Raw genomic sequence first — 56,416 nt, 5'->3', positions numbered from 1 at the left:
GGGTCAGGCCATCAGCCTGGAGAAGCAGGGCGGCGGCAGCCTGACGTCCGTACGGATGGGACTCGGCTGGCAGGCGGCGCCCCGTCGCGGCCTGTTCGGTTCGCGTACGCGTGAGATCGACCTGGACGCCTCCGCGGTGCTCTTCGCCGACAAGCAGCCGGTCGACGTGGTCTTCTTCCGTCACCTGGTCAGTGACGACGGCTCGGTCCGGCACACCGGTGACAACCTGGTGGGCGGCGCGGGCTCGGGCGGTGACGACGAGTCGATCCTGGTCGACCTCCAGCGCGTCCCCGTCCACATCGACCAGATCGTCTTCACGGTGAACTCCTTCACCGGACAGACCTTCCAGGAGGTGCAGAACGCCTTCTGCCGGATCGTCGACGAGACGAACGGCCAGGAGCTCGCGCGCTACACCCTGGACGGCGGCGGCCAGTACACCGCGCAGATCATGGCGAAGGTGCACCGGGCGGGCTCGGGCTGGCAGATGACGGCCCTGGGCAACCCGGCCAACGGCCGGACGTTCCAGGACCTCATGCCCGCGATCCTGCCGCACCTTTAGTCCGGCACCGCACACCCGTCCACAGCTCCCGGAGGCAGCAGGCCGCCGGGAGCTGTCCCGCATCACCATTCACATCCGAGGGGACAGAGCCGATGACGGCCGAGCTGGTCCGGGGGCAGAACCACCCCCTGCCCGACACCCGACTGGAGATCCGGGTCTCGGCCGGACATCCGGTCGTCGCCGGAGCCACCCTTGCCGACGAAGGGGGCCGGGTCGCCGGGATCGAGTGGATCGCCCACCCCGGCTCGCCCGCGCTGCCCGGCGTCGAGGTCTCCCAGCAGGCCGCCGCCGACCACCGCCTCGCCGTCGACCTGGACGCCGTCCCGGCCACCGTGCACCGTCTCTCGGTCCTGCTGGCGCTGCCCGTCGGCATCGGCGGACCCACGCGCTTCGGCGCCCTCGCGGCCCCCTTCGTCGCCGTCACGGGCCTCGACGGCACCGAGATCGCCACGTACACGGTCACCGGCCTCGACCGCGAATCCGCCGTCGTCGCCCTGGAGCTGTACCGACGCCAGGGCGCCTGGAAGGTGCGCGCCATGGGTCAGGGGTACGAGGGCGGTCTCGCCGCGATGCTCGGAGACCAGGGGCTCCAGCGCCCCGCCGACCTGGCCGCCTCGATCCTGGAGGCCGTGTCCCGGGGCGCGGCCCGCTCGGTCTCCGCCCCGCCGCCGCGTGTCCCCGAGGCCGAGCGCGTACGCCACTCGGCGCCGACGACGGCCGCCGAGCCGAGGCCCGTGGCGGACCCGGCGCCGACGCTGCCGGTGAGCTCGCCGACGTCACCGCCCCCGCCGTCCTCAACGACGCCGACGAGCACGGGTGGCGGCCCCATCAGCTACGCCCACCCCCGCCGCGCGGCCGCCCCCGAGCCGCCTCGGCAGGCCCCGCCCGTCCCCGTCGCGGGAGACGCCGGCGGCTGGTCCATGGACGAGCGGCTCTACAACCAGGTGTGGGGCATGTTCGAGGACCTCGCCCGCACCACCGCCGCGTACCGCAGCGCCTGCGACTTCGCCGAGTCCCGGCTCGACAAGGAGCTCGACGGCGTGCTCTCCGACCCGCGCAGCCGCATCGGCGGCGCCGGGGACGCCGCCCGCCAGGCGGCCCGCGCCAAGCACGACGAACTCACCGCGCGCGCCCAGGAGGTCCTGGACCGGGACCTGGACCAGCTGGCCGCCGAGTCCGAGGTCGTCGAACCGGCGCTGCCCGCCGCCTACGCCCGCTGGGACAACCCCGTCTGGCACGCCTACCGGGTCCCCATGGAGGCCCCGATGGCCGTACGCCTCGGCGATCTCCACCTCCCCGAGCGGACCGATCTGCGCATCCCGATGCTGGTCCGGCTCCCGCTGGAGCGCGGGCTGTGGGTGGACGCGGGACGCGGGCACTCCGAGGCGGCGGGGCTGCTCGACGAGGCCGAGCTGCGGCGGCTCGCGATGGAGACCGCGGTCGCGCACGCGGCGCGGCTGCTCGCCGTGTACCCGCCCGGAGAGTTCACGGTCCATGTCGTCGACCCGGCGGGCTCGGGCGCCGCGGCGCTCGCCCCGCTGGTCGAGGCGGGCGTGCTGGCCGGCCCGCCGGCCGCCGGAGCGGCCGGGGTCTCGGCCGTCCTCGCCCAGCTCACCGAACGGGTCGACCTGGTGCAGATGGCGCTGCGGGCGGGCGCCCCCGACGCGCTGCCGCCCGGTCTGGACACCGCCGAGCAGTTGCTGATCGTCCATGACTTCCCGCACGGCTTCGACGACCGTGCGGTGACCCGGCTCCGGTACCTCGCGGACGAGGGCCCGGCGGTCGGCGTCCACCTCCTGATGGTCGCGGACCGCGAGGACGCCTCCGCGTACGGTCCGGTGCTCGATCCGCTGTGGCGTTCGCTGCTGCGGATCACCCCGGTGCCGGACGACCACCTCGCCGATCCGTGGGTCGGCCATGCCTGGACGTACGAGCCGCCGCGCTTCCCGGCGGGCAGCCGGGTGCTGTCCCAGGTCCTCGCGCAGGTGGCCGAGTCCCGTCGCCAGTGGGGCCGCTGACCTGCGCCTTTGGGTCCTCTTTACCCATCCCTTTACCTTCTCTTGGTTCTTCGGGTAGTCTTCTTGGCGCGGAGGGGAGTACTCCCCGTTGCGCGGCGTTCCCGTCAATACGGACGTACCCCGAGCGGGGACGATCCCGGGGCGTCGGCCCGGCCCGTCGCGTACGGCCTGGGTGGAAGAGACCTCCGGCAGCGACGACGCTGATCAGTAGCCGTACGACGCCGGAGGCGCAGTGGACGTTTCAACGACTCTCTGGGTGCTGACCATTCTTGGTCTGGGCGCCCTCATCGCGATCGACTTCTTCATCGGGCGCAAGCCCCACGACGTGTCGGTCAAGGAAGCCGGAATCTGGTCGATCGTCTGGATCGTCCTGGCCGTCCTGTTCGGCCTCGGCCTGCTGTTCTTCGGCAACAGCCAGGCGTCCGGTGAGTTCTTCGCCGGATTCATCACCGAGAAGTCGCTCAGCGTCGACAACCTCTTCGTCTTCGTCCTGATCATGGCGAAGTTCTCGGTGCCCTCCCACCTCCAGCAGCGTGTGCTGCTCGTGGGGGTGCTGATCGCCCTGGTCCTGCGCGCGATCTTCATCGCCGCCGGCGCCGCGATCATCGCCAGCTTCTCCTGGGTCTTCTACATCTTCGGCGCGTTCCTGATCTACACCGCCTGGAAGCTCATCCAGGAGGCGCGCTCCGACGAGGAGGAGGACGAGTTCGAGGAGAACCGTCTCCTCAAGACCATCGAGAAGAAGTTCGGCGTCGCGGACAAGTACCACGGCACGAAGCTCTTCATCAAGGTCAACGGCAAGCGGGTGCTGACGCCGCTGATGGTCGTCATGCTCGCCATCGGCACGACCGACGTCCTCTTCGCCCTCGACTCGATCCCGGCGATCTTCGGCCTGACCCAGGACCCGTACATCGTCTTCACCGCCAACGCCTTCGCCCTGATGGGTCTGCGACAGCTGTACTTCCTGATCGGCGGCCTGCTCAAGAAGCTGGTCCACCTCAGCTACGGCCTGTCGGTGATCCTCGGCTTCATCGGCGTGAAACTGGTGCTGCACGCACTGCACGAGTCCGGGGTGCACGTCCCCGAGATCTCCATCCCGTTCTCGCTCGCGGTCATCTGTGGTGTCCTGATCGTCACCACGATCACCAGCCTCATCGCCTCCAAGAGGCAGGCGCAGCGCGAGGCCGCCGAGGCCTCGACGTCCCCCGCCGCCGAGGCCGGGGAGACCGAGAAGGACAGCGTCGACGCCTGACGGCGTACGACACCGTAGGAACGCACCGCGGCCGGTGCGGGCGGCTCACCACCGCCCGCACCGGCCGCATCGCGTTCCAGGCGCTCCAGACGCTCTACGCGGGCACCCGCTCTGGTACCTCCGCCGGGACCGGAACGGTCTCCGGCAGCAGCGCGAAGCAGCCCAGGCTCACCAGCGCCACCACCGTCAGATACGCCGCCACGCCCCACGGCGGGCCCGCCCCCTCGGAGAGCGCCGTCGCCACGATCGGCGTCAGCGCCCCGCCCAGGACGCCCGCCAGGTTGTAGCCGACCGCCGCGCCCGTGCACCGCACCCTCGGCTCGTACAGCTCCGGGAGGTACGCGGCGATCACCGCGAACATCGTGATGAAGGCCAGCAGCGCGCCGACGAACCCGAGGAACATCAGCAGCGGCCGTCCCGTGTGCAACAGCGCGATCATCGGGAACATCCACACCGCCGAGGCCGCGCATCCGGCCAGGCAGAGCGGACGACGGCCGAACCGGTCGCCGAGCATCGCCACCGGTGGCGTCACGATCCCCGAGATCGCCACGGCCGCCATGACGCAGACCAGCATGGTCGTACGGCCGACCCCCAGCCGCTCGGTGCCGTAGGCCAGGGCCCAGGTGGAGACCGTGTAGAAGACCGCGTACCCGACGGCGAGCGCCCCGGCCGTGAGCAGGACCAGCCGCCAGTGGTCGCGCGCCACCTCGGTGAGCGGGGCGTCCGCCCGCCGGCCGGTCGCGCTCAGCTCCTCGAACTGCGGGGTCTCGGCCAGCGACGAGCGCAGCAGCAGTCCGCCGGCCGCGAGCAGCCCGGCCGCCCAGAACGGCACGCGCCAGCCCCACTCCCGGAACTGGGCGTCGGTGAGCGTGGCCGACAGCGCCAGCATCACGCCGTTCGCCAGGAGGAAGCCGACCGGCGGGCCGATCTGCGGAAAGCTCGCCCACAGCCCTCGCCGCCGCTCCGGTGCGTGCTCGGCGGTGAGCAGGACGGCCCCGCCCCACTCGCCGCCCAGGCCGAGCCCCTGCAGGAAGCGCAGCACGAGCAGCAGCGCGGGGGCGGCGATGCCGAGGGTCGCGTACGTCGGGACGAGGCCGACCGCCACCGTGGCGCAGCCGGTGAGCACCAGCGAGGCGAACATGACCGGGCGCCGCCCGTACCGGTCGCCGATGTGGCCGAAGAGCACGGAGCCGAGCGGGCGGGCCACGAAGCCGACGGCGAAGGTGCCGAAGGCGGCCAGGGTCCCGGCGACGGGGGAGAAGGTCGGGAAGAACAGCGGGCCGAGGACGAGCGCGGCGGCGGTCCCGTAGACGAAGAAGTCGAAGAACTCGATGGCCGTGCCGACGAGCGAGGCGGCGGCGAGCCGCGCCATGGAGGGAGCGGCGGGGGAGGCTTTGCCGTCGGGGGAACCGTTGGCGCCCGGGGCGTCCGCGGTCCGCCGATCGTGCGGATCGGACGGCGCGTCCGGGACGGCCGTGGCCTGGGCGGAGTGCGGCGGCGGAGAGTCCGGATCCGGGGACGGACGCGGAGAGTGACTATGGCGCATGTCGCGCCAACTACCCGGCGTGCGCCGGAGTTACGGGGGCGCGCGGGAGCACATGGTGATCGACCGTGCGCCTCCGCCGGTCAGGGGCGCCCGAGGGGTGTCACCAGCCCCGTGCGTGCCACTCGGGCAGGCTCGGTCGCTCGTCACCGAGCGTGGTGTCCTTGCCGTGGCCCGGGTACACCCAGCTCTCGTCCGGCAGGACCGCGAACAGCTTGGTCTCCACGTCGTGGATCAGGCTCGCGAAGGCCTTCGGGTCCTTCCGGGTGTTCCCGACGCCACCGGGGAAGAGGCAGTCGCCGGTGAAGACGTGCGGGTGACCGTGCGGGTCGTCGTAGATCAGCGCGATCGAGCCGGGCGTGTGCCCGACCAGTCGGCGGGCGGTCAGCGTGACCCGGCCGACCGTGATCGGGTCGCCGTCCTCGACCAGGACGTCGGTCGGGACGGGGATGCCCTCGGCGTCGTACGCCCCGGCGTACGTGCGCGCGCCGGTCGCCGCGACGACCTCGGCGAGTGCCTGCCAGTGGTCGCCGTGCTGGTGGGTGGTGACGACGGACGCGATGCCGTCGTCACCGATCAGCGTCAGGAGCGTGCCGGCCTCGTTGGCGGCGTCGATGAGCAGCTGCTCGCCGGTCGCCCGGCAGCGCAGCAGATACGCGTTGTTGTCCATCGGACCGACGGCGACCTTGGAGATCATCAGGTCCGTCAACTCGTGCACATCGGCGGGACCGCCGACCTTCACAGCTCCGCTGTACGTCATGGGTTCAGCCTATAGCGGGGGGAGGTCCGGGAGGCCGTCGCCGGCGAGGACCGCGAGGTGGGCGCCGGCGTCGCCCCGGCCGGACAGCCAGCTGAGCAGTTCGGCGCCGGTGCCCGCGAGGACGACGGGGGTGCCCTTGTCGCCGCCGGTCTTCCAACTGGGGGCGCTCTCGTCGTGTCCGAGGCGGAGCGTCACCGGCGGGACCTCGGCCTGGCCCGACCAGCGGTCGGTCAGGAAGTCGATCTCCCGCAGGACGAACTCCTCCGGCAGGTCCTCCAGCTCGTAGCCGATCCCGAGGTCGACGTGGTGCAGGTCCACCTCCACCCAGCGGCGGAAGGGGATGCGGGCCGCCCGGTCCGTGACGCCGTTGCGGAGCGCCACGATCCGGTCCCAGTCGGCGGGCTCCGCGCCCGCTGCCTGGAAGCGCTCGGCGCTCGCGCGGATGTCGGCGAGCTGCTCGGCGAGGGGCCGGGGGGCGTCGCGCTCGATGTCGGCGCCGCGGGTGGCGGCGTCGGGGTACATGGGGCGGCCCTGGAGAACGTTCACCAGAGCGTCGGCGTTGCGGGCGATGTGGGCCAGGACATGGCCGCGGGTCCAGCCGGGAAGCCGTGACGGCTCGGCGACCGCCGCGTTGTCCAGGGAGGCGGCGGCGTCGAGGAGTCGCTCGGTCGCTTCACGTACAGAGGCCAGGTCACGCACATGGTCGATCATGAGGCCGACCCTAGCGCCGCCACTCGTTCGGGTGAAGCGGTCGGAACGAGGCCAAGATTCGAATGTGCGTGCTATAGGCTCGGTGGAAGCATCCGGCATCCTTGGTTGTTGGGTACTCAGGCACATCCAGGCACATCCAGGCACCACCAGGTACCTCCAGGCATATCTGCGACCCGCACTTCTGTGCCCCCGCTCTCTCAAGAAAGGTGCGGACCGGCGTGGCCGACCGTCTCATCGTTCGTGGCGCTCGCGAGCACAACCTCAAGAACGTCTCGCTCGACCTCCCCCGTGACTCCCTCATCGTCTTCACCGGGCTGTCGGGGTCGGGCAAGTCCTCCCTCGCGTTCGACACGATCTTCGCCGAGGGACAGCGTCGGTACGTCGAGTCGCTCTCGTCGTACGCCCGGCAGTTCCTCGGTCAGATGGACAAGCCGGACGTCGACTTCATCGAGGGCCTCTCGCCCGCCGTCTCCATCGACCAGAAGTCGACCTCGCGCAACCCGCGCTCGACGGTCGGCACCATCACCGAGGTCTACGACTACCTCCGCCTGCTCTTCGCCCGCATCGGCAAGCCGCACTGTCCCGAGTGCCGCCGCCCGATCTCCCGCCAGTCGCCGCAGGCCATCGTCGACAAGGTCCTGGAGCTGCCCGAGGGCAGCCGCTTCCAGGTCCTCTCGCCGCTCGTGCGCGAGCGCAAGGGCGAGTTCGTCGACCTCTTCGCCGACCTCCAGACCAAGGGCTACAGCCGGGCCCGGGTGGACGGGCAGACCATCCAGCTCAGCGAGCCGCCGACGCTGAAGAAGCAGGAGAAGCACACGATCGAGGTGGTCGTCGACCGCCTCACCGTGAAGGACAGCGCCAAGCGCCGGCTCACCGACTCCGTCGAGACGGCCCTCGGGCTCTCCGGCGGCATGATCGTGCTGGACTTCGTCGACCTCGCCGAGGACGACCCCGAGCGCGAGCGGATGTACTCGGAGCACCTCTACTGCCCGTACGACGACCTCTCCTTCGAAGAGCTGGAGCCGCGCTCCTTCTCCTTCAACTCGCCCTTCGGCGCCTGCCCCGACTGCACGGGCATCGGCACGCGCATGGAGGTCGACCCCGAGCTGATCGTCCCGGACGAGGACCGCTCGCTCGACGACGGCGCCATCCACCCCTGGTCCCACGGCCACACCAAGGAGTACTTCGGCCGGCTCATCGGCGGCCTCGCCCAGGCACTCGGCTTCCGCACGGACCTGCCGTACGCCGCGCTCCCGGCGCGGGCCAAGAAGGCCCTGATGTACGGCCACAAGACCCAGGTCGAGGTCCGCTACCGCAACCGGTACGGACGAGAGCGGGCGTACACCACCCCGGCCTTCGAGGGCGCGGTCTCCTTCGTCAAGCGGCGGCACAGCGAGGCCGAGAGCGACTCCAGCCGTGAGCGCTTCGAGGGGTACATGCGCGAGGTGCCCTGCCCGACGTGCGAGGGCACCCGCCTGAAGCCGATCGTGCTCGCCGTCACCGTCATGGAGAGGTCCATCGCCGAGGTCTCCGCGATGTCGATCAGCGAGTGTGCCGAGTTCCTCGGCCGCCTGAAGCTGAACGCCCGGGACAAGAAGATCGCCGAGCGGGTCCTGAAGGAGGTCAACGAGCGGCTGCGGTTCCTCGTCGACGTCGGCCTCGACTACCTCTCCCTCAACCGCGCGGCCGGCACGCTCTCCGGCGGTGAGGCCCAGCGCATCCGGCTCGCCACCCAGATCGGCTCCGGTCTCGTCGGCGTGCTCTACGTCCTGGACGAGCCGTCCATCGGCCTCCACCAGCGCGACAACCACCGCCTCATCGAGACCCTGGTCCGGCTCCGGGACATGGGCAACACACTGATCGTGGTCGAGCACGACGAGGACACCATCAAGGTCGCCGACTGGGTCGTGGACATCGGCCCCGGCGCGGGTGAGCACGGCGGCAAGGTCGTCCACTCCGGCCCCTTGAAGGAGCTGCTCGCCAACAAGGAGTCGATGACCGGGCAGTACCTCTCCGGGCGCAGGGCCATCGGGACGCCGGACATCCGCCGCCCCGTGGACCCCTCGCGCCGGCTCACCGTGCACGGCGCCCGGGAGAACAACCTCCAGGACATCGACGTCTCGTTCCCGCTGGGCGTCCTCACGGCCGTCACCGGCGTCTCCGGCTCGGGCAAGTCGACGCTGGTCAACGACATCCTCTACACCCACCTGGCGCGCGAGCTGAACGGCGCCAAGTCGGTGCCCGGGCGACACACGCGCGTGGACGGCGACGACCTCGTCGACAAGGTCGTGCACGTCGACCAGTCGCCGATCGGCCGCACCCCGCGGTCGAACCCGGCGACGTACACCGGAGTCTTCGACCACGTCCGCAAGCTCTTCGCCGAGACCATGGAGGCGAAGGTCCGCGGCTATCTGCCGGGCCGGTTCTCCTTCAACGTCAAGGGCGGCCGCTGCGAGAACTGCTCCGGCGACGGCACGATCAAGATCGAGATGAACTTCCTGCCGGACGTCTACGTCCCGTGCGAGGTCTGCCACGGCGCCCGGTACAACCGGGAGACCCTGGAGGTCCACTACAAGGGCAAGTCCATCGCCGAGGTCCTGGACATGCCGATCGAGGAGGCGCTCGACTTCTTCGAGGCGGTCCCGACGATCGCGCGCCACCTGCGCACGCTCAACGAGGTCGGCCTCGGGTACGTCCGGCTCGGCCAGTCCGCGCCGACGCTCTCGGGCGGCGAGGCGCAGCGCGTCAAGCTCGCCTCCGAGCTCCAGAAGCGTTCGACGGGCCGCACGGTCTACGTCCTGGACGAGCCGACGACGGGTCTGCACTTCGAGGACATCTCGAAGCTGATCAAGGTCCTGTCGGGGCTGGTCGACAAGGGCAACTCGGTGATCGTCATCGAGCACAATCTCGATGTCATCAAGACCGCGGACTGGGTCGTCGACATGGGCCCCGAGGGCGGCAGCGGCGGTGGTCTGGTGATCGCCGAGGGCACGCCGGAGGAGGTCGCCTCGGTCCCGGCGAGCCACACCGGCAAGTTCCTCCGCGAGATCCTGGGCGCCGACCGCATCAGCGACGCGAGCGTCCCGGCAGCGCGGAAGGCGAACGGCGCCGCGAAGAAGGCGGCGGCGAAGAAGGTGGCGGCGAAGAAGGTGGCCGCACCTGCGAAGAAGGCCGCGGCCAAGAAGACGGTGAGCCGAGCGCGCAAGGCGTGACGCGTGACGAGCTGGGAACTCTACGTTCCCAGCTCGTTCGCGTACGGGGGTTCCGCGCCCGCGCGCGTGCACGTCAGGGCCGCTGCCTGGGCCGCGTACGTCAGGAGGGCCGACCAGTCGTCGGCGTCGAGGGACGTCACCGGGCGGTCGGCCAGGCCGTGCAACAGGGCGGCGTTCACCGTGTCGCCCGCGCCGATCGTGTCCGCGACCTCGACGCGTACCGCCGGTACCGACACCTCGCAGGACGGCGTGTGCACCGTCAGGCCGCCCGCCCCGCGCGTCACGACCACCGCCAACGGCCCTTGCTCCAGCCACCGAGCCGGAGAGCCGCCCAGCCAGGCCGCGTCCTCCTCCGAGAGCTTGAGAAGCGAGACGTGGGGCAGCCAGGACGCGAAGCGCTCCCGGTAGGCGGCCGCGTCCGGGATCAGGCCCTGCCGGATGTTGGGGTCGAGGAAGGTCAGGACACCCCGCCCCGACTCCCGCCGCAGCAGCGCCTCGTACGCGCTCGCCCCCGGCTCCAGCGCCAGCGAACACGTGCCGAACGACACCGCCCGTACGCCCTCGGGCAGCCGCTCGGGCAGTGCGAAGAGCCGGTCGGCCGTGCCCTCGACGTAGAAGCCGTACTCCGCCGAGCCGTCCGCGCCCACCGAGGCGACCGCGAGCGTCGTCGGCTCCGGTCCGCGCTGGACGAGCCCCGTCCCGACCACGGCCTCCCGCAGCCCCTCCATCAGGGCCTCGCCGAACGCGTCCGTCGACACCCGTGAGCAGAAGGTGGCATCGGCGCCCAGCCGGCCGAGGGCCACGGCCGTGTTGTACGGGCCCCCGCCTCTGCGGGGCACCAGCGCGGCCATCGGCCCGGGCGCGGCCCCGTCCGGGACGAGATCGATCAAGGACTCACCGGCGACGACGATCACGCCGTGAACGTAACCCATGCCCCACCGGCCACGACAGCCCCCTCGCAGCCCCCGCGCAGGCCCGCCAGGACGCGCCGGTATCGTCGGTTCGGTCACCCCTTGCCCCGATCCCACCGTGGAGCGCTCATGTCCGGCCAGTCCACCCGCCGCACCGTTCTGAAAGGCGCCGCCCTCGCGGGTGCCGCCGGGCTGGGTGTCGCCGCCTGCTCCACGGAGTCCAAGCTCGGGCACGCCCAGGTCCCGACCCCGACCGCCCCGGTGACCCTCGGCGCCCCCGAGGACGTACCCGTCGGCGGAGCCAGGCTCTACCGCGAGCAGCGCGTCCTGGTGAGCTGCCCGGCCGAGGGTCAGTACAAGGCCTTCAGCGCCCAGTGCACCCACGCCGGCTGCGTCCTCGACAAGATCGAGAACAACGAGGGCAACTGCCCCTGCCACGGCAGCCGCTTCGACGTCACCACCGGCAAGGCCCTCCAGGGCCCGGCGACGGTCCCGCTCCCCGAGGTTCCGGTCCGCGTCGAGGGCGGAAAGCTCGTCGCGGGTCCGGAGGCGTAAGGCGCGGGTCCCGTGGCATGAGGCGCCGCCGCGCGCGGTCGCCTACGCCCAGTCCCAGTCGATCCCCAGGATCCCCGGCCGTACCCCCTGCTCCACCAGGTGCACCGTGCGGTGCCGCCCGCTCAGCGTCAGATCCGAGCGGCCGCCGCGCGGCGCGCCCGCCGAGGCCTGCGCGAAGCGCCGGCACCGCACCGGCAGCGCCGCCTCGTCGAACCGCACCTGCAGGACGTACTGCCCGCCCGCGAAGCTGAACCCCCGCACGTACTCGCCGCACGGGCCCCCGGTCCCGTCCTCGAATCCGTAGCCGAAGACGTACGTCTCCCCGGCCCGCAGCCGCGCGTCGAACAGCAGCTCCGCGACGACGACACCCGTCTCCGCGTGCCACCGCACCCGCCCGGTACGGCAGTTCTCCGTCGCCCGGACCTCCACCCGCGAGGGATCGCAGCCCGGATCGCCGTGGTGGATGGCCAGATAGCGGTCGATCCCGTCCCGGTGCGCCCGCACCACGTGCTGCGAGTCCCGCCCCACCAGCTCCCGCGCCGCCCCTATCCGTACCCGCTCGTGATGGCCGACCGTGTGCAGCCCGCCGTCCACCGGCGACTCGAGCTCGGCGAGCAGCGCCTCCACCGCCCCCGAGGCCTCCACCAGCGAGCGGTACGAACGGGCCGCCGGCCGCTCCACGTCACCGCGGGCGGCCGCGTCCTCGGTGAGCAGCCGGATCAGCGAGTTCCCCGGCAGCTGAAGGACCTCCTCCAGGGCGCGGACGGCCTTCATCGACTCCGGCCGCTGGGGGCGGCGGGCGCCCTGCTGCCAGTAACTGAGGCTGGTCACCCCGACCTTGACGCCCCGGTGGGCCAGGTGGTGCTGCACCCGCTGGAGCGGCAGGCCGCGCACCGCGAAGGCCGTGCGCAGTGCCAGATGGAACGGCCCGGTGTGCAGCAACTGCGCCAGATCGGCCTCGGTGTGTCCCACGGGACTCCTCAGTGAACGTTCACGACGGCTCGGCGGACCGTCGCGCCGCCGGGGGCGGGCCCGCAGATGGCGCCGGGCGCGCGTTCACACCCGGGTCACATCGTTCACAGCCCGCCGTCATCCCGCATTGAAGCGTGTTGACCGGATCCGGACAACGTTCGATGCTCCTGAGCAGCGTCCGGACGCGCTCCTCCAACTCCCCACATCCCCACCCCCCACCTCGGGAGGAACGCGATGCGCAGTAGAAAGCTGTCCTTGGCGGCACTCGCCGCTGCCGCCCTCTTCCTGCTCCCCATGTCGTCGGCGACCGCCGCGCCGACGGCCGAGGACACCGCCGCCCTCGGGTACAAGCGGCTGAACATCACCATGCAGGCACAGCAGAAGACCAACTGGTGCTGGGCCGCCGGCGGCAACACGATCGCCACCTGGTTCGGCCGGAACTACAGCCAGAACCAGTTCTGCAACGCCGCCTTCAACCGCCAGCAGGGCTACGACTGCCCCAACAACCAGGCCACGCTCGGCAACGTCCAGACCGGCCTGCGCTGGGCGGGCGTCAACCCCGGCTCGTACGTGACGGGCTGGCTGCGGTACTCGACCGTGCAGACCGAGATCAACGCCGACCGCCCGATCGAGACACGGATCCAGTGGGCGAGCGGCGGCGGGCACATGCATGTGATCTACGGCTACGACGACAGCAACAGCTGGGTCTACTGGGGCGACCCCTGGCCCTCCAGCGACCGCTACAACTGGGCCTCGCACGCCTGGTACGTGGACAACAGCTCCTTCTCCTGGACGCACTCGCTCTACCGGATAGGGGCGTGACGACGATGAACGTACGTGCCATCAGCGCGGGGTTCGTGTCCGCCGCTGCCCTCGTCGTCCTGGGCGCGGTGCCGGCCACCGCGGCCGACGTGCCGCCGCCCGCCGCGACCCCCGAGAAGGCGGCGTCCGCCCCCGAGACCCTGGAGACGCTCTCCCGGTTCTTCGCCCGCGACGGAGCCCTCGCCCGCTCGGCGGCCCGGCCCCGCGTCGAGGGCGCGTCCGTCCCGGTACGGGTGCTGTCCCCGGACTTCGTGGCGGGGAAGGAGGGCGCGCCGGTCGCCCGCGTCGAGTTCCACGCCAGCAAGGCGGTCGCCTCGGACGGGCAGACGGCCTCGCTGTGGACCGCGCGGCGGGCGGACGGCGGCTGGCAGGTGGTGAACATCGCCACCGGCGACGACGAGGTCCGGTACGCGGGGCAGGGCGCGAAGGCCCTGCCGGGCGGGATCGTCTTCCGCGAGCCGCAGATCGACGCGTGGTACGTCCAGAAGGGCGCGAAGGTGCTGCCGCTGGACGAGGACGCGGTGCGGGCGGTGGGCAGGAACGGGACGAGCCTGGCCGCGTACCGGGACCGGGTCGCCCGGGCCTACGGCGACAAGCTGCCCGGCTCCGCGTACGCCCGCAAGGGCACGGCGGGCGGTTTCGACGAGCCTGCCGCCGCGCACGACGAGCCCGTGGTCACGGCCGCGTCCGTGACGGCGGGGGCGGGCGCCGTCCTGGCCCTGGGCCTCGTCGTCACACGGGTGGGGCGCCGCCGGGCCCGCCTGAGCGGCCGCGGGTAGAGCCTTTTCCCTCCCCGCCCCGCCCCTTCCCGAACCGGGGGCAAGCCCCCAGGCCCCCGTAACGGCCTGCGGCCGTGTCCTCGAACGCCGGACGGGCTGGATTTCCGCCCGTAGGGCAGAGCCACCGGTTACGGGAAGGGGCGGGGCGGGGAACAAGCCGTGCTCACCGCGCCAGGTACCCGCCATCCACCGGCAGCACCACCCCCGTGATGAACGACGCCTCGTCCGAGGCGAGGAACAGGATGGCCGCCGCCTCCTCCGGGTGCCGAAGGGTCGCATCGGGCCCATTCCTCCCCGGTCGCCTCCAGGACGTCGGAGAGCGGGATCAGCCCGGCGTTCGCCACCAGGACGTCCAGCCGACCGAACCGCTCCACCGCGGTCCCGATCATCCGCCGGGCGTCGTCCTCCCGTGAGATGTCGCCGACCACGCGCACCAGGGACGCGTCCAGCGTCGCGAGCCGCTCCTCGTCCAGGTCGGTGGCGACCACCCGCGCGCCCTCCCGGGCGAAGAGCAGCGCCGTCGCCCGTCCGATTCCGCTCGCCGCGCCCGTGACCACGCACACCCGGCCCGCGAGCCGCCCCGGCGCCTGTTCCGTCGTCTCGTTCGCGATGCCCCGCCAACGAGCGCACGCGGTCGGAGTGTCGGCCCCCGCCAGTAGGGTGGGGAGCATGGCCGACCCCTCCAGCTACCGCCCCGAGCCGGGGCAGATCCCCGACTCGCCGGGCGTCTACAAATTCCGCGACGAGCACCGCCGGGTGATCTACGTCGGGAAGGCGAAGTCCCTGCGCCAGCGGCTGGCGAACTACTTCCAGCCGCTCGCGAGCCTGCACCCGCGCACGGCCACGATGGTCACGACGGCCGCCGCCGTCGAGTGGACCGTGGTCTCGACCGAGGTCGAGGCCCTTCAGCTGGAGTACTCCTGGATCAAGGAGTTCGACCCCCGGTTCAACGTCAAGTACCGGGACGACAAGAGCTACCCCTACCTCGCGGTGACCCTGAACGAGGAGTTCCCGCGCGTCCAGGTCATGCGCGGCCACAAGAAGAAGGGCGTGCGCTACTTCGGCCCGTACGCCCACGCGTGGGCCATCCGCGAGACCGTCGACCTGATGCTCCGCGTCTTCCCCGTCCGCACCTGCTCCGCCGGTGTCTTCCGTAACGCCGCCTCCGCCGGACGCCCCTGCCTCCTCGGCTACATCGGCAAGTGCTCCGCACCCTGCGTCGGCCGGGTCGACCCCGACGAGCATCGCGAACTGGCCGAGGAGTTCTGCGACTTCATGGCCGGCCGCACCGGCACGTACATCCGCCGCCTGGAGCAGCAGATGATGGCCGCGGCCGAGGAGATGGAGTACGAGAAGGCGGCCAGGCTCCGCGACGACATAGGGGCGCTGCGGCGCGCCATGGAGAAGAACGCCGTCGTCCTCGCCGACGCCACCGACGCCGACCTCATCGCGCTCGCCGAGGACGAGCTGGAGGCCGCCGTCCAGATCTTCCACGTCCGGGGCGGCCGGGTGCGGGGCCAGCGCGGCTGGGTCACGGACAAGGTCGAGGCCGTCTCGACGGCCGATCTCGTCGAGCACGCGCTCCAGCAGCTCTACGGCGAGGAGAGCGGCGACGCGGTCCCCAAGGAGGTCCTCGTCCCCGCCGTGCCCGAGGACGCCGACGCCGTCACCCAGTGGCTGAGCGGTCGCCGCGGGGCCCAGGTCTCCCTCCGCGTCCCGCAGCGCGGGGACAAGAAGGACCTGATGGAGACGGTCGCGCGCAACGCCCAGCAGGCGCTGGTGCTGCACAAGACCAAGCGCGCCAGCGATCTCACCACCCGCTCCCGGGCCCTGGAGGAGATCGCCGAGGCCCTGGACCTGGACTCCGCGCCGCTGCGGATCGAGTGCTTCGACATCTCGCACCTCCAGGGGCAGGACGTCGTGGCGTCCATGGTCGTCTTCGAGGACGGGCTGCCGCGCAAGAGCGAGTACCGCCGCTTCCAGATCAAGGGCTTCGAGGGCCAGGACGACGTCCGCTCGATGCACGAGGTGATCAGCCGCCGCTTCAAGCGCTACCTCGCCGAGAAGGAGAAGACGGGGGAGTGGGGCCCGGAGGCCGTGACCGTCGACGCCGACGGCGATGCCGCGGACTCCCACGGTGACGCGGTGAACGCAGACGGTGACGTCGTGCACGCCATCGGGACCATGAACGGCTCCGGCGAGGTGCCCGTCGACGACGGACGCCCCAAGCGCTTCGCGTACCCGCCCCAGCTCGTCGTCGTGGACGGCGGCCAGCCCCAGGTCGCGGCCGCCCGCCGGGCCCTGGACGAGCTGGGCATCGACGACATCGCCGTCTGCGGCCTCGCCAAGCGTCTGGAGGAGGTCTGGCTGCCCGGCGACGACGACCCGGTCGTGCTGCCCCGCTCCAGCGAAGGTTTGTACCTCCTCCAGCGGGTACGTGACACGGCTCACGACTTCGCCATCCGCTATCAGCGCTCGAAGCGGAACAAGCGCATCAGGACCAGCCCCCTGGACGCGATCCCCGGCCTCGGCGATACCCGCAAACAGGCGTTGATCAAGCATTTCGGCTCGGTGAAGCGGCTCAGGCAGGCGACAATCGAGCAGATCTGCGAGGTGCCCGGCATGGGCAGGAAGACGGCCGAGGCCGTCGCCGTGGCTCTCGCCCAGGCGGCTCCGGCCGCACCCGCCGTGAACACGGCAACAGGAGAGATCATGGAAGACGACGGGGGCACCACCGCATGACCGAGCACGACCGCCAGGCAGAGCATGAAGCGCATGAAGAGCAGCGAGAAGACGGAGCAGGACACGTGAGTACGGGCACGAAGGAGGCCGGCGAGACCGCCGACGCGGCGGCCATCCCCGAGCTGGTGATCATCTCCGGCATGTCCGGCGCCGGCCGGTCCACCGCGGCGAAGTGCCTGGAGGACCTCGGCTGGTTCGTTGTCGACAACCTGCCGCCCGCGCTGATCCCCACGATGGTGGAGCTCGGCGCCCGTTCCCAGGGCAACGTGGCCCGGATCGCCGTCGTCGTCGACGTCCGCGGCCGGCAGTTCTTCGACGCCCTGCGGGAGTCCCTCGCCGCACTCGACGCCCAGCAGGTCACCCGGCGGATCGTTTTCCTGGAGTCCTCCGACGAGGCCCTGGTCAGGCGCTTCGAGTCGGTCCGCAGGCCGCACCCGCTCCAGGGCGACGGCCGCATCACCGACGGCATCGCCGCCGAGCGGGACCTCCTGCGCGAGCTGCGCGGCGACGCCGACCTGGTGATCGACACCTCCAGCCTCAACGTCCACGAGCTGCGGGCCAAGATGGACGCCCAGTTCGCCGGCGACGAGGAGCCGGAGCTGCGGGCCACGGTCATGTCCTTCGGATTCAAGTACGGGCTGCCCGTCGACGCCGACCTCGTCGTCGACATGCGCTTCCTGCCCAACCCGCACTGGGTCCCCGAGCTGCGCCCCTTCACCGGGCTCAACGAAGAGGTCTCGGCCTACGTCTTCAACCAGCCGGGCGCCAAGGAGTTCCTCGACCGCTACACCGAGCTGCTCCAGCTGATCGCCGCGGGCTACCGCCGCGAGGGCAAGCGGTACGTGACGATCGCCGTCGGCTGCACGGGTGGCAAGCACCGCTCCGTCGCCACGTCCGAGAAGCTCGCCGCCCGCCTCGCCGCGGAAGGGGTCGAGACCGTCGTCGTCCACCGGGACATGGGGCGCGAGTGAAGCCGTACCGCCGGCGTACGTCCACCCTCTCGGTACGTACGCTCCGCAGGCGCGGCGCCCAGCCCAAGGTCGTCGCGCTGGGCGGGGGCATGGGCCTGTCCGCCTCCCTCGCCGCCCTGCGCCGGATCACCGGCGACCTGACCGCCGTGGTCACCGTCGCCGACGACGGCGGCTCCAGCGGCCGACTCCGGGAGGAGCTGGGCGTGCTGCCCCCCGGTGACCTGCGCAAGGCGCTCGCCGCGCTCTGCGGGGACGACGACTGGGGCCAGACCTGGTCCCGGGTCATCCAGCACCGTTTCCAGTCCAAGGGCGACCTGCACGAGCACGCGGTCGGCAATCTGCTGATCGTCGCGCTCTGGGAGCAGCTCGGCGACCATGTGCTCGCCCTGGACCTGGTCGGCAAGCTGCTCGGGGCGCAGGGCCGGGTGCTGCCGATGTCGGCCGTGCCGCTGGAGCTCCAGGCCCTGGTCAGAGGGCACGATCCGGCGCGCCCCGACGACGTGGACACCGTCCGCGGGCAGGCCACGGTGGCGCTCACGCCCGGGGACGTGCAGTCGGTGCACCTGGTCCCGCACGACCCGCCGGCCGTGCCGGAGGCCGTCGCCGCCGTCCGGGACGCGGACTGGGTGGTGCTCGGCCCGGGCTCCTGGTTCTCCTCGGTGATCCCGCATCTGCTCGTGCCCGAGCTGCTCGACGCGCTGACCGAGACCAAGGCCCGCAAGGTCCTCTCGCTGAACCTCGCGCCGCAGCCCGGAGAAACCGAGGGGTTCTCTCCGCAGCGTCATTTGGAGGTTTTGGGACGACACGCCCCTAAACTCGCCCTGGACGTGGTGCTGGCCGACGAGGCCGCCGTGCCCGACCGCGAGTCCCTCGCCGATGCCGCCAAGCGGCTCGGCGCCGCGGTCGAGCTGGCGCCGGTGGCCCGTGCCGACGGTCTCCCGAAGCACGATCCGGAGCTGTTGGCCGCCGCGTACGACCGTATTTTTCGGATGCATGGAAGGATCGGCCCATGGCGATGACGGCAGCGGTGAAGGACGAGATCTCCCGGCTCCCCGTCACCCGGACCTGCTGCAGGAAGGCAGAGGTCTCGTCGATCCTGCGGTTCGCGGGCGGTCTGCACCTGGTGAGCGGGCGGATCGTGATCGAGGCGGAGCTCGACACCGCGATGGCGGCACGGCGCCTCAAGCGGGACATCCTGGAGATCTTCGGACACAGCTCGGAGCTGATCGTGATGGCCCCCGGTGGTCTGCGGCGCGGTTCCCGCTTCGTCGTACGAGTGGTGGCGGGCGGCGACCAGCTGGCCCGGCAGACCGGGCTGGTCGACGGCCGGGGCCGCCCGATCCGCGGCCTGCCCCCGCAGGTCGTCTCGGGTGCCACCTGTGACGCCGAGGCGGCCTGGCGCGGCGCGTTCCTGGCGCACGGCTCGCTCACCGAGCCCGGGCGCTCCTCCTCCCTGGAGGTGACCTGCCCCGGCCCGGAGGCCGCGCTGGCCCTGGTGGGCGCGGCGCGCCGGCTGAGCATCGGCGCGAAGGCCCGTGAGGTACGGGGGGTGGACCGGGTGGTCGTCCGGGACGGCGACGCGATCGGCGCCCTGCTGACCCGGCTCGGCGCCCACGAGTCGGTGCTCGCCTGGGAGGAGCGGCGGATGCGCCGCGAGGTCCGGGCCACGGCGAACCGTCTGGCCAACTTCGACGACGCCAACCTGCGCCGCTCGGCGCGCGCGGCGGTCGCCGCCGGGGCCCGGGTGCAGCGCGCCCTGGAGATCCTCGGCGAGGAGGTGCCCGAGCACCTCGCGGCCGCGGGCCGGCTGCGCATGGAGCACAAGCAGGCCTCCCTGGAGGAGCTCGGCGCGCTCGCCGAGCCGCCGCTGACCAAGGACGCGGTCGCGGGTCGGATCCGCCGTCTGCTGGCGATGGCCGACAAGCGGGCGCAGGACCTGGGTATCCCCGGGACGGAGTCGACTCTGACGGAGGAGCTGGACGACAGCCTCGTCGGCTGACGCCGCCTCAGTCGCTCAACTCTTCGCTGCCGGTGCCTTTCTGAGGCACCGGCAGCACTCGTTCGGCCCGCATGGCACCCTTGACATGATCATGAACGGTGATCAGCCTGGCGTCTGTTGACTTTCGTGGCAGACAACAGCAAGGGGGGCTTATGAGGCGCAGAGCGAGAGCGATCCTCGCGGCGGGTTCGCTGCTGGTCGCGGGGCTCGTGGCGGCACCCGTCGCCGGAGCGGAACCTCAGGACGCGAGCGGCGGCGGTGACGCCCTCTCCGTGTGGCGGGCGACGGTCAGCAAGGAGCAGGTGCCGCTGCTGCTCGAAGCGGGCACCGACGGCCACGAGCTGACCGAACAGGTGCCGGAGAAGGGCTCCGCCACCCTGGAGCTGTACCTCACCGACCGGCAGGCCGGGCAGCTGCGCGGCAAGGGCGTCCAGCTCGCCGAGCACACCCTCTCCGCCCGGGCCGAGCAGCGGGTCGCGGGCGCCGGGGACGGTGTCTTCCGCCCGTACGGCGGTCAGGGCGGCCTCAAGCAGGAGATTCTCGCCACCGCCCAGGCCCACCCGGACATCACCAAGGTCGTCTCGCTCGGCAAGACCGTCAAGGGGCAGGACATCCTCGCCCTCAAGCTCACCAAGGGCGCCAAGAAGGCCAAGGACGGCACCAGGCCCGCGGCCCTGTACATGTCCAACCAGCACGCCCGTGAGTGGATCACCCCCGAGATGACCCGGCGGCTGATGCACCACTACCTCGACGGCTACGGCACGGACGCGCGGATCACGAAGATCGTCGACTCCACCGAGCTCTGGTTCGTGCTCTCCGCCAACCCCGACGGCTACGACTTCACCCACGCCGACCCCGGCAACCGCCAGTGGCGCAAGAACCTCCGCGACAACAACGGTGACGGGCGCATCGAGCCCGGCGACGGCGTCGACCTCAACCGTAACTTCGCCTACAAGTGGGGCTACGACAACGAGGGCTCGTCCCCCGACCCGGCCGACGAGACCTACCGCGGCCCCGGCGCCATGTCCGAGCCCGAGACCAAGGCGCTCGACGCCTTCCAGCGGCGCATCGGCTTCCAGTACGGCATCAACTACCACTCCGCCGCCCAGCTGCTGCTCTACGGGGTCGGCTGGCAGGTCGCCACCGACACCCCCGACGACGTGGCGCTCAAGGCGCTCGCCGGCACCCCGCAGAAGTCCGCCGTGCCCGGCTACCGCCCGCAGGTCTCCTCCGAGCTGTACACCACCAACGGCGAGGCCGACGGGCACGCGGCCAACGTCAACGGGATGCAGATGTTCACCCCGGAGATGTCGACCTGTGCCACCGCCTCCCGCGTCGACCCGAACGACGCCTGGGAGCCCGCCGACTGCGCCTCCGTCTTCACCTTCCCCGACGACGAGAAGCTGATCCAGGCGGAGTTCGCCAAGAACGTGCCGTTCGCGCTCGCCGTGGCCGAGTCCGCCGCCCACCCGGACCGGCCCGTCTCCGTCACCGGCAACGACGCCCCCGACTTCACCCCGGCCACCTTCACCACCTCCTACGCCCGCGGCGGCGACCAGGAGGTCTCCGTGACCGCCCGGAAGTCGCTGCGCGGCAAGGAGCTGAAGTACCGGATCAACGGCGGCCGTACGCACACCGAGCGGCTCGAGGCCTGGCAGGGCGGCGAGACCTACGGAGGCGAGGACAACCTCTACTTCGACCAGTACCGCGCCGAGGTCGAGGGCGCCGAACCGGGCGACACCGTCGAGGTCTGGTTCACCGCCCGCAGCCGCGAGGGCCGGGTGAGCGCCTCGACTCCGTTCACGTACACCGTGGCCGACCGGCCCCGCGCGGACGTGCTCGTCCTCGCCGAGGAGGGCGGCACGACCGCCGCGCGGCACACCGCCGCCTATGTGAAGGCGCTCGCCGACAACGGCCGCAAGGCCGCCGTCTGGGACGTCGCCACCCAGGGCGTACCGGACCCGCTGGGCGTCCTCGGGCACTTCCGTACGGTCGTCTGGTACACCGGCGCGGAAGAGCCCTCCGGGCCCGTCACGCTGGCCGTACGGGAGTACCTCAACGAGGGCGGCAAGCTGGTCAACGCCGGCGAGAAGTCCGGCGGGCTCGTCGACATCGGCCGGGCCACGTCCAACGACTTCGCCCAGTACTACCTCGGCGCCTACCACCGGGCCGGGCTGAACGGCCCGACCTCCTTCGCCGGGTCCGGCGGCTTCGCCGGCGTCACCGGCGCCCTCGGTGACGCGGCCGGCAACCCGCTGGACAACGCCGGCGCGTACACCGTCACCTCGGACACCCTGGCGCCCCGCCAGTTCCCGCAGTTCGGCAGCAGCCGGTCCGCCGGCGACTACCCGGGCGTCCGCACCCCCTTCGAGCCGTACGAGGGCACGCACTTCGCCGCCGTCCGGCACGCCGACGACACCTGGGCCCGGCTCAGCCGCACCGTCGACCTCACCGGCGTCGACGCGGCCGCCAGGCCCAGTCTCCGCTTCCAGGTCAGCTACGACACCGAGCCCGGCTACGACAACCTCGTCGTCGAGGCCCACACGGTGGGCCAGGACGACTGGACCACGCTGCCCGACGCCAACGGCGGCACCTCCACCGCCGCCCCGGCCGACTGCGGCGAGGGCTACTACGTCCAGGGCCACCCCTTCCTCGCCCACTATCTGACCGTCGGCGACGACGGCTGCGCCACGACCGGCACCACCGGCTCGTGGAACGCCTTCACCGGCCCCTCCAACGGCTGGCGGCAGGCCTCGATCGACCTGAGCGCCTACGCGGGCAAGCAGGTCGAGCTCTCGATCTCGTACATCGCCGATCCCGGCACCGGTGAGATGGGTGCCTTCGTCGACGACACCGCGCTCGTCGTCGGGGGAACGCCGGGCCAGAACGAGGGCTTCGAGACCGCGCTGGGAGCGTGGTCCGTACCAGGGCCGCCGGCCGGCAGCCCGGGGAACGACAGCGACTGGACCCGCTCCCCGGGGCTCTTCCACTCGCAGGCCGCCGTCACCACACGTGACACCGTGCTGCTCGGTTTCGGCCTGGAGCACGTGTCGAGCGCGGCGGAACGCGGAAGGCTGATCCGCAAGGCGCTCGGCGTGCTGCACGGCTGAGCGGCCACCCGCACCTTTGATCACAGTCAGTGATCGGGACGAAAGAGGCACCGTGGCCCGAACCCGCCGGTAATAACGGGCCACGGTGCATTCCCGGGGACTTCACGCCGCACACGATGTCACTCTCAGCCGATGAGAGAGGTAGGGTCGTAAGCGGTCGGGGACATCCCTAAAAAGAATCTCGCCGGCGTCGAAACCCGGCGTACTCTCACGAGGAGATCGGTTCGTGACGATCCGCGTAGGCATCAACGGCTTTGGCCGTATCGGTCGCAACTACTTCCGCGCGCTCCTTGAGCAGGGTGCCGACATCGAGATCGTGGCTGTCAACGACCTGGGTGACACCGCGACCACCGCACACCTGCTGAAGTACGACACGATCCTGGGGCGCCTCAAGGCCGAGGTCACCCACACGGCAGACACCATCACCGTCGATGGTCACACCATCAAGGTGCTCTCCGAGCGCAACCCGGCCGACATCCCCTGGGGCGAGCTGGGCGTCGACATCGTCATCGAGTCGACCGGCATCTTCACCAAGAAGGCCGACGCCGAGAAGCACATCGCCGGTGGCGCGAAGAAGGTCCTCATCTCGGCTCCGGCCAAGGACGAGGACATCACCATCGTCATGGGTGTCAACCAGGAGAAGTACGACCCGGCGCAGCACCACGTCATCTCCAACGCCTCCTGCACCACCAACTGTGTGGCGCCGATGGCCAAGGTCCTCGACGAGAACTTCGGCATCGTCAAGGGCCTGATGACGACGGTCCACGCGTACACCAACGACCAGCGCATCCTGGACTTCCCGCACTCCGACCTGCGTCGCGCCCGCGCCGCCGCGGAGAACATCATCCCGACCACGACCGGTGCCGCCAAGGCCACCGCCCTGGTCCTGCCGCAGCTCAAGGGCAAGCTGGACGGCATCGCCATGCGCGTCCCGGTCCCGACCGGCTCGGCCACGGACCTGGTCGTGGAGCTGCAGCGCGAGGTCACCAAGGACGAGGTCAACGCCGCGTTCAAGAAGGCCTCCGAGGACGGGGACCTCAAGGGGATCCTGTACTACACCGAGGACCCGATCGTGTCCTCGGACATCGTCAGCGACCCGGCGTCCTGCACCTTCGACTCCTCCCTGACCATGGTCCAGGAGGGCAAGTCGGTCAAGATCCTCGGCTGGTACGACAACGAGTGGGGCTACTCCAACCGTCTCGTCGACCTCACCGTCTTCGTCGGCGGCCAGCTCTGATATTCCAGAACTAGGCACCTCGATGTGAGCACAGGGCTCGGACAGCGTAAGGATGCGCTGTTCGAGCCCTGTGCCGTGTGCTTCACCGCGTTCCAAGGAGTCCAGTAGAAGATGAAGACGATCGACGAGCTTCTCGCCGAAGGCGTCGCCGGCAAGCGGGTATTCGTCCGCGCCGACCTCAACGTGCCGCTCGACGGCACGACCATCACCGACGACGGCCGCATCCGCGCCGTCCTCCCCACGGTCCGGGGGCTCGCCGAGGCCGGCGCCCGCGTCGTGGTCGCCTCGCACCTGGGCCGCCCCAAGGGCGCCCCGGACGCGGCGTTCTCGCTCGCCCCGGCCGCCGCGCGCATGAGTGAACTCCTCGGCACCGACGTGGCGTTCGCGACCGACACGGTCGGCGAGTCCGCCAGGACGACCGTCGAGGGCCTGGCCGACGGCCAGGTCGCCGTCATCGAGAACCTGCGCTTCAACGCCGGCGAGACCGCCAAGGACGACGCCGAGCGCAAGGCGTTCGCCGAGCAGCTCGCCCAGCTCGCCGACGTGTACGTCGGCGACGGCTTCGGCGCCGTACACCGCAAGCACGCCTCGGTCTTCGACCTCCCGGCGCTGCTGCCGCACGCCGCCGGTCACCTCATCGCCGCCGAGGTCGGCGTCCTGAAGAAGCTGACCGCCGACGTCAAGCGCCCCTACGTGGTCGTGCTCGGCGGCGCCAAGGTCTCCGACAAGCTCGCCGTCATCGACGAGCTGCTCGGCAAGGCCGACCGCCTCCTCATCGGCGGTGGCATGGCCTACACCTTCCTCAAGGCCAAGGGCTACGAGGTCGGCATCTCCCTCCTGCAGGAGGACCAGATCCCGACGGTGACCGAGTACATGGCGCGGGCGGAGAAGAGTGGCGTGGAGCTCGTCCTCCCCGTCGACGTGCTCGTCTCCACGGACTTCCCGAACCTGAAGACCAAGGCCCCGGCCGACTTCGAGACCGTCGACGCCGACAAGATCCCCTCCGACAAGGAGGGCCTCGACATCGGCCCGAAGACCCGTGAGCTGTACGCCTCGAAGATCGCCGACGCCGAGACCGTCTTCTGGAACGGTCCGGTGGGCGTCTTCGAGCACCCCGACTACGCCGGTGGCACCCGCGCCATCGCGCAGGCCCTCGTCGACAGCAGCGCCTTCACCGTCGTGGGCGGTGGCGACTCGGCCGCCGCCGTGCGCACGCTGGGCTTCGACGAGAATGCCTTCGGCCACATCTCGACCGGTGGTGGCGCCTCCCTCGAATATCTTGAGGGCAAGACGCTCCCCGGCCTCGCCGCACTGGAGGACTGAACACCTTGAGCACGCGTACCCCGCTGATGGCGGGCAACTGGAAGATGAACCTCAACCACCTGGAGGCCATCGCCCACGTCCAGAAGCTCGCCTTCGCGCTGACCGACAAGGACTACGACGCCGTCGAGGTGGCGGTCCTGCCGCCCTTCACGGACCTGCGGTCCGTCCAGACCCTGGTCGACGGCGACAAGCTCAAGATCAAGTACGGCGCCCAGGACATCTCGGCGCAGGACTCCGGTGCGTACACCGGTGAGATCTCGGGCGCCATGCTCGCCAAGCTGAAGTGCGCCTACGTCGCCGTGGGCCACTCCGAGCGCCGGCAGTACCACGCCGAGACGGACGAGATCTGCAACGCCAAGGTGAAGGCCGCGTACAAGCACGGTCTGACCCCGATCCTCTGCGTCGGCGAGGGCCTGGACGTCCGCAAGGCGGGCGAGCAGGTCCCGTACACCCTGCGCCAGCTCGACGGCGGTCTGAAGGACCTCCCGGCCGAGCAGGCCGAGTCCATCGTGATCGCCTACGAGCCGGTGTGGGCCATCGGCACCGGCGAGGTCGCCACCCCCGAGGACGCGCAGGAGGTCTGCGGGGCGATCCGCGGGCGCCTCGCGGAGCTGTACTCGCAGGAGCTGGCCGACAAGGTCCGCATCCAGTACGGCGGCTCCGTCAAGGCCGGCAACGTCGCCGCGATCATGGCGCAGCCCGACGTCGACGGTGCCCTGGTGGGCGGCGCGGCGCTGGACGCCGAGGAGTTCGTCAAGATCGTCCGCTTCCGCGACCAGTGACGCGACCGGTGAGTAGGCGGTAGCGACGATCCGTCGTACCCTTGCGGGGGTCGGGCAGGACCTGCCCGACCCCCGTCCGTATAAGTCCGAGGAAGTTGGTCCAGCCGTGGTTATGGGGTTCTCGATCGCCCTGATCGTCTTCAGCGCGCTGCTGATGCTGCTCGTGCTGATGCACAAGGGGAAGGGCGGCGGCCTCTCCGACATGTTCGGCGGTGGCATGCAGTCGTCCGTCGGTGGCTCCTCGGTTGCCGAGCGCAACCTGGACCGGATCACCGTTGTGGTCGGCCTGATGTGGTTCGCCTGCATTGTCGTGCTTGCGCTTCTGATGAAGTTGGACGTGTAACTCCAATCACTGGACGCGCGTTGGGCCTTACGTAGACTGGGGCATCTTCGAGCACCATCACGCAGGGAGTTACGACCGTGGCAAGTGGCAACGCGATCCGGGGAAGCCGGGTCGGAGCGGGGCCGATGGGGGAGGCCGAGCGGGGCGAGTCGGCGCCGCGCCTCCGCATCTCCTTCTGGTGCTCGAACGGGCACGAGACGCAGCCGAGCTTCGCCAGTGACGCACAGGTTCCGGAGACGTGGGACTGCCCGCGTTGCGGCTTCCCGGCCGGTCAGGACCGGGACAACCCCCCGGACCCGCCGCGCACCGAGCCGTACAAGACGCACCTCGCGTACGTACGCGAGCGGCGCAGCGACGCGGACGGCGAGGCGATCCTCGCGGAGGCGCTCGCCAAGCTGCGCGGCGAGATCTGAGCGTGGTGTGACAGTGTGACGAACGGGCCCTGCCCGCGAACTCGGTTCGCGGGCAGGGCCCGTTCGCGTAGGAATGTCCCGCTACCGGTGGTCCCGAACCGGTCGCGTCGGAAGCGCGCGGAGCGCGCCGCCCTCCTCGCTCTGTCGGTGTCTCCTCGCACCCCCTGATCAACTAGGTTGGAGTGGCAGCGGGGCAAGCAGGCAGGAAGAGAAGAAGTAGGCGATGTCCGAGATGAACGCAGAAGGACGTACGAGGCTCAACCGCACACCGGAGTGGGCCGCCCTCGGCAAGCACCGCGAGCAGCTGGGAGACACCCATCTGCGCGAGCTGTTCGCCGCCGACCCGGACCGCGGCACCGCGTACACGCTGCGCGTCGGCGATCTGTACCTGGACTACTCCAAGAACCTCGTCACCGACGAGACGCTGGCGCTGCTGCGCGAGCTGGCCGCCGCGACCGGCGTGGCCGAGCTGCGCGACGCCATGTTCCGCGGCGAGAAGATCAACACCACCGAGGACCGCGCGGTCCTGCACACCGCGCTGCGCGCCCCGCGTGACGCCGTCGTCGAGGTCGACGGCGAGAACGTCGTCCCGGCCGTCCACGCCGTCCTCGACAAGATGGCGGCCTTCGCGGACAAGGTCCGCTCGGGCGAGTGGACCGGTCACACCGGCAAGCCGATCAAGAACATCGTGAACATCGGCATCGGCGGCTCCGACCTCGGGCCCGCCATGGCCTACGAGGTCCTGCGCTCCTACACCCAGCGGGACCTGACGTTCCGCTTCGTCTCCAACGTCGACGGCGCCGACCTCCACGAGGCCGTCCGCGACCTCGACCCGGCCGAGACGCTCTTCATCGTCGCCTCCAAGACCTTCACCACCATCGAGACGGTCACCAACGCCACCTCCGCCCGCGACTGGCTGCTCACCGGCCTCCGGGCCGATCAGGCGGCGGTGGCCAAGCACTTCGTGGCCCTGTCGACCAATGCCGAGAAGGTCCAGGACTTCGGCATCGACACGGCCAACATGTTCGAGTTCTGGGACTGGGTCGGTGGACGCTACTCGTACGACTCCGCCATCGGCCTCTCCCTGATGATCGCCATCGGCCCGGACCGCTTCCGCGAGATGCTCGACGGCTTCCACCTCGTCGACGAGCACTTCCGCACCGCCCCGCCCGAGGAGAACGCACCGCTGCTCCTCGGCCTCCTCGGTGTCTGGTACGGCGGCTTCTTCGACGCCCAGTCGCACGCCGTCCTGCCGTACTCCCACTACCTGTCGAAGTTCACGGCCTACCTCCAGCAGCTCGACATGGAGTCCAACGGCAAGTCCGTCGACCGCGACGGCAACCCCGTCGACTGGCAGACCGGCCCGGTCGTCTGGGGCACACCCGGCACCAACGGTCAGCACGCCTACTACCAGTTGATCCACCAGGGCACGAAGCTCATCCCGGCCGACTTCATCGGCTTCGCGGAGCCCGTGGCCGACCTGCTCCCCGGCCTCGTCGCCCAGCACGACCTGCTGATGGCCAACTTCTTCGCCCAGACGCAGGCCCTGGCCTTCGGCAAGACCGCCGACGAGGTACGGGCCGAGGGCGTCGCCGAGGAACTCGTCTCGCACAAGACCTTCCAGGGCAACCACCCCACGACGACGATCCTCGCCAAGAAGCTCACCCCCTTCGTCCTCGGTCAGCTCGTCGCGCTCTACGAGCACAAGGTGTTCGTCCAGGGCGCGATCTGGAACATCGACTCCTTCGACCAGTGGGGCGTCGAGCTGGGCAAGGTCCTCGCCAAGAAGATCGAGCCCGTGCTCACCGGTGGCAAGGGCGCCGACGGGCTCGACGGCTCGACCGCCGGACTCGTCGCCACCTACCGGTCGCTGCGCGGGAGGTAGAAGCGATGCGGGGGGAGAACGCGGTGCGGGGCGAGGTACGGCTACGGCCGCCGAGCAACACGCTGAACGAACGGGCCGTCGGCTGGTGGCGCACCCAGTGGCTGGTGACCACCGCCGTGCCGGTGGTGGTCCTCGCCGTCCTCGGGCTGTTCGTCGAGCCGGCCCGGTTCTGGCTGTGGCTGCCCGCCGCCGTCCTGGCGGTCGCCGGCCTCGCCTGCGCCGCGTTCTTCCCCTCCTGGTGGTTCCGGGTCCACCGCTGGGAGGTCACCGAGGACGCCGTCTACGTCCGTACCGGGCTCTTCTGGCAGGAGTGGCGGATCGCGCCCATGTCCCGGATCCAGACCGTCGACACCGTCCGGGGCCCGCTGGAGCAGCTCTTCAAGCTCGCCACCGTCACCGTGACCACCGCCTCCTCCAAGGGCGCCCTGCGCATCGAGGGCCTCGACCACGAACTCGCCGCGGACCTCGCCGAGAAGCTCACCCGCATCACCCAGGCCACGCCGGGAGACGCCACATGAGCGAGGAGGAGGGCGGTGCTCCCGAGGACTGGCGGCGCCTGGACCGGCGTACGGTGCTGGTCACGGCGGTCGTCCTCGTCGGCGTCGCCGGCGGCGCCGCCCTGCCCACGTTCTTCGGCCTGACCAACACCCTGTCCGCCGGGCAGGCCATCGCCTGGATCCTCACCGGGGCGACCCTCCTCATCGGTGGCGGCTCGGCGGCGGACCACATCCGCTGGCGACGCACCCGCTACCGCGTCGGCGCCGAACGGGCCGAACTCCACACCGGGCTCCTGCTGGTCAAACGCCGCTCGCTGGCCCGCGAACGGATCCGCAGCGTCGACCTGACCGCCAACCCGCTCCAGCGCGTCCTCGGCCTGGTCAAGGTCCGCATCGGCACCGGCGAGCAGCATGGCGGCGGCGAGTCCACCCTGGAACTCGATCCCGTCGCCCGGGCCGAGGGCGAGCGGCTCCGCCGTGAACTGCTCGACCGCACCGTCCCCGCCGGCGAGGACACCCGCCACGACGGCGCCCTCGCCGACCTCGACCCGCGCTGGATCCGCTACGCCCCGGTCTCCTTCGTCGCCGTGCTGTTCGGCGGCGCGGCGGCCGGTGCCGTGATGCAGGTCAGCGAGTGGTTCGGCGCCCAGAAGGAGGTCATCGACTGGATAGGGGACCGCTTCCAGGACACCTCCGTCGTCTCGATGATCCTCGTCCTGCTCGTCCTCGCCCTCCTCGCCGGCACCGTCGGCGCCCTGGCCCTCTGGGTCGAGATGTGGTGGAACTACCGCCTGGAGCGCGAGCCCGGCGGCACCCTGCGGGTCCGCCGCGGCCTCTTCACCGCGCGCTCGATCTCCATCGAGGAACGCCGCCTGCGCGGCGTGGAGCTGGTCGAGCCGCTGGGCGTCCGGATGTGCGGGGCCGCCCGTGTCGACGCCGTCGCCACCGGACTGGCCGAGGACGAGGAGGACAAGCACGCCGACCACAAGACCCTGCTGCCCGCGGCGCCCCGCGCCGTCGCCGACCGGGTCGCCGCGCAGGTGCTGCGCGCAGCCGAGCCCCCGACGGGCGCGCCGCTCACCGCCCACCCCCGCGCCGCCCGTAGCCGCCGGCTGCGCTGGGCGTTGGGGAGCGTGTTCGTCCCGGTCGCGGTGCTCGTCGTCCTCGGGCTCCTCCTGGCCCCCGCCCTGCTGTACGTCGCGGCCGGCTGCGCCCTCGCCCTCGGTGGCCTCGCCGTGGTGGCCGCGCTCGACGCCTACCGGAACCTCGGACACGGCGTCACCGGCGAGTACCTGGTGACCCGTTCCGGCACCGTCCGCCGCACCACGGTCGCCCTGGAACGCGGCGGCGTCATCGGCTGGACGGTCAAGCAGTCCTACTTCCAGCGCCGGGCCGGCCTGGTGACCCTGACCGCGACGACGGCGGCGGGCACGGGCGGGTACGACGTCCACGACGCCGATCGGAGCGAGGGCCTGACCTTCGCCGCCGAGGCGGTGCCGGACCTGCTCGCCCCCTTCCTCGAGCCCGTACGGGAAACGCCGGAGGCCCGGTCCACCGTGCGGTGAACCGGGCCTCCTTGAGCGTCCGTCAGGCAGGAGCCGGACGTCTGGCCGAAGCCCGACGTCAGGCCGAGGCCGGCGGGTACAGCGCGCGCGGCAGCTCCGAGGCCGCCGCCGCGTCGAGCAGCCACAGCGTCCGCGAGCGGCCGTAGGCGCCCGCCGCCGGGGCCTGGATCTCGCCCGCCCCCGACAACGCGATCGCCGCGGCCTTCGCCTTGTCCTCGCCGGCCGCGAGCAGCCAGACCTCACGCGCGGCACGGATCGCCGGCAGCGTCAGCGAGATCCGGACCGGCGGCGGCTTCGGCGCGCCGTGCACGCCCACCACCGTGCGCTCGGTCTCGCGGACCGCAGGAAGCTCCGGGAAGAGCGAGGCCACGTGCGTGTCGGGCCCGACGCCCAGCATCAGCACGTCGAAGGACGGCACCTCCGCATGGTCCTCGGGACCGGCGGCCGCGGCCAGTTCGGCCGCGTACGCCTCGGCGGCCGCCTCGACGTCGTTGCCGTACGGCCCGTCCGAGGCAGGCATCGCGTGCACCCGCGCCGGGTCCAGCGGGACGCTGTCGAGCAGCGCCGCGCGGGCCTGGGTGACATTGCGCTCCGGGTCACCGTCGGGCAGGAACCGCTCGTCGCCCCACCACAGGTCGAGCCGCGACCAGTCGATCGCGTCCCGCGCGGGGGCCGAACTGAGCGCGGCTAGCAGCCCGTTGCCGTTCCGGCCGCCGGTGAGGACCACGGACGCCGAGCCGCGGGCGGCCTGGGCGTCCACGATCCGCGTGATCAGCCGCGCCGCCGCGGCCTGCGCCATCAGCTCCTTGTCGCGGTGGACGACGAGCTGCGGGGTGCTCACTTGACCGCCGCCTTCTTGGCCGGGGCCTTCTTCGCGGGTGCCTTGACGGTCTCGGGAGCCGCGTCCACCTCCGCCGCGTCGGCGGCCGGAGCCGGATCGCTCGGAGCCGGATCGGCCGGAGCCGTCAGCTTCGCCTTCTCGTCCAGCCGGTCGAGCCCGTATCGCAGCGCCGAGGCGTACGTGTCGTCCGGGTCGAGCCGCCGCAGCTCCTCGGCGATCAGCTCGGCCGTCTCGCGGCGCTTGAGCGCCACGGCACGGTCCGGCTGCCCCTGGATGGAAAGCGTCGCCAGCGAGCCGTCCGGCCGGTCGAGCACGATCGGCCCGCAGTTGGACTCCATCCGTACGGAGGTGAGTCCCGGCCCCGTGGAGGGGGACCGGCGTACCGGCACCTTCAGCCGGTCCGCCAGCCACATGGCGAGCAGCTCGACGCTCGGGTTGAACTCCTCGCCCTCCACCTCGGCCGAGGTGACCTCGCACACGACCTGGTCGAGCGCCGCGGCGAGCATCGAGCGCCACGGCGTGATCCGGGTCCAGGCCAGGTCCGTGTCGCCCGGGGTGTACGTCTCCGCCCGCCCGGTCAGCTCGTGGATCGGCTGCTCGGCGGCGTAGGTGTCGGTCACCCGGCGCTGGGCGATCGCGCCCAGCGGGTCGTTCGCCGGGTCGGCCGGGGCGTTGACCGGCCACCAGACGACGGTGGGCGCGTCGGGGAGGAGCAGCGGCAGGACCACCGACTGGGCGTGGTCGGCGACCTCGCCGTACAGCCGGAGGACAACCGTTTCGCCCGTGCTGGCGTCGGCGCCGAGGCGGACCTCGGCGTCGAGCCGTGCCTTCGCGCGGTCGCGCGGCGAACGCGAGACCCGCTTGATGACGACCAGCGTCCGCGAGGGGTGCTCGCGGGACGCGTCGTTGGCCGCCTTCAGCGCGTCGTAGGCGTTCTCCTCGTCGGTGACGATGACGAGGGTGAGCACCATGCCGACGGCGGGCGTGCCGATGGCACGCCGCCCGAGCACCAGCGCCTTGTTGATCTTGCTGGACGTGGTGTCCGTGAGGTCGGTCTTCATGGCCGGCGCCAGCTCCGTCCGTCTCGTGCGAGCATCTCGTCCGCCTCGACGGGACCCCAGGTCCCGGACTGGTACTGCGCGGGCTTGCCGTGCTTGTCCCAGTACTGCTCGATCGGGTCGAGGATCTTCCAGGAGAGCTCGACCTCCTCGACCCGCGGGAAGAGGTTCGAGTCGCCGAGCAGCACATCGAGGATGAGCCGCTCGTACGCCTCGGGGCTGGACTCCGTGAAGGACTCGCCGTACGCGAAGTCCATCGACACGTCCCGGACCTCCATCGAGGTGCCCGGCACCTTGGAGCCGAACCGCATCGTCACGCCCTCGTCCGGCTGGACGCGGATGACCAGGGCGTTCTGGCCCAGCTCCTCCGTCGCCGTCTGGTCGAAGGGCGAGTGGGGAGCGCGCTGGAAGACCACCGCGATCTCGGTGACGCGGCGGCCGAGCCGCTTGCCGGTACGGAGGTAGAACGGGACGCCCGCCCAGCGGCGGTTGTCGATCTCCAGCTTGATGGCCGCGTAGGTGTCGGTCTTCGACTTGGGGTCGATCCCCTCCTCCTGCAGATAGCCGACGGCCCTCGCGCCGCCCTGCCATCCCGGCGCGTACTGGGCGCGCACGGTCGAGGCACCCAGGTCCTTCGGCAGCTTCACCGCGCCGAGCACCTTGGTCTTCTCGGCCGCGAGCGCGTCCGCGTCGAAGGAGGCGGGCTCCTCCATCGCGGTCAGCGCGAGCAGCTGGAGGAGGTGGTTCTGGATGACGTCACGGGCGGCGCCGATGCCGTCGTAGTAGCCGGCGCGGCCGCCGATGCCGATGTCCTCGGCCATGGTGATCTGCACGTGGTCGACGTACGACCGGTTCCAGATCGGCTCGAAGAGCGTGTTGGCGAAGCGGAGCGCCAGGATGTTCTGGACGGTCTCCTTGCCCAGGTAGTGGTCGATCCGGAAGACCGCCTCGGGCGGGAAGACCTCGTGGACGACCTCGTTGAGCTCCTTCGCGGAGGCCAGGTCGTGACCGAAGGGCTTCTCGATGACCGCGCGGCGCCAGGAGTTGTTCTTCTGGTCGGCCAGGCCGTGCTTCTTCAGCTGCTGGACGACCAGGGGGAAGAACTTCGGCGGCACGGAGAGGTAGAAGGCGAAGTTGCCGCCCGTGCCCTGCGCCTTGTCCAGCTCCTCGATGGTGGTCTTCAGCTGGTCGAAGGCGTCGTCGTCGTCGAAGTCGCCCTGGACGAAGCGCATCCCCTGGATCAGCTGCTGCCACACCTCCTCGCGGAACGGGGTGCGGGCGTGCTGTTTGACGGCCTCGTAGACCTCCTGCGCGAAGTCCTCGTCCTGCCACTCGCGGCGTGCGAAGCCGACGAGCGAGAAGCCCGGCGGCAGCAGACCACGGTTGGCCAGGTCGTAGACGGCAGGCATCAGCTTCTTTCGGGACAAATCGCCCGTGACGCCGAAGATCACCAGACCCGACGGCCCCGCGATACGCGGGAGCCGTCGGTCTGCGGCGTCACGGAGCGGGTTGGCTCCGTGAACTGCGCTCAAAGTGCTTACGCCTCCGAAGGTGCGAGGCGCTGCAGCTCCGCCTCGGTCGACTTGAGCAGGTCGTTCCAGGACGCCTCGAACTTGTCGACGCCCTCGTCCTCGAGCAGCTGTACCACGTCGTCGTAGCTGATGCCGAGCTTCTCGACGGCGTCCAGCTCCGCGCGGGCCTGCGCGTAGGTGCCGCGCACGGTGTCGCCGGTGACCTCGCCGTGGTCGGCGGTGGCCTCCAGGGTCGCCTCGGGCATGGTGTTCACCGTGCCGGGAGCGACCAGGTCGACGACGTACAGCGTGTCCTTGTACGCCGGGTCCTTGACGCCCGTCGAGGCCCACAGCGGACGCTGCTTGTTGGCCTGCGCCTTGTCCAGGGCGGACCAGCGGTCGGACGAGAAGACCTCCTCGTACGCCTCGTAGGCCAGACGGGCGTTGGCGAGAGCGGCCTTGCCCTTGAGGCCCAGGGCCTCGTCCGTGCCGATCGCGGTCAGACGCTTGTCGATCTCCGAGTCCACACGGGAGACGAAGAACGAGGCCACCGAGTGGATCTTGGAGAGGTCGAGGCCGCGCTCGCGGGCCTTCTCCAGACCGGCCAGGTAGGCGTCCATGACCGCGCGGTAGCGCTCGAGCGAGAAGATCAGCGTCACGTTGACGCTGATGCCGAGGCCGATGACCTCGGTGATCGCCGGCAGACCCGCCTTGGTGGCCGGGATCTTGATGAGCGTGTTGGGACGGTCGACCAGCCAGGCCAGCTGCTTGGCCTCGGCGATGGTGGCCGCGGTGTTGTGGGCCAGACGGGGGTCGACCTCGATCGAGACCCGGCCGTCCTGGCCGTCGGTGGAGTCGAAGACCGGGCGCAGGATGTCGGCGGCGTCCCTCACGTCAGCCGTCGTGATCATGCGGATGGCCTCTTCCACCGTCACCTTGCGGGCGGCGAGGTCGGCGAGCTGCTGGTCGTAGCCGTGGCCCTCCGAGATCGCCTTCTGGAAGATGGACGGGTTGGTGGTCACACCCACCACGTGCTGCTGGTCGATCAGCTCGGCCAGGTTTCCGGACGTGATCCGCTGACGCGAGAGGTCGTCCAGCCAGATCGCGACGCCTTCGTCGGAGAGGCGCTTGAGAGCGTCTGTCATGAGAGGTTCTCCAAAACTCGTATCTAGGGGCGTCAGCGCGCGGCGGCGGCCAGAGATTCCCGGGCGGCGGCCGCGACGGCCTCCGGCGTGAAGCCGAACTCGCGGAAGAGGACCTTCGCGTCGGCCGAGGCACCGAAGTGCTCCAGCGAGACGATCCGGCCGGCGTCGCCGACGTACTTGTGCCAGGTCAGACCCACACCGGCCTCGACGGCCACGCGCGCCTTCACCGACGGCGGCAGGACCGAGTCCTTGTACGCCTGGTCCTGCTCCTCGAACCACTCGACGGACGGCATCGAGACCACACGGGTCGGGATGCCGGCGGCCTGGAGCTGCTCGCGGGCCTCGACGGCCACGTGCACCTCGGAGCCGGTGCCGATCAGCACGACCTGGGCCTCGCCGCCCTCGGCGTCGAACAGGACGTACCCGCCCTTGGCCGCGTCGTCGTTCCAGTCGTAGGTCGGAACGCCCTGGCGGGTCAGCGCGAGGCCGTGCGGGGCGCCCTTGCCGAACACGCGGGTGTGCCGCTTGACGATCTCGCGCCAGGCGATGGAGGTCTCGTTGGCGTCCGCGGGGCGGACGACGTTCAGACCGGGGATCGCGCGGAGCGAGGCCAGGTGCTCCACCGGCTGGTGCGTCGGGCCGTCCTCGCCCAGACCGATCGAGTCGTGGGTCCAGACGTACGTCACCGGAAGGTGCATCAGCGCGGAGAGCCGCACCGCGTTGCGCATGTAGTCGGAGAACACCAGGAAGGTGCCGCCGTAGACACGCGTGTTGCCGTGCAGCGCGATGCCGTTCATCTCCGCGGCCATGGAGTGCTCGCGGATGCCGAAGTGGATCGTGCGGCCGTAGGGGTCCGCCTCGGGGAGCGGGTTGCCCTCGGGCAGGAACGACGAGGTCTTGTCGATCGTCGTGTTGTTCGAGCCGGCCAGGTCGGCCGAGCCGCCCCACAGCTCCGGGATGACCGCGCCGAGCGACTGCAGGACCTTGCCGGACGCGGCGCGGGTGGCGACACCCTTGCCCGCCTCGAAGACGGGGATCTTCGACTCCCAGCCCTCGGGCAGCTCGTTGGCCTGGACGCGGTCGAACAGCGCCGCCCGCTCGGGGTTGGCCGTACGCCACTCGGCGAGGGACTTCTCCCACGCGGCGCGGGCCTCGCGGCCGCGGTCGCCCAGGCCACGGGTGTGGCCGATGACCTCGTCGGCGACCTCGAAGGTCTGCTCCGGGTCGAAGCCGAGGATCCGCTTGGTGGCCGCGATCTCCTCGTCGCCGAGCGCCGAGCCGTGCGCGGCCTCGGTGTTCTGGGCGTTCGGGGCGGGCCAGGCGATGATCGAGCGCATCGCGATGAACGACGGACGCTCGGTCTCGGCCTCGGCGGCCTTGATCGCCGCGAACAGTCCGGCCGGGTCCAGGTCGCCGTTGGCCTGCGGCTCGACGCGCTGGACGTGCCAGCCGTACGCCTCGTACCGCTTCATCGTGTCCTCGGACACGGCCGTCTCGGTGTCGCCCTCGATCGAGATGTGGTTGTCGTCCCACAGCAGGATCAGGTTGCCGAGCTTCTGGTGACCGGCCATCGACGAGGCCTCGGCGGAGATGCCCTCCTGGAGGCAGCCGTCACCGGCGATCGCGTAGATCCGGTGGTCGAACGGGGAGGTGCCGGGGGCCGCCTCCGGGTCGAACAGACCGCGCTCGTAGCGGGCGGCCATCGCCATGCCCACGGCGTTGGCGACACCCTGGCCCAGCGGGCCGGTCGTCGTCTCGACGCCCGCGGTGTGACCGTACTCCGGGTGGCCGGGGGTCTTCGAACCCCACGTGCGGAACGCCTTCAGGTCGTCCAGCTCAAGTCCGAAGCCCCCCAGGTACAGCTGGGTGTAGAGGGTCAGGGACGAGTGGCCGGCGGAGAGCACGAAACGGTCGCGCCCCACCCACTCCGGGTCGGCCGGGTCGTGCCGCATCACCTTCTGGAAGAGGGTGTACGCGGCGGGCGCCAGGCTCATGGCCGTACCGGGATGGCCGTTGCCGACCTTCTGTACGGCGTCCGCGGCCAGGATGCGGGCGGTGTCCACGGCCCGCTGGTCCAATTCGGTCCACTCGAGGTCTGTGGTGGTCGGCTTAGTGCTCACCCTGAGTCAGGGCTCCTCTCCACACATGTACGGGAAGCCGGTGACTGAGGGTGTACCGGCGCTGTCGAGCCTACCCCCGTCGTCACGTCCATCTTTTCGAGTGCGCGCGCCGGAAAACAGAAGACACGGCAAGAGTGCCGGTCACTCCGTCACTTCGCCTCCCGAGCGCCGTTTCGAGCGCCGTCCACCCCTTGGGACGAGCGCCCTCAACACGACCCCACCCCCGCGAAGATCGGCGTCTGGGCAACGTCTACAGTGGCGTGGTACGCGCAAGTCTTCACCCCGTCTTCATCCGGGGAGCTTGCTGGGAATTCTCTGTCAGGGGTGTGCGTGACGGCCGTCGAGTCCCGACCCGCAGGGGTCGTCTTGACTCCCAGCCCGGGGGGCCATCGGCCGTTCGGGGCCCGCGTCAAGGCATTCGTGGCGTTGACCAAGCCGCGGATCATCGAGCTTCTGCTCATCACCACCGTTCCGGTGATGTTCCTCGCCGAACAGGGCGTGCCCAACCTGTGGCTGGTCCTCGCCACCTGCTTCGGCGGCTACCTCTCGGCGGGCGGCGCCAACGCGCTGAACATGTACATCGACCGCGACATCGACGCGCTGATGGACCGTACCTCCCAGCGCCCGCTGGTCACCGGGGTCCTCACCCCGCGTGAGGGCCTGGTCTTCGGACTCACCCTCGCCGTCGTCTCGACGCTCTGGTTCGGCCTCCTGGTCAACTGGCTCTCCGCGGCCCTCTCGCTCGGCGCGCTCCTCTTCTACGTCGTGATCTACACGATGATCCTCAAGAGGCGCACCTCGCAGAACATCGTCTGGGGCGGCATCGCCGGCTGCCTGCCGGTGCTCATCGGCTGGTCGGCCGTCACCAACTCGATGTCGTGGGCCGCGATCATCCTCTTCCTCGTCATCTTCTTCTGGACGCCGCCGCACTACTGGCCGCTGTCCATGAAGGTGAAGGACGACTACGCGCGCGCGGGCGTGCCCATGCTCCCGGTCCTCGCCTCCAACAAGGTCGTGGCCCGGCAGATCGTCGCGTACAGCTGGGTCATGGTCGGCGTCTCGCTGCTGCTCACCCCGCTCGGCTACACCGGCTGGTTCTACACGGCCGTGGCGGTGCTCACCGGCGGCTGGTGGCTCTGGGAGGCGCACGCGCTGCTGAACCGCGCGAAGAACGGCGCGACCGGCGCGAAGCTCAAGGAGATGCGCCTCTTCCACTGGTCGATCACCTATGTCTCGCTGCTCTTCGTGGCGGTCGCGGTCGACCCCTTCCTGAGGTAGTACCTCAGGCCTCCGACCACGGCCGGGCACGTGGGCAAGACCACGTGCACCGGCCGTCGCCAATCGATCTACCCATCGGTAGCATCCTTGTCATGGCAGACACGAAGCAGGCTGAGCGCAGGGCGGCCCGGCTCGCCAAGCAGATCCAGGCGTTCTCCAAGGAGCACGGCGGAGCCGAGGGCCAGCTCGCCCACATCGGCCAGTCCGGCACCCGGATCGTCCTCGTCGGTGAGGACGGCGGCTGGGGCGACCTGGTGGCCCCGACGTACGCGATCGCCGAGCAGGCGGCCGAGAAGGCCGGGCTGACCCTCCACGAGGAGTTCGACGGCGAGTTCGCCGCCAAGGTCGTCACCGGCCCGTACGAGTGGTCCCGGATGGCCGGGATCCAGCTGGGCGGCTCGTCGAACGCGTGACCCGCCCACGCGTCACCCGCCTCCCTCGCGTTTCCGTTCGACGCGGGAGCCGACAACCTCGGGTGGGGCTCACCCGTTAGGACGTGTGGAAGAACGTCCACGCAGGGAGCCCCCCGAATGATCGAGACCCCGAGCCTGGTGGACCAGTACTGCCACGGGGTGCTCCGTACGGAGCTCGGCCTCGGCACCTTCGAGGCCCACCTCGGCAGGACCGGCGGGCCCGCCGCGCCCGGCACCACCTTCTTCGACACCCAGACCGGTTTCGCGGTACGCCGCTGGTGCCCGCCGCTGCTCGGCCTGGAGCCGCACTGCCCGCCGGCCCGCTACCTCGCCCGCAGGCGTGAGCTGGGCGTCCTGGAATCCGGGCGCAGACTGCTGCGCGCCTCCGGGATCTCCACCTATCTGGTCGACACCGGCCTGCCCGGCGACCTGACCGGCCCCGCCGAGATCGCGTCCGCCGGCGCCGCCGACGCGCACGAGATCGTCCGCCTCGAACTCCTCGCCGAACAGGTCGCCGACACGTCCGGCTCCGTCGAGGCGCTCCTGGCCAACCTCGCCGAGGCCGTCCACGGAGCCGCCGCGACCGCCGTCGCCTTCACCTCCGTGGCGGGGGTGAGCCGGGGCCTCGGCCAGTCCGCAGAGCCGCCGGGACCCGGTGAGGTCCGGGGGGCCGCCGGGCGCTGGCTGGCCGGGCGCGCGGTCGGCGGCCGGCTCACCGACCCCGTCCTGCTGCGCCATCTGCTCTGGGTCGCCGTCGCCTCCGGACGGCCGCTCCAGCTGCACGCGGGGAACGAGGACCCGGCCGGGCTCGCCGACTTCGCCGCGTCCACCAGCGGCCTGGGCACGGACGTCGTCCTGCTGCACGGATACCCGTACCACCGGCAGACGGCCCAGCTGACCGGCCTCTTCCCGCATGTCTACGCGGATCTGGGCTCCGTCCTCGCCCGGACCGGGGCCCGGGCCGCGGCCGTCCTCGCCGAACTCCTGGAGCTGGCCCCCTTCGGCAAGCTGCTCTTTTCCAGCGGCGCCCATGCCCTGCCGGAGCTGCACGTCGTCGCCGCGAGCGTCTTCCGGGGCGCGCTGAGCCGGGTGCTCGGCGAGTGGGTCGCCGACGGCGCCTGGTCCCTCACGGACGCCCAGCGGGTGGCGACGATGATCGCCTCGGGCAACGCGCGCCGGGTCTACGGGCTGGGCTGACGGCCCGTGCCGGGCCCCGTCAGGCCTTCGCCAGGGCCGCCTCGGCCTGGGCCGGGATCTCCGGGGCGGACAGCGGGCGCTCGCGCAGGCTCAGGGCCAGGCGCAGGACCGCGATCCACATCAGCGCGGAGCCGAGCATGTGGGCGCCGACCAGGACCTCGGGGACGCCGGTGAAGTACTGGACGTAGCCGATCCCGCCCTGGGCGAGGAGCACGATCAGCAGGTCACGGGCGCGCGCCCGGGTGTCGTCCGGGGCGTCGACCACCCGCAGCACCAGCCACATCGCCAGCGCCAGCGCGCAGACGACCCACGCGGCGATGGCGTGCAGATGGGCGGCGGCGGTCCAGTCCCACGGCATGCGCGGGACGTCGCTGCTGTCACCGGCGTGCTTGCCCGAGCCGGTCACGCCGGTGCCGAGGACGATCAGCAGGCCGGAGGCCGCGATGATCACCCAGGAGAGCTTGCGGACCGGGCCGGGGACCCGGCGCCGGGGCGTGGTGTCGCCCTCGCCGGTGCGGTGCCAGGTGATGACGGCGACGGTCAGCAGCGCGTTCGCGGCGAGGAAGTGGCCGGCGACCGTCCACGGGTTGAGGCCCATCCACACGGTGATGCCGCCGATGACCGCGTTGCTCGCGACGATCCAGAACTGCGCCCAGCCGAGCCGGGTCAGGCCCCGGCGCCACGGCTTGGTCGAGCGCGCGGCGATGATCGCCCAGCCGACGGCGGCCGACAGGACGTACGTCAGCATCCGGTTGCCGAACTCGATCACGCCGCGATAGCCCTGCTCGGGCGTCACGATGAGGCTGTCGTCCGTGCACTTGGGCCAGGTGTCGCAGCCGAGACCGGAGCCGGTCAGCCGGACCGCGCCTCCCGTGACGATGATGAGGACGCTCATCACGACGGCGGAGAGCGCGGCGCGCCGGAGCGTCTCGGGGGACGGGGTCCAGCGCTTGGCGATGAAGGCGAGGGGGGTCAGCACGGGCCCCATCGTAGGACGGGGCTTGTGCATGCGTTCACGAGGGGTGCGTTACGGGCGAAGTCACCCCGCAACGTCACCCCTCCGCTACTCCCAGCGGAAGAACCTCGCCGCCGCGCCGAGCCCGAGGACCGCCCAGACGGCGAGGATCAGCGCCTGCCCCCAGGGCAGCGCGGCGCCGTTCTGGAGCACGTCGCGCAGGCCCTCCGAGAGCGCCGAGATCGGCAGCAGCTCCAGGACGGCGCGGGCCGCGTCGGGGAACCTGTCCAGCGGCACGATCACCCCGCCGCCCACCAGGAGCAGCAGGAAGACCAGGTTCGCGGCGGCCAGCGTCGCCTCGGCGCGCAGCGTGCCGGCCATCAGCAGCCCGAGGCCCGAGAAGGCGGCCGTACCGAGGACGAGCAGCAGCAGGACGGAGAAGGGGTCGCCCTGCGGCGACCAGCCGAGCCCCAGCGCGATGGCGGTGAGCAGGGCGACCTGGAGCACCTCGGTGACCAGGACGGAGAGCGTCTTGGCGGTCATCAGGGCCCAGCGGGGGAGCGGGGAGGCGCCGAGCCGCTTGAGGACGCCGTAACGGCGCTCGAAGCCGGTGGCGATGGCCTGGCCGGTGAAGGCGGTGGACATCACGGCCAGCGCGAGGACGCCCGGCGCGAGGAAGTCGACGGCCTTCTCGGAACCCGTGTCGACGATGTCGACGGTGGAGAACAGCACGAGCAGCAGGGACGGGATGATCACCGTGAGCAGCAGCTGCTCGCCGTTGCGCAGCAGCATCCTGGTCTCCAGGGCCGTCTGCGCCACGATCATGCGTCCGACGGGCGCGGCTCCCGGCCTCGGGGCGTACGTGCCCGTGTGCGTACCGCCGCTCATGACCGCAGCTCCTTGCCCGTCAGTTCCAGAAAGACGTCTTCGAGGGTGTGGCGCTCGACCGCGATGCCGTCCGGCATCACGCCGTGCTGCGCGCACCAGGTGGTGACGGTGGCGAGCAGCTGGGGGCCCACCTCGCCGGTGATGCGGTACGTCCCCGGGATCGGCTCGGCGGCCTGGGTGCCGTCGGGCAGCGCCTTGAGCAGCGAGCCGAGGTCGAGCCCGGGGCGGCCGGTGAAGCGCAGGGTGTTCTCGGCGCCGCCGCGGCAGAGCGCCTCGGGGCTGCCCTGCACGGCGACCCGGCCGGCGTCGACGATGGCGACCTCGTCCGCGAGTTCTTCGGCCTCGTGCATGAAGTGCGTGGTGAGGACGACGGTGGCGCCGTCGGTCCGCAGCTCCCGGACCAGGTCCCAGGTGGCGCGGCGGGCCTGCGGGTCGAGTCCGGCGGTCGGCTCGTCGAGGAAGACCAGCTCGGGGCGGCCGACGACGGCCATGGCGAGCGCGAGGCGCTGCTGCTGACCGCCGGAGAGCCGGCGGTAGGTGGTGCGGCCGCAGGAGCCGAGGCCGAGGCGCTCGATCAGGGCGTCCACGTCCAGCGGGTGGGCGTGGAGCTTCGCCATGTGGCGGAGCATCTCGTCGGCCCGGGCGCCGGAGTAGACGCCGCCGGACTGGAGCATGACGCCGATCCGGGGGCGCAGCAGGGCCGCGTCGGCGACCGGGTCGAGACCGAGGACGCGGACGGTGCCGGCGTCGGCCTTCCGATAGCCCTCGCAGGTCTCGATCGTGGTGGTCTTCCCGGCCCCGTTCGGGCCGAGCACGGCGGTCACGGTGCCCGCCCGGACGTCGAGGTCGAGGCCGTCGACGGCGGTCTTGGTTCCGTACCGCTTGACCAGGCCCCGTACCCGGACGGCGGCACTGTCGCCGGACTCTTTTCGCATGCCGGGAAGTCTAGAGAGCGTCCCGGGGTCCTCCCGGCGCGGGGGCCGGATCCCGCTCGTATTCGTCCTACGAATGATCATTTCCGCAGGTCAGGTAAGCCTTACCTGAGTGATGTACGGCACCGTCGTGCGCCCGGACGGCGCTTGTCACTCTCCGAGGAATTACGCAACAATGGCGTTGTGAAAAACGTCGACGAGGCTCCCGTGGAGGAACTCGCGACCGGTGAGCGCTCCACGCGCAACCGTGTCGCGCGCTCCATCCTGGACCACGGCCCCTCGACGGTCGCCGACCTGGCGGCGCGACTCGGCCTCACCCAGGCGGCCGTCCGCCGGCACCTGGACTCGCTCGTCGCCGACAATGTCGTCGAAGCCCGCGAGAAGCGCGTCTACGGCGCCCGTACGCGCGGCCGCCCCGCCAAGGTCTTCGCGCTGACCGACTGCGGCAGGGACGCCTTCGACCAGTCGTACGACACGCTGGCCGTGGACGCCCTGCGCTGGATCGAGCAGAACGCGGGCGGCGAAGCGGCCGTGGCCGCCTTCGCCCGCGATCGGCTGGAACACCAGGCCGAGGCGTACCGCGAGGCCGTCGAGTCGGCCGAGCCCGCCCAGCGCACCGAGGCGCTCGCGAGGGCGCTCAGCAAGGACGGGTACGCTGCCACTGCGCGGAACGCGCCGGTCGGCGAGCAGCTATGCCAGCACCACTGCCCGGTCGCCCATGTCGCCGAGCAGTACCCCCAGCTGTGCGAGGCGGAGACGGAGATCTTCTCCCGCCTCTTGGGAACGCACGTCCAGCGTCTCGCCACCATCGCGCATGGTGACGGCGTCTGCACGACGTTCATCCCGCACGGCGCCCCACAGACCACCGAATCAGAAGCATCCGCAAGCACGGCCGGGAGGAACCCCGCATGACCACCGAGATCAGCCACCCCGAGCTCGAGGGCCTGGGTCGGTACGAGTACGGCTGGGCCGACTCGGACGCGGCCGGTGCCACCGCCAAGCGCGGTCTCTCCGAGGCCGTCGTCCGCGACATCTCCGAGAAGAAGAACGAGCCGGAGTGGATGCTGAAGCTGCGGCTGAAGGGTCTGCGCCTCTTCGACAAGAAGCCCATGCCGAGCTGGGGCTCCGACCTGTCGGGCATCGACTTCGACAACATCAAGTACTTCGTGCGCTCCACCGAGAAGCAGGCCGCTTCCTGGGAGGAACTGCCCGAGGACATCAAGAACACGTACGACAAGCTCGGCATCCCGGAGGCGGAGAAGCAGCGCCTCGTCGCCGGTGTCGCGGCCCAGTACGAGTCCGAGGTCGTCTACCACCAGATCCGTGAGGACCTGGAGGAGCAGGGCGTCATCTTCGTCGACACCGACACCGCGCTGAAGGAGCACGAGGAGCTCTTCCGCGAGTACTTCGGCACGGTCATCCCGGTCGGCGACAACAAGTTCGCCTCGCTGAACACGGCCGTGTGGTCCGGCGGATCGTTCATCTACGTGCCGAAGGGCGTGCACGTCGAGATCCCGCTGCAGGCCTACTTCCGTATCAACACGGAGAACATGGGGCAGTTCGAGCGGACGCTGATCATCGTCGACGAGGACGCCTACGTCCACTACGTCGAGGGCTGCACCGCCCCGATCTACTCCTCCGACTCGCTGCACTCCGCGGTCGTCGAGATCATCGTGAAGAAGGGCGGCCGCTGCCGCTACACGACGATCCAGAACTGGTCGAACAACGTCTACAACCTGGTCACCAAGCGTGCCGTGGCCTACGAGGGCGCGACCATGGAGTGGGTCGACGGCAACATCGGCTCCAAGGTCACCATGAAGTACCCGGCCGTCTACCTGATGGGCGAGCACGCCAAGGGCGAGACGCTGTCCATCGCCTTCGCGGGCGAGGGCCAGCACCAGGACGCCGGCGCCAAGATGGTCCACATGGCCCCGAACACCTCCTCCAACATCGTCTCCAAGTCGGTGGCGCGAGGCGGTGGCCGCACCTCCTACCGCGGTCTCATCGAGATCGGCGAGGGCGCCCCGGGCGCCAAGTCGAACGTGCTCTGCGACGCGCTGCTCGTCGACACGATCTCCCGCTCGGACACCTACCCCTACGTCGACGTCCGCGAGGACGACGTCTCCATGGGTCACGAGGCCACGGTCTCCAAGGTCTCCGAGGACCAGCTCTTCTACCTGATGAGCCGCGGCATGACCGAGTTCGAGGCAATGGCGATGATCGTGCGCGGCTTCGTCGAGCCGATCGCCAAGGAGCTCCCCATGGAGTACGCGCTCGAACTGAACCGGCTGATCGAGCTGCAGATGGAGGGGTCGGTCGGCTGATCCCGAGCCGTCACCGTCCGAACCAGGTCTTTACGTACGTAGGAAGAGAGCAACACGACAGCCATGGCTGAGGCTCAGAACATCCCGGCGGGCTCCACCACCGCCGGCTCGATCGCGGTGGCCGCCGAGTCGACCGTCGCCACGCGCATGAGCGCCCCCCCGTCCTTCGACGTCGCGGACTTCCCCGTCCCGCACGGTCGCGAGGAGGAGTGGCGGTTCACCCCGCTGGAGCGTCTGCGCGGCCTGCACGACGGCACCGCCGTCGCGGCCGGCGAGGGCGTGAAGGTCGTGGTGGAGGCCCCCGAGGGCGTCACCGTGGAGACCGTCGGCCGTGACGACGCGCGGCTCGGCAAGGCCGGTACGCCGGTCGACCGCGTCGCCGCCCAGGCGTACTCCTCCTTCGAGAAGGCCTCGGTCGTGACCGTCGCCAAGGAGGCCGTCCTCACCGAGCCGATCCGCATCGGCGTGCACGGCCAGGGCGGTGTCGCCTTCGGTCACCAGGTCATCGAGCTCGGCGCCTTCGCCGAGGCCGTCGTGGTCATCGACCACACCGGTGACGCGGTGCTCGCGGCCAACGTCGACTACCTGCTCGGCGACGGTGCCAAGCTGACCGTCGTCTCCGTCCAGGACTGGGACGAGAAGGCCGTCCACGTCGCCCAGCACAACGCGCTGGTCGGCCGTGACGCCTCCTTCAAGTCGGTCGTGGTGACCTTCGGCGGCGACGTCGTCCGGATCCACCCCCGCGTCCAGTACGCGGCCACCGGCGGCGAGGCCGAGCTCTTCGGCCTGTACTTCACCGACGCCGGCCAGCACCAGGAGCACCGCCTCCTCGTCGACCACAACACGCCGCACTGCAAGTCCAACGTGGCCTACAAGGGCGCACTGCAGGGCCAGAACGCGCACGCCGTCTGGATCGGTGACGTCCTCATCCAGGCCGCCGCCGAGGGCACCGACACCTACGAGCTCAACCGGAACCTGGTCCTCACGGACGGCGCCCGGGTCGACTCCGTGCCGAACCTGGAGATCGAGACCGGCGAGATCGCCGGCGCCGGTCACGCCTCGGCCACCGGTCGCTTCGACGACGAGCAGCTCTTCTACCTGATGGCCCGCGGTATCCCGGAGGCCGAGGCCCGCCGCCTCGTCGTCCGCGGCTTCTTCGCCGAGCTGGTCCAGCAGATCGGTCTGCCGGACGTCGAGGAGCGCCTCATCGCCAAGATCGAGGCCGAGCTGGAGGCGTCCGTCTGATGGCCTTCGTCCGCGCCTGTGCGCTGAGCGAGCTGGAGGAGGACACCCCGAAGCGGGTGGAACTCGACGGCACGCCGGTGTCCCTCGTCCACACGGACGGCGAGGTGTTCGCGATCCACGACATCTGCTCGCACGCGAACGTCTCCCTGTCCGAGGGCGAGGTGGAGGACTGCCAGATCGAGTGCTGGCTGCACGGATCCGCGTTCGACCTCCGCACCGGCAAGCCGTCCGGCCTTCCCGCGACGCGCCCCGTCCCCGTATACCCCGTAAAGATCGAAGGGGACGATGTGCTCGTCTCCGTCACCCAGGAGTCCTGAGTCACCCATGGCAACGCTTGAAATCCGCGACCTGCACGTCTCCGTCGAGGCCGAGAACGGCCCCCGGGAGATCCTCAAGGGCGTCGACCTGACCGTGAAGCAGGGCGAGACCCACGCCATCATGGGCCCCAACGGCTCCGGCAAGTCGACCCTGGCGTACTCCCTCGCGGGCCACCCCAAGTACACGATCACCGGTGGCACCGTGACCCTGGACGGCGAGGACGTCCTGGAGATGTCGGTCGACGAGCGCGCCCGCGCCGGCGTCTTCCTGGCCATGCAGTACCCGGTCGAGGTCCCCGGCGTCTCGGTCTCCAACTTCCTGCGCACCTCCGCCACCGCCGTCCGCGGCGAGGCGCCCAAGCTGCGTACCTGGGTGAAGGAGGTCAAGGAGGCCATGGAGAAGCTCCAGATGGACCCGGCCTTCGCCGAGCGCAACGTCAACGAGGGCTTCTCCGGCGGCGAGAAGAAGCGCCACGAGATCCTCCAGCTCGAACTGCTCAAGCCGAAGATCGCCATCCTCGACGAGACCGACTCCGGCCTCGACGTCGACGCCCTTCGCATCGTCTCCGAGGGCGTCAACCGCGTCCGTGAGACCGGCGAGGTCGGCACCCTGCTGATCACGCACTACACGCGGATCCTCCGCTACATCAAGCCCGACTTCGTGCACGTCTTCGCGAACGGCCGCATCGCCGAGTCCGGCGGCGCCGAGCTCGCCGACCAGCTGGAGAACGAGGGCTACGACAAGTACGTGAAGGGTGGCGCATCCGCGTGACATCTGCCCACCAGGGGCTCTCCGGCCTCCTCGACACCGAGGCGATCCGCAAGGACTTCCCGCTCCTGGATCGCGTGGTCCACGACGGCAAGAAGATCGTGTACCTGGACTCGGCGGCGACCTCGCAGAAGCCGCGCCAGGTGCTCGACGCGCTCAACACGTACTACGAGCGCCACAACGCCAATGTCCACCGCGGCGTCTACACGGTCGCCGAGGAGGCGACGGCGTTGTACGAGGGCGCCCGTGACAAGGTCGCGGCCTTCATCAACGCGCCGAGCCGCGACGAGGTGATCTTCACCAAGAACGCCTCCGAGTCGCTCAACCTGGTGGCCAACATGCTGGGCTGGGCCGACGAGCCCTACCGCGTGGACCACGAGACCGAGATCGCCATCACGGAGATGGAGCACCACTCCAACATCGTGCCGTGGCAGCTGCTCTCGCAGCGCACCGGCGCGAAGCTGAAGTGGTTCGGCCTCACCGACGACGGCCGTCTCGACCTCTCGAACATCGAAGAGGTCATCACCGAGAAGACCAAGATCGTCTCCTTCACGCTGGTCTCGAACCTGCTGGGCACGGTCAACCCGGTCGAGACGATCATCCGGCGTGCGCAGGAGGTCGGTGCGCTGGTCTGCATCGACGCCTCGCAGGCAGCCCCGCACATGGTGCTCGACGTGCAGGCGCTGCAGGCCGACTTCGTGGCTTTCACCGGCCACAAGATGTGCGGCCCGACCGGCATCGGCGTGCTGTGGGGACGGCAGGAGCTCCTGGAGGACCTGCCGCCCTTCCTCGGCGGCGGCGAGATGATCGAGACCGTCTCGATGCACTCCTCGACGTACGCGCCCGCCCCGCACAAGTTCGAGGCGGGTACGCCCCCGATCGCCCAGGCCGTCGGCCTCGGCGCGGCCGTGGACTACCTGTCGGCGATCGGCATGGAGAACATCGCGCGCCACGAGCACGCGATCACCGAGTACGCCGTCCGCCGCCTCCAGGAGGTGCCGGACCTGCGGATCATCGGCCCGACCACGGCCGAGGACCGCGGCGCGGCGATCTCCTTCACGCTCGGCGACATCCACCCGCACGACGTGGGCCAGGTCCTCGACGAGCAGGGCATCGCGGTCCGGGTCGGCCACCACTGCGCGCGGCCGGTCTGCCTGCGCTACGGAATTCCTGCGACCACGCGAGCGTCGTTCTATCTGTACTCCACCCCGGCCGAGGTCGATGCCCTGGTCGACGGTCTGGAGCACGTACGGAACTTCTTCGGCTAGGGGAACCTCGTGAAGCTGGATTCGATGTACCAGGACGTCATCCTGGACCACTACAAGCACCCGCACGGGCGCGGTCTTCGGGACGGCGACGCCGAGGTGCACCACGTCAACCCGACGTGCGGCGACGAGATCACGCTCCGGGTGAAGTACGACGGCTCGCGGATCGAGGACGTCAGTTACGAGGGCCAGGGCTGCTCGATCAGCCAGGCCTCGGCCTCGGTCCTGAACGAGCTGCTCGTCGGCAAGGAGCTGGACGAGGCGCAGAGGATCCAGGGCACGTTCCTGGAGCTGATGCAGTCCAAGGGCCAGATCGAGCCGGACGACGCCATGGAGGAGATCCTGGAGGACGCGGTCGCGTTCGCGGGCGTCTCCAAGTACCCGGCCCGGGTGAAGTGCGCGCTGCTCAGCTGGATGGCGTGGAAGGACGCGACGGCCCAGGCTCTGGGTGACGTGGAGAGGAAGTCGGCATGACCGAGAACGCCGAGGCCACCATGAAGCCGGCCTCCGAAGAAGAGATCCGCGAGGCGCTGTACGACGTCGTCGACCCCGAGCTGGGCATCGACGTCGTCAACCTCGGCCTGATCTACGGCATCCACATCGACGACTCCAACGTCGTCACGCTGGACATGACCCTGACGTCGGCGGCCTGTCCGCTGACCGACGTGATCGAGGACCAGGCGAAGGCCGCGACCGACGGCATCGCCAGCGAGCTGAAGATCAACTGGGTCTGGATGCCGCCGTGGGGCCCGGACAAGATCACGGACGACGGTCGCGAGCAGCTGCGCGCGCTCGGCTTCAACGTCTGAGTTTCCCCGCGGAAATCCGCACGACGGCCATGCCTTTCAGCAAGACTGAGGGCATGGCCGTTCGCATGTACCACCTCGCCGTCGACGCCCACGACCTTCCCGCCCAGGCCCGGTTCTGGGCCGAGGTCCTCGACTGGAAGATCCTCTTCGAGGCGGAGGACGAGATCGTCATCGGCGCCGACGAGTACGCACTGCCCGGGATGTGCTTCCTGCCGGTGCCCGAGACCAAGACGGTCAAGAACCGGCTCCACATCGACCTCACGCCCGACGACCGGGACGCGGAGGTCGAGCGGATCATCGGGCTCGGCGCCCGCCGGATCGACGTCGGTCAGGGCGAGGACGCGACCTGGGTCGTGCTCGCCGACCCCGAGGGGAACGAGTTCTGCGTGCTGCGGCCGAAGCGGTCCCTCACGGACTGACCGGGGAGGTCCCGGCCGTCCGGGCGAGGGTGGCGGCCAGGTTCTCCTTGCGGATCCGCTGGTCGACGTAGACCAGGCCGGTGACCAGGGGCGGGAAGGCCGAGCAGACCGCCTGGGCGAGGAGCGCGCCCACGAGAAGGACCAGCGCCAGCGGTACGAACGCGAGCAGGGCCTCGCCCGGTGAGTCGAAGCCGCTCGTGTCCGTGAAGGAGACGGGGGCCGAGATCAGCAGGCCGAGGATCTGCTGGACCAACCAGTTCGCCACGGCGGCCATGATGCCCGCGACCAGCAGCGCGCCGAAGATCCGCCACCACGAGCCTCGGACCAGCTCGCTGGAGCGGCGCATGGAGCCCATCGCGCCCTGCCCCTCGAAGACGGCGGCCGCCGGGGCCAGGCTGAACTTCACCCAGAGCCAGGCGGCGAGCGGGAGGGTCGGCAGGGTGGCCAGCATGGCGCCGCCGAACACCAGGAACGGCAGGACCAGCGGGCCCGTGCCCCCCGCGAGGGCCGCCAGCAGGCCGATGAACGCCGCCACGAACACGACGAGCGGGACCGGTAGGGCCAGCAGCGCCGTCAGGAAGACCGTGCCGAGGACCGCCGGCATCCGCGACCAGGCGCGGCGCCAGATCGCGCCGAACGTCGTCCGGCGGCCGAGGACCGCCTCCTGAAGCACGGCCGGGCAGGCGGCGTACACGACGCCGCTCGCGACCAGCGTCCCGACCAGGGCGATCAGCCACACACAGCCGAAGGCGATCAGCAGCGGTCGGCCGTCGTCCCAGCTGGGCTCCTGGCCGGCCGGCGGGTCGAAGACCCCGGGCAGATGGTCGGCGACCACGGCGTACGCGACACCGGCAGCCGCCGCGAGCAGCAGGAGGGCGCCGCCGTAGGCGGCCGCGGCGACGCCGAGCAGCGGCTTCCAGTAGCGGCCGATGGTGGCGAAGGCGCCGGTGAGGATCTGGCCCAGACCCAGGGGCGCCAGGGGTATCACGCCGGGCTTCGGCGGTGGGGGTGGGGGCGGATAGCCGTAGCTGTAGGGCCCCGGGGGATACGTCATGCGGGACACCGTAGCCGCCGCCGTTGTGTACGACCGTACGCAACGGTGTGTACGCTTGTACGCATGGGATACGGACTGCTGGCCGGGGCCATCACGGCGGAGATCATCGCGACGGTCTCCATGAAGTACAGCGAGGGCTTCTCCAAGCTCTGGCCCTCGGTCGTCACGGGCGCGGGCTACCTGATCGCCTTCGCGCTGCTCGCGCAGGCGCTGAAGACCCTCCAGGTGGGGACCGCCTACGCGATCTGGTCCGGCGTCGGCACCGCGGCCGTCGCCGTGATAGGGATCCTCTTCATGAACGAGACGCTCAGCGTCGCCAAGGTCGCCGGGGTCCTCCTCATCGTCGCCGGCGTGCTCGTGCTCAACCTGGGGGGCGCGCACTGATGGCCGCCGCGCGCCCCCGCCGCCACGACCCCGAGCGGCGGCAGCGGATCGTCGACGCCGCGCTGCGCGTGGTCGGCGCCCGGGGCATCGCGGGGCTGAGCCACCGTACGGTCGCCGCGGAGGCGGACGTCCCGCTCGGCTCCACCACGTACCACTTCGCCTCGCTCGACGAACTCCTCGTCGCCGCCTTGCGCCAGGCCAACGAGGGCTTCGGCCGGCAGCTGCGCGAGCGCGCGGAGCTCGCCGAGCTGGAGGCCGACCTGGCCGGCGCCCTCGCCCGGCTGATGGGGGAGTGGATCGGCGGCGAGCGGACCGGGGTGGAGCTGGAGTACGAGCTCTACCTGGCCGCCCTGCGCAACCCCGCCCTGCGCCCGGTCGCCGCGGAGTGGACGGAGGCCGTCACCGGGGCCCTCTCCCGCCACACCGATCTCGTCACCGCCCGCGCGCTGGTCGCGCTGATGGACGGCATCTGTCTGCAGGTGCTCCTGACGGGCGCGGAGTACGACGAGGCGTATGCCCGCACCATGCTCGGCCGGCTCCTGGCGACCCGCCCGGGCGCCCCGGGAGATCCGACGAGCGAGGTGCCACCGGTGTCGTCGGATTCGCCGGAGCCGTCGACCGACACCTGAGACCGGTTGGCCCGGGCGCCGCCCCGACCGTTAGGTTTTCCGCATGACCACTGCTCCTCGCACCACCGGCGCCGTCGCCGCCGGCCTCGCCACCATCGCCGGTGACGGCACCGTTCTCGATACCTGGTTCCCCGCCCCCGAGCTGACCGAAGCCCCCGGGCCCGCCGGAACCGAGCGGCTCACGCCCGAGGCCGCCGTGGGCGCCCTCGGTGAAAGCGCCGCCAAGGCCCTCGGCGTGGACGCCCGCCGGGGCGTCGAGGTGGTCGCCGTCCGTACCGTCATCTCCTCGCTCGACGACAAGCCGCTCGACGCCCACGACGCGTACCTGCGCCTGCACCTGCTCAGCCACCGGCTGGTCAAGCCGCACGGCCAGAGCCTGGAGGGCCTCTTCGGCCTGCTCGCCAACGTCGCCTGGACCTCGCTCGGCCCGGTCGCCGTCGACGACCTCGAGAAGGTCCGCCTCAACGCCCGCGCCGATGGCCTGCACCTCCAGGTGACCTCGGTCGACAAGTTCCCGCGGATGACCGACTACGTCGCGCCCGCCGGTGTCCGGATCGCCGACGCCGACCGCGTCCGCCTCGGCGCGCACCTCGCCGCCGGCACCACCGTCATGCACGAGGGCTTCGTCAACTTCAACGCAGGCACCCTGGGCACCTCCATGGTCGAGGGCCGGATCTCCGCCGGCGTCGTCGTCGGCGACGGCTCCGACATCGGCGGCGGCGCCTCCACCATGGGCACCCTCTCCGGCGGCGGCAACGTCGTCATCTCCATCGGCGAGCGCTGCCTCATCGGCGCCGAGGCGGGCGTCGGCATCGCGCTGGGCGACGAGTGCGTCGTCGAGGCCGGGCTGTACGTCACCGCCGGTACGCGCGTCACGATGCCCGACGGCGAGATCGTCAAGGCCCGCGACCTCTCCGGGGGCGACAACATCCTCTTCCGCCGCAACTCGGTGACCGGCGCCGTCGAGGCCCGCCCGAACAACGCGGTGTGGGGCGGGCTCAACGAGATCCTCCACAGCCACAACTGAGCGCGCCACAACCGACCGCGCCCCGCGCGTGACCTGCTCGTGTGACTCTGCGTTTACGGAACGACGTGGAGTCACACGAACAGACAAAGCGAGGAGTCGACATGAGGACGAGGCCCACCGTTGTCGGGGCGCTGGCGGTGGCCGCCGCCGTGCTGCTGCCCGTCGGCGCGGCGTCGGCGGACGAGACGCACACGCGCACGCACAACGGCCCGACCATCCAGAACGGTCCCAGCCTCACCCTCCACACCGGTCAGATCGACGACCCGCTGGAGGACGTCCTCGAACACGCGGCGCTGTTCGGCACCACCTACGTGTTCGACTGAACCAGATCCTCGTACGCCGCCCGCAGCCCGTCGACCGTCTCCAGGTCGGCGGGCTGCAGCGGTTCCCGGACGTAGTCGCCGAGAAGCGCCTTGGCCGTCACCGTGCCCGGCAGCCCTGAGGCCATCATCAGCTCGGCCAGCGGCAGCGTGAGCGCGTTCAGCCGGGCGGCCTCCGCCGTGTCGCCCCGGTCGAAGGCGTCGAGCACCGCCCGTATCTGGCGGGGCGCCACATTGGCCACCGTGCTGACGTAACCGGCGCCGCCGACCGCGTACAGCGGCAGGTTCAGCTCCTCGCAGCCGGAGTAGTACGCGAGTGAGGTGCGGGCGATCACCTTCGCCGAGCCGAGCAGGTCGTAGGCGCAGTCCTTGACCGCGACGATCCTGGGGTGGGCGGCGAGCCGCAGCATCGTCGCCGGCTCGATCCGGGTGCCGGTGCGGCCGGGGATGTCGTACAGCATCACCGGCAGCTCCGTCGCGTCCGCGACCTTGCGGAAGTGCGCCTCGACGGCGGCCTGCGGCGGGCGGCTGTAGTACGGGGTGACGACTAGGAGCCCGTCCGCGCCCGCCTTCTCGGCCTGGCGCGCCAGCTCGGCCGTGTGGCGGGTGTCGGAGGTGCCGACGCCCGCGACGATCGAGGGCCCCGGCCCGACGGCCGCGCGGACCGCCTCGATCAGGGCGGCCTTCTCGGCGTCGGTGGTGGTCGGGGACTCGCCCGTGGTGCCGTTGAGGACCAGGCCGTCGCAACCCTCGGCGACCAGGTGGGCGGCGTGCACGTGGGCGGCGTCGAGATCCAGTTCACCCGAGGCGGTGAAGGGGGTGATCATCGCGCAGAGGGCCCGGCCGAAGGGGTGTTCAGTGCTCATCCGGGCAGTCTGCGACGCCCTTACGGTGAAGGTCCACTTAGTTCTTCTTGGGGTGAGGGGTAAGAGAGGCTGAAGTGTGGGGTCTGGCATGATCGGGGCGGGACGCGACAGGGGACAAGGGAGAACACCACACCATGAGCGAACAGCGCGTCGCACTCGTCACCGGTTCGTCCTCGGGCATCGGGGCCGCCGTCGCCCGCCGCCTCGCCGCCGCCGGGATCCGGGTCGTCGTCAACTCGGGGCGGTCGGTGGAGGCGGGCAAGGCCCTCGCCGCCGAACTGCCGGACGCCGTCTACGTCCAGGCCGACGTCTCCGACGAGACGCAGGCCGCGGCCCTGGTCGCCGCGGCGGTGGAGGCGTACGGCCGCCTCGACATCCTCGTCAACTGCGCGGGCACCACCCGGTTCATCGCGCACGACGACCTTCAGGCGGCCTCGCCAGAGGTCTGGCGCCACCTGTACGACGTCAACGTCATCGGGGTCTGGCAGACCATCACCGCGGCCGTTCCGCACCTGCGGGCCCACGGCGCGGGTTGCGTCGTGAACATCTCCTCGCAGGCCGGCGTCCGCCCCGGCGGCAGCTCCATCCCGTACGCCGTCTCCAAGGCGGCCGTCAATCACATGACGAAGCTGCTCGCGAAGACCCTCGGCCCGGACGTCCGCGTCAACGCGGTCGCGCCGGGCTTCATCGACACCCCCTGGTTCGACGGGGTGGAGGGCGCCGACGCGGCCAAGGCCCATGTGGCGGAGGTGGTTCCGATGCGCCGGGTGGGGCGCCCCGAGGACATCGCCGGCGCCGTCTTCGACCTGACCAACGCCTCGTACATCACCGGCGAGGTCCTCCTCGTCGACGGCGGCGGCCACCTGCTGGGCTGACCTCACCCGGGGTGGCGGTGTGCACGGATCCGGGGCTTGACCTCAAGTCTGGTCGAGGTCGGAGAGTGGGGGCATCGACGACAGGTTCGACGCCAGGAGGTCACCCCATGAACGCCGTTGCCCAGCCCGACGCACGCCCCGACCTGCACCGCCCCGGTGTGGGGATCGTCTTCGTCAGCACCTGGCGGGTCGGTACGCCCGAGCGGCAGCGGGCCACCGTCGACGCCATCGCCAAGGCGTGGGGGAGCCGCGACTGGCCGGACGTCGGGCTGCTCTCGTACACGGTGCACCTCGGCACCGACGGCGACACCCTGCTCCACTACTCGCAGTGGACGGACGAGGAGGCCTACCACGAGTTCGTCCGCACCCTTCGCGACGACCGGAACGCCGAGATCGACGCGGCCGTGCCCGGGATCGTGCGCGTCGGGATCCACCGGTACGCCCCGCCCTACCGGTCCACCGCGTCGCCGGCCGATGCCAGGATCCCCGGCTGCGTCGTCGTCGTCGACGTCGAGTTCGACGGGCCGGACGCCGCCCGGCAGCGGGACTGGGTGGACGGGGTCTTCGAGGCGCTGGAGACCGACCCGGCGCCCGCGCCCGGGGGGATCGCGGGCCACTTCCACCTCTCCGCCGACGGGACGAGGATCCTCAACTACGCCGAGTGGGAGAGCGAGCAGGCCCATGTCGACGCCCTCGCCCGGCCGGGCGACGGGATCGGGTCCGCGACGCCGCAGTGGGCGAAGGTCCAGAGCTACCCGGGGGTCGCCGGCGGCTCGGTGAAGCGCTACACGCCCGCGCTGAGCCTCAGCGCGGG

At 70.9% G+C, this 56,416-nt stretch carries 54 protein-coding genes (1 of these 54 cut by a window edge); 38 read left to right on the top strand and 16 right to left on the bottom strand.

Going from position 1 to position 56,416, the window contains the following annotated elements; translation table 11 throughout:
- The 3 genes from ACWF79_RS12290 to ACWF79_RS12280 form a co-directional block, all read left to right on the top strand.
- Positions 1 to 559, top strand: the 3' portion of a protein-coding gene (locus ACWF79_RS12290; protein ID WP_401431825.1) for a TerD family protein. It extends 20 nt beyond the left edge of the window; 559 of the gene's 579 nt are visible here — the last part of the coding sequence; its start codon lies off the left edge, out of view; it ends in the stop codon at positions 557 to 559.
- Between the two features lie 92 nt (positions 560 to 651).
- Complete coding sequence (locus ACWF79_RS12285) at positions 652 to 2,577, top strand: TerD family protein (protein ID WP_453728006.1); 1,926 nt, start codon at positions 652 to 654, stop codon at positions 2,575 to 2,577.
- A 232-nt stretch (positions 2,578 to 2,809) separates the two neighbouring features.
- Positions 2,810 to 3,829 (top strand): TerC family protein, encoded by a 1,020-nt coding sequence (locus ACWF79_RS12280; protein ID WP_453728005.1) that lies wholly within the window; start codon positions 2,810 to 2,812, stop codon positions 3,827 to 3,829.
- A gap of 94 nt (positions 3,830 to 3,923) precedes the next feature.
- Here the strand turns inward: ACWF79_RS12280 and ACWF79_RS12275 are convergent, their stop codons facing one another.
- The 3 genes from ACWF79_RS12275 to ACWF79_RS12265 all read right to left on the bottom strand — a co-directional run bounded on the left by ACWF79_RS12275 (position 3,924) and on the right by ACWF79_RS12265 (position 6,843).
- Positions 3,924 to 5,201 carry an MFS transporter gene (locus ACWF79_RS12275; RefSeq protein WP_453728004.1) on the bottom strand — a complete coding sequence of 426 codons (1,278 nt, stop codon included), beginning with the start codon at positions 5,199 to 5,201 and terminating at the stop codon, positions 3,924 to 3,926.
- Between the two features lie 274 nt (positions 5,202 to 5,475).
- Positions 5,476 to 6,132, bottom strand: coding sequence for an MBL fold metallo-hydrolase (locus ACWF79_RS12270; RefSeq protein ID WP_453728003.1), 657 nt, complete (start codon positions 6,130 to 6,132; stop codon positions 5,476 to 5,478).
- Positions 6,133 to 6,141: 9 nt separating this feature from the next.
- Complete coding sequence (locus ACWF79_RS12265; RefSeq protein ID WP_453728002.1) at positions 6,142 to 6,843, bottom strand: maleylpyruvate isomerase family mycothiol-dependent enzyme; 702 nt, start codon at positions 6,841 to 6,843, stop codon at positions 6,142 to 6,144.
- Between the two features lie 218 nt (positions 6,844 to 7,061).
- On the opposite strand from ACWF79_RS12265, the gene uvrA reads away from it, so the two are divergent.
- Positions 7,062 to 10,055, top strand: coding sequence for an excinuclease ABC subunit UvrA (gene uvrA / locus ACWF79_RS12260; RefSeq protein WP_453728001.1), 2,994 nt, complete (start codon positions 7,062 to 7,064; stop codon positions 10,053 to 10,055).
- 20 nt (positions 10,056 to 10,075) lie between these two features.
- Here the strand turns inward: uvrA and ACWF79_RS12255 are convergent, their stop codons facing one another.
- Positions 10,076 to 10,969 (bottom strand): carbohydrate kinase family protein, encoded by an 894-nt coding sequence (locus tag ACWF79_RS12255; RefSeq protein WP_453728104.1) that lies wholly within the window; start codon positions 10,967 to 10,969, stop codon positions 10,076 to 10,078.
- A 126-nt stretch (positions 10,970 to 11,095) separates the two neighbouring features.
- Between ACWF79_RS12255 and ACWF79_RS12250 the strand changes: the two genes are divergently transcribed.
- Positions 11,096 to 11,521, top strand: coding sequence for a Rieske (2Fe-2S) protein (locus tag ACWF79_RS12250; RefSeq protein ID WP_453728000.1), 426 nt, complete (start codon positions 11,096 to 11,098; stop codon positions 11,519 to 11,521).
- A gap of 42 nt (positions 11,522 to 11,563) precedes the next feature.
- On the opposite strand, the gene ACWF79_RS12245 is transcribed toward ACWF79_RS12250, so the two are convergent.
- On the bottom strand, positions 11,564 to 12,493 hold the full coding sequence (locus tag ACWF79_RS12245; RefSeq protein WP_453727999.1) for a hypothetical protein: 930 nt from the start codon (positions 12,491 to 12,493) through the stop codon (positions 11,564 to 11,566).
- Between the two features lie 234 nt (positions 12,494 to 12,727).
- On the opposite strand from ACWF79_RS12245, the gene ACWF79_RS12240 reads away from it, so the two are divergent.
- Positions 12,728 to 13,315 carry a papain-like cysteine protease family protein gene (locus ACWF79_RS12240; RefSeq protein ID WP_453727998.1) on the top strand — a complete coding sequence of 196 codons (588 nt, stop codon included), beginning with the start codon at positions 12,728 to 12,730 and terminating at the stop codon, positions 13,313 to 13,315.
- Between the two features lie 5 nt (positions 13,316 to 13,320).
- Positions 13,321 to 14,094: a hypothetical protein gene (locus ACWF79_RS12235; RefSeq protein ID WP_453727997.1), complete on the top strand. Its 774-nt coding sequence runs from the start codon at positions 13,321 to 13,323 to the stop codon at positions 14,092 to 14,094.
- A 128-nt stretch (positions 14,095 to 14,222) separates the two neighbouring features.
- Here the strand turns inward: ACWF79_RS12235 and ACWF79_RS12230 are convergent, their stop codons facing one another.
- Positions 14,223 to 14,765, bottom strand: a complete 543-nt coding sequence (locus tag ACWF79_RS12230; RefSeq protein WP_453727996.1) for an SDR family NAD(P)-dependent oxidoreductase — start codon at positions 14,763 to 14,765, stop codon at positions 14,223 to 14,225.
- On the opposite strand from ACWF79_RS12230, the gene uvrC reads away from it, so the two are divergent.
- The 13 genes from uvrC to ACWF79_RS12165 all read left to right on the top strand — a co-directional run bounded on the left by uvrC (position 14,764) and on the right by ACWF79_RS12165 (position 30,961).
- Complete coding sequence (uvrC, locus tag ACWF79_RS12225; protein ID WP_453727995.1) at positions 14,764 to 16,836, top strand: excinuclease ABC subunit UvrC; 2,073 nt, start codon at positions 14,764 to 14,766, stop codon at positions 16,834 to 16,836. The genes ACWF79_RS12230 and uvrC overlap by 2 nt on opposite strands.
- On the top strand, positions 16,833 to 17,807 hold the full coding sequence (gene rapZ, locus ACWF79_RS12220; protein WP_453727994.1) for an RNase adapter RapZ: 975 nt from the start codon (positions 16,833 to 16,835) through the stop codon (positions 17,805 to 17,807). Before uvrC ends, rapZ begins: the two co-directional genes overlap by 4 nt.
- The gene (locus tag ACWF79_RS12215; protein WP_453727993.1) at positions 17,804 to 18,826 is read left to right on the top strand and encodes a gluconeogenesis factor YvcK family protein; all 1,023 of its coding nucleotides are present in this window, start codon (positions 17,804 to 17,806) and stop codon (positions 18,824 to 18,826) included. Before rapZ ends, ACWF79_RS12215 begins: the two co-directional genes overlap by 4 nt.
- Positions 18,817 to 19,806: a DNA-binding protein WhiA gene (gene whiA / locus ACWF79_RS12210; RefSeq protein ID WP_361958458.1), complete on the top strand. Its 990-nt coding sequence runs from the start codon at positions 18,817 to 18,819 to the stop codon at positions 19,804 to 19,806. Before ACWF79_RS12215 ends, whiA begins: the two co-directional genes overlap by 10 nt.
- Before the next feature lie 152 nt (positions 19,807 to 19,958).
- Complete coding sequence (locus tag ACWF79_RS12205) at positions 19,959 to 22,916, top strand: M14 family zinc carboxypeptidase (protein WP_453727992.1); 2,958 nt, start codon at positions 19,959 to 19,961, stop codon at positions 22,914 to 22,916.
- Between the two features lie 226 nt (positions 22,917 to 23,142).
- Positions 23,143 to 24,153, top strand: a complete 1,011-nt coding sequence (gene gap, locus ACWF79_RS12200; RefSeq protein ID WP_453727991.1) for a type I glyceraldehyde-3-phosphate dehydrogenase — start codon at positions 23,143 to 23,145, stop codon at positions 24,151 to 24,153.
- A 111-nt stretch (positions 24,154 to 24,264) separates the two neighbouring features.
- Positions 24,265 to 25,476 carry a phosphoglycerate kinase gene (locus tag ACWF79_RS12195; RefSeq protein WP_453727990.1) on the top strand — a complete coding sequence of 404 codons (1,212 nt, stop codon included), beginning with the start codon at positions 24,265 to 24,267 and terminating at the stop codon, positions 25,474 to 25,476.
- A gap of 5 nt (positions 25,477 to 25,481) precedes the next feature.
- Positions 25,482 to 26,258, top strand: coding sequence for a triose-phosphate isomerase (gene tpiA / locus ACWF79_RS12190; protein ID WP_453727989.1), 777 nt, complete (start codon positions 25,482 to 25,484; stop codon positions 26,256 to 26,258).
- A 112-nt stretch (positions 26,259 to 26,370) separates the two neighbouring features.
- Positions 26,371 to 26,601 (top strand): preprotein translocase subunit SecG, encoded by a 231-nt coding sequence (gene secG, locus ACWF79_RS12185; RefSeq protein WP_361958470.1) that lies wholly within the window; start codon positions 26,371 to 26,373, stop codon positions 26,599 to 26,601.
- A 77-nt stretch (positions 26,602 to 26,678) separates the two neighbouring features.
- A complete protein-coding gene (locus ACWF79_RS12180) occupies positions 26,679 to 27,014 on the top strand; it encodes an RNA polymerase-binding protein RbpA (protein ID WP_003976875.1) in 336 nt (111 codons plus the stop codon).
- 232 nt (positions 27,015 to 27,246) lie between these two features.
- A complete protein-coding gene (gene pgi, locus ACWF79_RS12175; RefSeq protein WP_453728103.1) occupies positions 27,247 to 28,899 on the top strand; it encodes a glucose-6-phosphate isomerase in 1,653 nt (550 codons plus the stop codon).
- Positions 28,900 to 28,904: 5 nt separating this feature from the next.
- A complete protein-coding gene (locus ACWF79_RS12170) occupies positions 28,905 to 29,417 on the top strand; it encodes a PH domain-containing protein (protein WP_453727988.1) in 513 nt (170 codons plus the stop codon).
- Positions 29,414 to 30,961, top strand: coding sequence for a PH domain-containing protein (locus ACWF79_RS12165; protein WP_453727987.1), 1,548 nt, complete (start codon positions 29,414 to 29,416; stop codon positions 30,959 to 30,961). Before ACWF79_RS12170 ends, ACWF79_RS12165 begins: the two co-directional genes overlap by 4 nt.
- 58 nt (positions 30,962 to 31,019) lie before the next feature.
- Here ACWF79_RS12165 and pgl read toward each other — a convergent pair whose 3' ends face one another.
- Genes pgl through tkt form a run of 5 tightly spaced genes read right to left on the bottom strand, consistent with a single transcriptional unit; the run spans position 31,020 to position 37,636 of the window.
- Complete coding sequence (pgl, locus tag ACWF79_RS12160; protein WP_453727986.1) at positions 31,020 to 31,802, bottom strand: 6-phosphogluconolactonase; 783 nt, start codon at positions 31,800 to 31,802, stop codon at positions 31,020 to 31,022.
- Entirely contained in the window at positions 31,799 to 32,863 is a 1,065-nt protein-coding gene (gene opcA / locus ACWF79_RS12155; RefSeq protein ID WP_453727985.1) for a glucose-6-phosphate dehydrogenase assembly protein OpcA, read from the bottom strand. Before opcA ends, pgl begins: the two co-directional genes overlap by 4 nt.
- A complete protein-coding gene (gene zwf / locus ACWF79_RS12150; protein WP_453727984.1) occupies positions 32,860 to 34,392 on the bottom strand; it encodes a glucose-6-phosphate dehydrogenase in 1,533 nt (510 codons plus the stop codon). Before zwf ends, opcA begins: the two co-directional genes overlap by 4 nt.
- A 5-nt stretch (positions 34,393 to 34,397) precedes the next feature.
- Positions 34,398 to 35,516 (bottom strand): transaldolase, encoded by a 1,119-nt coding sequence (tal, locus tag ACWF79_RS12145; protein WP_453727983.1) that lies wholly within the window; start codon positions 35,514 to 35,516, stop codon positions 34,398 to 34,400.
- Positions 35,517 to 35,548: 32 nt separating this feature from the next.
- Complete coding sequence (gene tkt, locus ACWF79_RS12140) at positions 35,549 to 37,636, bottom strand: transketolase (RefSeq protein ID WP_453727982.1); 2,088 nt, start codon at positions 37,634 to 37,636, stop codon at positions 35,549 to 35,551.
- 330 nt (positions 37,637 to 37,966) lie between these two features.
- Here tkt and ACWF79_RS12135 point away from each other — a divergent pair, with 330 nt between their 5' ends.
- The 3 genes from ACWF79_RS12135 (at position 37,967) to ACWF79_RS12125 (ending at position 40,524) form a co-directional block, all read left to right on the top strand.
- Positions 37,967 to 38,914, top strand: a complete 948-nt coding sequence (locus ACWF79_RS12135; protein ID WP_453727981.1) for a heme o synthase — start codon at positions 37,967 to 37,969, stop codon at positions 38,912 to 38,914.
- A 92-nt stretch (positions 38,915 to 39,006) separates the two neighbouring features.
- Complete coding sequence (locus ACWF79_RS12130; protein ID WP_453727980.1) at positions 39,007 to 39,327, top strand: hypothetical protein; 321 nt, start codon at positions 39,007 to 39,009, stop codon at positions 39,325 to 39,327.
- Between the two features lie 117 nt (positions 39,328 to 39,444).
- Positions 39,445 to 40,524, top strand: a complete 1,080-nt coding sequence (locus ACWF79_RS12125; protein ID WP_453727979.1) for an amidohydrolase family protein — start codon at positions 39,445 to 39,447, stop codon at positions 40,522 to 40,524.
- 19 nt (positions 40,525 to 40,543) lie between these two features.
- Here ACWF79_RS12125 and ACWF79_RS12120 read toward each other — a convergent pair whose 3' ends face one another.
- The 3 genes from ACWF79_RS12120 to ACWF79_RS12110 form a co-directional block, all read right to left on the bottom strand.
- Positions 40,544 to 41,512, bottom strand: a complete 969-nt coding sequence (locus ACWF79_RS12120) for a COX15/CtaA family protein (protein WP_453727978.1) — start codon at positions 41,510 to 41,512, stop codon at positions 40,544 to 40,546.
- A 75-nt stretch (positions 41,513 to 41,587) separates the two neighbouring features.
- Entirely contained in the window at positions 41,588 to 42,367 is a 780-nt protein-coding gene (locus ACWF79_RS12115) for an ABC transporter permease (protein ID WP_453727977.1), read from the bottom strand.
- The gene (locus ACWF79_RS12110; RefSeq protein WP_453727976.1) at positions 42,364 to 43,302 is read right to left on the bottom strand and encodes an ABC transporter ATP-binding protein; all 939 of its coding nucleotides are present in this window, start codon (positions 43,300 to 43,302) and stop codon (positions 42,364 to 42,366) included. Before ACWF79_RS12110 ends, ACWF79_RS12115 begins: the two co-directional genes overlap by 4 nt.
- A gap of 180 nt (positions 43,303 to 43,482) precedes the next feature.
- Here ACWF79_RS12110 and ACWF79_RS12105 point away from each other — a divergent pair, with 180 nt between their 5' ends.
- From ACWF79_RS12105 to ACWF79_RS12065, 9 genes are all read left to right on the top strand, one after another.
- Positions 43,483 to 44,211 (top strand): helix-turn-helix transcriptional regulator, encoded by a 729-nt coding sequence (locus tag ACWF79_RS12105; protein WP_453727975.1) that lies wholly within the window; start codon positions 43,483 to 43,485, stop codon positions 44,209 to 44,211.
- Positions 44,208 to 45,623 carry a Fe-S cluster assembly protein SufB gene (gene sufB / locus ACWF79_RS12100; protein WP_453727974.1) on the top strand — a complete coding sequence of 472 codons (1,416 nt, stop codon included), beginning with the start codon at positions 44,208 to 44,210 and terminating at the stop codon, positions 45,621 to 45,623. Before ACWF79_RS12105 ends, sufB begins: the two co-directional genes overlap by 4 nt.
- A 63-nt stretch (positions 45,624 to 45,686) precedes the next feature.
- Positions 45,687 to 46,868, top strand: a complete 1,182-nt coding sequence (gene sufD / locus ACWF79_RS12095) for a Fe-S cluster assembly protein SufD (RefSeq protein ID WP_453727973.1) — start codon at positions 45,687 to 45,689, stop codon at positions 46,866 to 46,868.
- Entirely contained in the window at positions 46,868 to 47,185 is a 318-nt protein-coding gene (locus ACWF79_RS12090) for a bifunctional 3-phenylpropionate/cinnamic acid dioxygenase ferredoxin subunit (protein WP_362014099.1), read from the top strand. The genes sufD and ACWF79_RS12090 overlap by 1 nt, the downstream gene beginning before the upstream one ends.
- Before the next feature lie 7 nt (positions 47,186 to 47,192).
- Positions 47,193 to 47,957 (top strand): Fe-S cluster assembly ATPase SufC, encoded by a 765-nt coding sequence (gene sufC, locus ACWF79_RS12085; RefSeq protein WP_384521045.1) that lies wholly within the window; start codon positions 47,193 to 47,195, stop codon positions 47,955 to 47,957.
- A complete protein-coding gene (locus tag ACWF79_RS12080; protein WP_453727972.1) occupies positions 47,954 to 49,222 on the top strand; it encodes a cysteine desulfurase in 1,269 nt (422 codons plus the stop codon). Before sufC ends, ACWF79_RS12080 begins: the two co-directional genes overlap by 4 nt.
- A gap of 9 nt (positions 49,223 to 49,231) precedes the next feature.
- Positions 49,232 to 49,693 (top strand): Fe-S cluster assembly sulfur transfer protein SufU, encoded by a 462-nt coding sequence (gene sufU / locus ACWF79_RS12075; protein ID WP_453727971.1) that lies wholly within the window; start codon positions 49,232 to 49,234, stop codon positions 49,691 to 49,693.
- Positions 49,690 to 50,028 (top strand): metal-sulfur cluster assembly factor, encoded by a 339-nt coding sequence (locus ACWF79_RS12070; protein ID WP_352186260.1) that lies wholly within the window; start codon positions 49,690 to 49,692, stop codon positions 50,026 to 50,028. The genes sufU and ACWF79_RS12070 overlap by 4 nt, the downstream gene beginning before the upstream one ends.
- A gap of 53 nt (positions 50,029 to 50,081) precedes the next feature.
- Positions 50,082 to 50,447 (top strand): VOC family protein, encoded by a 366-nt coding sequence (locus ACWF79_RS12065; RefSeq protein WP_453727970.1) that lies wholly within the window; start codon positions 50,082 to 50,084, stop codon positions 50,445 to 50,447.
- On the opposite strand, the gene ACWF79_RS12060 is transcribed toward ACWF79_RS12065, so the two are convergent.
- Entirely contained in the window at positions 50,437 to 51,501 is a 1,065-nt protein-coding gene (locus ACWF79_RS12060; protein ID WP_453727969.1) for a DUF7847 domain-containing protein, read from the bottom strand. The two genes, ACWF79_RS12065 and ACWF79_RS12060, sit on opposite strands and share 11 nt — an antisense overlap.
- A 63-nt stretch (positions 51,502 to 51,564) precedes the next feature.
- Here ACWF79_RS12060 and ACWF79_RS12055 point away from each other — a divergent pair, with 63 nt between their 5' ends.
- From ACWF79_RS12055 to ACWF79_RS12040, 4 genes are all read left to right on the top strand, one after another.
- A complete protein-coding gene (locus tag ACWF79_RS12055) occupies positions 51,565 to 51,885 on the top strand; it encodes a DMT family transporter (RefSeq protein ID WP_453727968.1) in 321 nt (106 codons plus the stop codon).
- Entirely contained in the window at positions 51,885 to 52,514 is a 630-nt protein-coding gene (locus ACWF79_RS12050) for a TetR/AcrR family transcriptional regulator (RefSeq protein WP_453727967.1), read from the top strand. Before ACWF79_RS12055 ends, ACWF79_RS12050 begins: the two co-directional genes overlap by 1 nt.
- 43 nt (positions 52,515 to 52,557) lie before the next feature.
- A complete protein-coding gene (dapD, locus tag ACWF79_RS12045) occupies positions 52,558 to 53,541 on the top strand; it encodes a 2,3,4,5-tetrahydropyridine-2,6-dicarboxylate N-succinyltransferase (protein ID WP_453727966.1) in 984 nt (327 codons plus the stop codon).
- Between the two features lie 101 nt (positions 53,542 to 53,642).
- Positions 53,643 to 53,864 (top strand): hypothetical protein, encoded by a 222-nt coding sequence (locus tag ACWF79_RS12040; protein ID WP_362014115.1) that lies wholly within the window; start codon positions 53,643 to 53,645, stop codon positions 53,862 to 53,864.
- On the opposite strand, the gene dapA is transcribed toward ACWF79_RS12040, so the two are convergent.
- The gene (gene dapA, locus ACWF79_RS12035) at positions 53,849 to 54,727 is read right to left on the bottom strand and encodes a 4-hydroxy-tetrahydrodipicolinate synthase (protein WP_453727965.1); all 879 of its coding nucleotides are present in this window, start codon (positions 54,725 to 54,727) and stop codon (positions 53,849 to 53,851) included. The two genes, ACWF79_RS12040 and dapA, sit on opposite strands and share 16 nt — an antisense overlap.
- Before the next feature lie 134 nt (positions 54,728 to 54,861).
- Here dapA and ACWF79_RS12030 point away from each other — a divergent pair, with 134 nt between their 5' ends.
- A complete protein-coding gene (locus ACWF79_RS12030; RefSeq protein ID WP_453727964.1) occupies positions 54,862 to 55,602 on the top strand; it encodes an SDR family NAD(P)-dependent oxidoreductase in 741 nt (246 codons plus the stop codon).
- A gap of 107 nt (positions 55,603 to 55,709) precedes the next feature.
- Positions 55,710 to 56,416, top strand: a 707-nt coding sequence (locus ACWF79_RS12025; RefSeq protein ID WP_453727963.1) for an antibiotic biosynthesis monooxygenase, incomplete at its 3' end; no start/stop codon positions are given.

Source organism: Streptomyces sp. NPDC054975 (assembly GCF_053609105.1).
Note: the sequence above shows the minus strand (reverse complement) of the source record. Positions and strands in the feature narration are given on the sequence as shown.

Excerpts from the sequence above, each read along its gene's own strand:
- ACWF79_RS12030 (WP_453727964.1), top strand. The coding sequence starts at position 54,862 with ATGAGCGAACAGCGCGTCGCACTCGTCACCGGTTCGTCCTCGGGCATC.
- pgi (WP_453728103.1), top strand. The coding sequence starts at position 27,247 with ATGAACGCAGAAGGACGTACGAGGCTCAACCGCACACCGGAGTGGGCC.
- sufD (WP_453727973.1), top strand. The coding sequence starts at position 45,687 with ATGGCTGAGGCTCAGAACATCCCGGCGGGCTCCACCACCGCCGGCTCG.
- ACWF79_RS12040 (WP_362014115.1), top strand. The coding sequence starts at position 53,643 with ATGAGGACGAGGCCCACCGTTGTCGGGGCGCTGGCGGTGGCCGCCGCC.
- uvrC (WP_453727995.1), top strand. The coding sequence starts at position 14,764 with ATGGCCGACCCCTCCAGCTACCGCCCCGAGCCGGGGCAGATCCCCGAC.
- ACWF79_RS12275 (WP_453728004.1), bottom strand. The coding sequence starts at position 5,201 with ATGGCGCGGCTCGCCGCCGCCTCGCTCGTCGGCACGGCCATCGAGTTC.
- ACWF79_RS12130 (WP_453727980.1), top strand. The coding sequence starts at position 39,007 with ATGGCAGACACGAAGCAGGCTGAGCGCAGGGCGGCCCGGCTCGCCAAG.
- ACWF79_RS12265 (WP_453728002.1), bottom strand. The coding sequence starts at position 6,843 with ATGATCGACCATGTGCGTGACCTGGCCTCTGTACGTGAAGCGACCGAG.
- tal (WP_453727983.1), bottom strand. The coding sequence starts at position 35,516 with ATGACAGACGCTCTCAAGCGCCTCTCCGACGAAGGCGTCGCGATCTGG.
- ACWF79_RS12240 (WP_453727998.1), top strand. The coding sequence starts at position 12,728 with ATGCGCAGTAGAAAGCTGTCCTTGGCGGCACTCGCCGCTGCCGCCCTC.
- ACWF79_RS12070 (WP_352186260.1), top strand. The coding sequence starts at position 49,690 with ATGACCGAGAACGCCGAGGCCACCATGAAGCCGGCCTCCGAAGAAGAG.
- sufC (WP_384521045.1), top strand. The coding sequence starts at position 47,193 with ATGGCAACGCTTGAAATCCGCGACCTGCACGTCTCCGTCGAGGCCGAG.
- dapD (WP_453727966.1), top strand. The coding sequence starts at position 52,558 with ATGACCACTGCTCCTCGCACCACCGGCGCCGTCGCCGCCGGCCTCGCC.
- ACWF79_RS12170 (WP_453727988.1), top strand. The coding sequence starts at position 28,905 with ATGCGGGGGGAGAACGCGGTGCGGGGCGAGGTACGGCTACGGCCGCCG.
- opcA (WP_453727985.1), bottom strand. The coding sequence starts at position 32,863 with ATGAAGACCGACCTCACGGACACCACGTCCAGCAAGATCAACAAGGCG.
- ACWF79_RS12125 (WP_453727979.1), top strand. The coding sequence starts at position 39,445 with ATGATCGAGACCCCGAGCCTGGTGGACCAGTACTGCCACGGGGTGCTC.
- ACWF79_RS12205 (WP_453727992.1), top strand. The coding sequence starts at position 19,959 with ATGAGGCGCAGAGCGAGAGCGATCCTCGCGGCGGGTTCGCTGCTGGTC.
- ACWF79_RS12060 (WP_453727969.1), bottom strand. The coding sequence starts at position 51,501 with ATGACGTATCCCCCGGGGCCCTACAGCTACGGCTATCCGCCCCCACCC.
- ACWF79_RS12165 (WP_453727987.1), top strand. The coding sequence starts at position 29,414 with ATGAGCGAGGAGGAGGGCGGTGCTCCCGAGGACTGGCGGCGCCTGGAC.
- ACWF79_RS12055 (WP_453727968.1), top strand. The coding sequence starts at position 51,565 with ATGGGATACGGACTGCTGGCCGGGGCCATCACGGCGGAGATCATCGCG.
- rapZ (WP_453727994.1), top strand. The coding sequence starts at position 16,833 with ATGACCGAGCACGACCGCCAGGCAGAGCATGAAGCGCATGAAGAGCAG.
- ACWF79_RS12235 (WP_453727997.1), top strand. The coding sequence starts at position 13,321 with ATGAACGTACGTGCCATCAGCGCGGGGTTCGTGTCCGCCGCTGCCCTC.
- ACWF79_RS12110 (WP_453727976.1), bottom strand. The coding sequence starts at position 43,302 with ATGCGAAAAGAGTCCGGCGACAGTGCCGCCGTCCGGGTACGGGGCCTG.
- ACWF79_RS12065 (WP_453727970.1), top strand. The coding sequence starts at position 50,082 with ATGGCCGTTCGCATGTACCACCTCGCCGTCGACGCCCACGACCTTCCC.
- ACWF79_RS12270 (WP_453728003.1), bottom strand. The coding sequence starts at position 6,132 with ATGACGTACAGCGGAGCTGTGAAGGTCGGCGGTCCCGCCGATGTGCAC.
- ACWF79_RS12115 (WP_453727977.1), bottom strand. The coding sequence starts at position 42,367 with ATGAGCGGCGGTACGCACACGGGCACGTACGCCCCGAGGCCGGGAGCC.
- secG (WP_361958470.1), top strand. The coding sequence starts at position 26,371 with ATGGGGTTCTCGATCGCCCTGATCGTCTTCAGCGCGCTGCTGATGCTG.
- whiA (WP_361958458.1), top strand. The coding sequence starts at position 18,817 with ATGGCGATGACGGCAGCGGTGAAGGACGAGATCTCCCGGCTCCCCGTC.
- ACWF79_RS12050 (WP_453727967.1), top strand. The coding sequence starts at position 51,885 with ATGGCCGCCGCGCGCCCCCGCCGCCACGACCCCGAGCGGCGGCAGCGG.
- ACWF79_RS12090 (WP_362014099.1), top strand. The coding sequence starts at position 46,868 with ATGGCCTTCGTCCGCGCCTGTGCGCTGAGCGAGCTGGAGGAGGACACC.
- ACWF79_RS12230 (WP_453727996.1), bottom strand. The coding sequence starts at position 14,765 with ATGCTCCCCACCCTACTGGCGGGGGCCGACACTCCGACCGCGTGCGCT.
- ACWF79_RS12120 (WP_453727978.1), bottom strand. The coding sequence starts at position 41,512 with ATGGGGCCCGTGCTGACCCCCCTCGCCTTCATCGCCAAGCGCTGGACC.
- dapA (WP_453727965.1), bottom strand. The coding sequence starts at position 54,727 with ATGAGCACTGAACACCCCTTCGGCCGGGCCCTCTGCGCGATGATCACC.
- ACWF79_RS12250 (WP_453728000.1), top strand. The coding sequence starts at position 11,096 with ATGTCCGGCCAGTCCACCCGCCGCACCGTTCTGAAAGGCGCCGCCCTC.
- ACWF79_RS12195 (WP_453727990.1), top strand. The coding sequence starts at position 24,265 with ATGAAGACGATCGACGAGCTTCTCGCCGAAGGCGTCGCCGGCAAGCGG.
- ACWF79_RS12285 (WP_453728006.1), top strand. The coding sequence starts at position 652 with ATGACGGCCGAGCTGGTCCGGGGGCAGAACCACCCCCTGCCCGACACC.
- sufB (WP_453727974.1), top strand. The coding sequence starts at position 44,208 with ATGACCACCGAGATCAGCCACCCCGAGCTCGAGGGCCTGGGTCGGTAC.